This window comes from Pseudomonas frederiksbergensis, from assembly GCF_000802155.2.
Taxonomy (GTDB): Bacteria; Pseudomonadota; Gammaproteobacteria; order Pseudomonadales; family Pseudomonadaceae; genus Aquipseudomonas; species Aquipseudomonas frederiksbergensis_A.
The window spans coordinates 55,965-112,783 of record NZ_JQGJ02000008.1 but is presented as its reverse complement, the minus strand read 5'-3'; the positions used below and the strand labels follow the sequence as shown (position 1 = coordinate 112,783).

Here is a 56,819-nt window from a genome sequence, read left to right as displayed (position 1 = left end):
GCGTTCCAACTCCGAACGACCTTGCGGGATCGCTACGCGCTGCTCCCAGACCGGCACGCCGTTGGAAATGTCCAGGGCCACGACTTTACCGGTCGACAGGCCAGCCACCGCGAGGCGGTTGGTGACGATCGGTGCGCTGGTGCCGCGCAGGGTCAGGACCGCCGGGGTGCTGTCGTACAACCAGCGCTGGTTGCCGGTGGCGGCGTCCAGGCCGATCAAGCGGTCATCCTGGGTCTGGACCACCACCACGTCGCCGTTGGTGGCGGGCGGTGCGAGGACTTCGCTGGTTACGCGGGCGCGCCATTTCTCTTCACCGCTGCTCGCGTCCAGGGCGACGATCTCACCCTTGAGCGTGCCGATCATGACCAGCCCATAACCCACGCCAACGGCGCCGGACACAGGAAGCTCAAGATCTTTCTCCCACTTCACGTCGCCGTTCATGCGATCCATGGCCATGACGACGCCAGTCACGTCGCCGGCATAGATGGTGTCGCCGTCGATGGCAGGCACCAGCATGTTGTAGGTTTCCCCCTGGCCGTCACCGATGGAGCGGCTCCATTGCTTCTGCAACACGACTTCTTCTTTGAAGTCGGTCAATTCGGCCGGAGGCAGTTCTTTCTTGCTGTTGCTGCTGCAACCCGCGGCCAGAATGGCCAGGGCCAGCAATGCTGCATGTTTCCAACGGATCACGTCACGCATCCCCTTTGGCCAGGTCGTCCAGCTTGATTTGCAGGCCACCGACCGCGGCTTCATCCGACAGCGCAGCCTTGGCTTTTTGGTAGGCCGCATGGGCCTCGTCGGCACGGCCCAGCTGTACCAGCAGGTCGCCCTTGAGTTCTTCGCGAGTTGCCAGGAACGCCTTGTCGGCATCGCCGTCGAGCAGTTTCAAGGCGTCTTCGGCCTTGTTCTGTGCGGCCAAGACCTGTGCCAGGCGCTGACGCGCCACTTCGCCCAGGGTCGGGTTGGCCGGCTTGTCGACGATCGCCTTCAGCTCGGTGGCCGCGTCATCCAGCTTGCCGCTGTCCACCGCGACCTTGGCCACGAACAGGCTGCCGTATTGGGCATAGGCGGTGCCGCCAAACTCCTTGTTGAGCTTGCCGGCCAGGTCCGCCACGCGGGCCGCGTCAGGCTTGCCGTCCGGGGTCAGGGTGGTTTCCAGCAATTGCTGATAGAGCATCGAGGCGCCTTGCGACTGGTTGCTCTGGTATTTCTGGTAGGCCTGCCAGCCGAACACGATGACCAGCGCCAACAGGCCGCCAGTGACCAGCGGCTTGCCATTGCGCGTCCACCAGTCCTTCAAATCCGCCAGCTGTTCATCTTCGGTACTCGACACCCCAATACTCCTTAATCGCTAAATCGGCTGTTTGACAGCTTCAACCCTGCACGACGCAGGTGGCCAGGTGTGCAGCAAGCGCATCCCAGGCAATGCTTTGTTGTTCGCCCTGGCCACGCAGGGGTTTGAAACCTACCACTTGTTGGGCCAGTTCGTCGTCACCGAGGATCAATGCGTACAGCGCACCGCTCTTGTCGGCCTTCTTGAATTGGCTCTTGAAGCTGCCGGCACCAGCGTTGATCTGCAGGCGCAGGTTGGGCAACTGGTCACGGATCCGCTCGCTCAAGGCCAGGGCGGCCAGTTCGGCGGCCTCGCCAAAGGCGCACAGGTAGACGTCGACCTGACGGGACAGCTCTTCAGGCACTTTATCCAGCGCTTCGAGCATCAGCACCAGGCGCTCGATGCCCATGGCAAAGCCCACGCCCGGGGTCGGCTTGCCACCCATCTGCTCCACCAGTCCGTCGTAGCGGCCGCCGGCACACACGGTGCCCTGGGCGCCGAGCTTGTCGGTGACCCATTCGAAAACGGTCTTGCTGTAGTAATCCAGGCCACGAACCAACTTGGGGTTGATCACGTAAGGGATGCCCACGGCGTCGAGGCGTGCCTTCAGCCCTTCGAAGTGCGCACGGGACTCGTCGTCGAGGTAGTCGGCCATTTTCGGCGCGTCCACCAGGATCGCCTGGGTCTCGGCGTTCTTGGTGTCAAGCACACGCAACGGGTTGGTCTTCAGGCGGCGCTGGCTGTCTTCGTCCAGCTTGTCGATGTGAGCGGAAAGAAACTCCACCAACGCTTCACGGTAGCGACCACGGGATTCGCTGGTGCCCAGGCTGTTGAGCTCAAGCTTGACCGCATCACGCAGCCCCAGCTCGCCCCACAGGCGCCAGGTCATCACGATCAGCTCGGCGTCGATGTCCGGCCCTTCCAGGTTAAACACCTCGAGACCAATCTGGTGGAACTGGCGATAACGGCCTTTCTGTGGGCGTTCGTGGCGGAACATCGGGCCGACGTACCAGAGTTTCTGCACCTGGCCGCCGCCGGTGATACCGTGTTCGAGCACTGCACGCACGCAGGCTGCGGTGCCTTCCGGGCGCAAGGTCAGCGAATCGCCGTTGCGGTCGTCGAAGGTGTACATCTCTTTTTCGACGATGTCGGTCACTTCACCGATGGAGCGCTTGAACAGCTCGGTGAATTCGACAATTGGCATACGAATCTGCCGATAACCATAGTTATCCAGCAAACGCGCCACGGTGCCCTCGAAATAACGCCACAGGGGCGTCTGCTCGGGCAGGATGTCGTTCATGCCACGAATGGCTTGCAGAGACTTGCTCACATGTATTCCTTAATCTTGCGACTTAACCGCGCGCGATGACCGCTGCGTCGGCTTCGACCTTTTCGGCCGCTTTCTGGCGGATCAGCCGTTCCAGCTCATCCACCAGATTGTCATTCGTCAGTTTCTGCGACGGCTTGCCGTCGATGTAAATCAGGTTCGGCGTACCGCCCGTCAGGCCGATATGGGCCTCCTTGGCTTCGCCCGGCCCGTTGACCACGCAACCGATCACCGCGACATCCAGCGGCACCAGCAGGTCTTCAAGGCGCCCCTCCAGCTCGTTCATGGTCTTGACCACATCGAAGTTCTGCCGCGAGCAGCTCGGGCAGGCGATGAAGTTGATGCCACGGGAACGCAGGTGCAGCGACTTGAGAATGTCGTAGCCGACTTTCACTTCCTCGACCGGGTCAGCCGCCAACGAGATGCGGATGGTATCGCCAATCCCTTCGGCGAGCAGCATACCGAGGCCGACGGCGGATTTCACCGTACCCGAACGCAACCCACCGGCTTCGGTGATGCCCAGGTGCAGCGGCTGGACGATTTCCTTGGCCAACAAGCGGTAGGCTTCGACGGCCATGAACACGTCGGAGGCCTTCACGCTGACCTTGAAGTCCTGGAAATTCAGGCGTTCGAGGTGCTCCACATGGCGCAAGGCCGATTCCACCAGCGCCGCCGGGGTCGGTTCGCCGTATTTTTTCTGCAGGTCTTTTTCCAGGGAGCCGGCGTTGACGCCGATGCGGATCGGGATGCCCCGGTCGCGGGCGGCATCCACCACGGCACGTACACGGTCTTCACGACCGATGTTGCCCGGGTTGATGCGCAGGCAATCCACACCCAACTCCGCCACGCGCAAGGCAATGCGGTAGTCGAAATGAATATCGGCCACCAACGGGACCTTGACCAATTGCTTGATCTTGCCGAACGCCTCGGCGGCGTCCATGTCCGGCACCGATACCCGCACGATGTCGACACCGGCGGCTTCCAGGCGGTTGATCTGCGCGACCGTGGCGGCCACGTCATTGGTGTCGCTGTTGGTCATGCTCTGCACAGCGATTGGCGCATCGCCGCCCACGGGCACGTTACCGACCCAGATCTTCCGGGATTCGCGACGCTTGATTGGAGATTCGCCGTGCATGACTTATTGACCCAACTTCAGGCGAGCGGTCTCGCCACTGGTGAACGGAGCGATGTCGACCGGCTGGCCGTTGTAGCTGACCTGCGCGCCACGGGCATAACCCAGGCGTACGGCAAACGGCGGCTTACCGTTGACTGAGGTGGTGTCGCCCTTGCGCTTGAGGCCGCTGAACAACACTTTGCCGTTGCCGTCGGTGATCTGCGTCCAGCAATCGGCGGTGAACTGGATTTGTACCTGGCCGTCGCCTGGCGCAGGGGCCGGAGCGGTTGGAACGGCCGGGGCTGCCGGCACCGTTGGAGCCGCTACGGTCGGCGCCGGCGTGGCAGGAGCCGGACTGGCCGGAGCGGCTGGGGCAACTGGCGTGCTACCGGCATGTGCCGGTGCAGTCGGCGCGGCAGGCGCTGGCGCAGGAACGGCTGGGACGACAGGTTCTGAGCCCGCGGCGGCATCGGCCTCGCCGTTATCCGGGCCTTGCGGCAAGGCAAGGGCGGTTTCGCCTTCGGCCTGGCCCTGGACCACGGCCTGGTCTTCCGGCTCGTCCAGCGGATGGATCTGGGTGGTGCCGTCGGCGCCTTCGACTTCGACGTGCTCAGGGTTCATGACAACCGGTTCCTTGCCGCGCAAGGAAGCCTGGTCCTGCCACCAGACGAAACCGCCACCGATCACCGCAATCAGCAGCAGCAGGCTGACGATGCGCAAAATGGTGTGGGAGACACGCACAGGCTCTTCGATACGGCCCAAGCTGTGCACATTGCTGCCCTGGGCGTCGGAACCGGTGTATTGATCGAATTGCTGGACCAGCACGGTCTGGTCCATGCCGAGCAATTTGGCATAGGCGCGGATATAGCCCCGGGCGAAGGTGTGCCCTGGCAATTTGTCGAACGCGCCGGCCTCCAGGTTACTCAGCGAAGTGACGGTAAGATTGAGCTTGAGGGCCACTTCGGCCAGCGACCAACCATTGCTTTCGCGGGCTTGACGCAAGGTCTCACCGGGGTTTACGCGAGTCGCTGCTACAACTTCGGGATGCGCCGCTTTCATCATTGCTCCGACAGGTATTGCTGATATTCCGGCGTACCGGGATAAAGTCTTTTGAGTTGCAGGCCATAGCTTGCGGCCTTGTCGCGATCTTCAAACACATGTGCCAGCCGAACGCCGAGCAATAGACTACGTGCATTTTGCTCGCTGAGCAGGCTAAAACGCTCGTAATAGTCACGGGCGGGCACATAATGCCTGTCTTCGTAGGACAACTCAGCCATTTCCAGCAACGCACGCGGTTGTTGGCGATTGAGCCGCAGCGCCTTTTCAAGCTGCTGGCGGGCCAGGTCGCGCTGGCCGAGTTTCACGGCGGTCATGCCGAGATTTTCAAATACCCGTGAACGTTCGGGGTAAAGGGTATCGGCGGCCGCTTGCTCGAAACGTTCGTAGGCGTCCTTGTAGCGGGCCTGTTCGTAGAGAAAACTGCCGTAGTTGTTGAGGATCCGCGCATCTTGCGGGCGGGCGGACAACGCCTTGCGAAAATGCTCGTCAGCCAGTTCCGGCTCCAGCTCCGCCTGGAACACCAGGGCCAATGCCGCGTTGGCATCGGCGTCGGAACTGTCCAGTTCCAGGGCTTTCTTGAGGGGCACCTTGGCCCTTTCGGTCATGCCCTGCTGCAGATAGCCAATGCCCAACTGCACATAGGCTTCACGCGCCTCGTCGCGCCCCTTGCTGGTCTTCATCGGGTTGTAGTCGCCCGACAGGACACAACCGGAGCAGAGTCCGGCCAACAGCAATAGCAGCGCAAAGCGCAGGGACATAGAGTTCCTCTCTTAGTGACTGTTCGCAGCGGTCTGCGCGACGTCGTCGGCGGCGTTCAATTCGCGCACGGCAATGTAGCGTTCGCTGCGACGGGTGCGATCCAGCACCTGTCCTACCAATTGGCCACAAGCGGCGTCGATGTCTTCGCCGCGGGTGGTGCGCACGGTGACGTTGAAGCCAGCGTGGTGAAGCTGATCCTGGAAGCGACGAATCGCGTTGTTGCTCGGACGCTCGTAACCGGAATGCGGGAACGGGTTGAATGGGATCAGGTTGATCTTGCACGGGATATTCTTGAGCAACTCGATCATCTCGACTGCATGTTCAACCTTGTCGTTCACATCCTTGAGCAGGGTGTACTCGATGGTCAGCACGCGCTTTTCGCCCAGGGACGACATGTAGCGCTGGCACGACTCAAGCAGCATCTTAAGCGGGTATTTCTTGTTGATCGGCACCAATTGGTTACGCAATGCGTCATTGGGTGCGTGCAGCGACAACGCCAGGGAGACGTCGATGTGCTTGGCCAGCTCATCGATCATCGGCACCACGCCCGAGGTGGACAGGGTCACGCGGCGCTTGGAGATGCCGTAGCCCAGGTCGTCCATCATCAAGTGCATGGCGGAAACGACGTTGTCGAAGTTCAGCAGCGGCTCACCCATGCCCATCATCACCACGTTGGTGATGGCACGGTCGACGGTCGCCGGGACGCTGCCAAAGGATTTGTTGGCAATCCACACCTGGCCGATCACTTCGGCGGCGGTGAGGTTGCTGTTGAAGCCTTGCTTGCCGGTGGAGCAGAAACTGCAATCCAGGGCACAGCCTGCCTGGGACGAAACGCACAACGTGCCGCGCTTGCCCTGGGGAATGTAGACGGTCTCGACGCAGCTGCCGGACGCCACGCGCACCACCCATTTGCGGGTGCCGTCGCTGGAAATGTCCTGGCTGACCACTTCGGGGCCGCGAATCTCGGCAACAGCCTTGAGCTTTTCGCGCAGGGCCTTGCCGACATTCGTCATGGCGTCGAAGTCGTCGACGCCAAAGTGGTGAATCCATTTCATCACCTGGCCGGCACGGAAACGCTTCTCCCCGATCGAGTCGAAGAATTTCTCCATTTCCGGCTGGGTCAGACCCAACAGGTTGGTTTTGCCGTTCGATGTAGTCATGGATTCACCTTCACTCAAAAGCCTGGGCTTAGCGAGTGGTTACTTCAGTAGCGGAGAAAAAGTAAGCGATTTCGCGAGCAGCGGCGGCTTCGGAGTCCGAACCGTGGACGGCGTTGGCGTCGATGGATTCAGCGAAGTCAGCACGGATGGTGCCAGGAGCAGCTTCTTTAGGGTTGGTAGCGCCCATCAGCTCACGGTTGCGAGCGATGGCGTTTTCGCCTTCCAGCACCTGAACGACAACCGGACCGGAGGTCATGAAGGCAACCAGCTCACCGAAGAAACCGCGCTCGCTGTGCTCAGCGTAGAAGCCTTCGGCTTCGGCTTTGGACAGTTGCTTCATTTTCGAAGCTACAACGCGCAGGCCAGCGTCTTCGAAGCGGGTAACGATCTTGCCGATCACGTTTTTAGCAACGGCGTCAGGCTTGATGATGGAGAAAGTACGTTGAACAGCCATGGTGTAACTCCAGAAACGGTAATTTGCGAAAAATTAAACCCGCGAATTATACGCGGGTTCAGGGGTATTGCCTAACCTGCCGGGTCGATCAGTCGATTTCTTCGATCCAGAGCTGCTGGACAGCCTCCAGGACCTTCTCGCCACAACGGCCAGAGGTGTTGTCGAAATCGGGTAGTTCCATGATCCAGCGCTGCAAATCGACAAAATTCACAGCCTTCGGATCCACGTCCGGCTTGGCTTCGGCCAGTTCTTCTGCGATGCGTTGTACATCAGTCCAACCATAGCTCATGACAGTATCACCATCAGTGCGGCGCTTCGGCCGCATGGTTAAGCGAATATTTCGGGATTTCGACGGTCAGGTCTTCGGTGCCGACGATGGCTTGGCAGCTCAGACGCGATTGTGCCTCAAGGCCCCAGGCCCGATCGAGGAAGTCTTCTTCCAACTCGTCAGCCTCTTCCAGCGAATCGAAGCCCTCACGAATGATGCAATGGCACGTGGTGCAGGCACAGACGCCGCCACAGGCACTCTCTATCTCGATATGGTGCTCATGGGCCAGCTCGAGAATGGAAATTCCCGGCTCAGCCTCCACGACCATGCCCTCGGGACAGAACTTCTCGTGGGGCAGAAAAATCACCTGCGGCATCAGTTATTCCTCGATTTCATTCAGGTTGCGCCCCGCCAGGGCGGCTTTCACCGTCGAGTCCAGGCGGCGGGCAGCAAAGGCATCGGTGACCTGCGACAGACGCTTGGTCTGTTGCTCGATGGCATAACCATCGGTGCCTTTGATCAATTCGGAGAGTTCTTGCATCTGCATTTCGATGACCATGCGCTCTTCCGCGTCGAGCAAGCGCTCGCCGTCGGCTTCGAGGGCGGCTTGCACGGCTTCGACCAGGCGCTGGCCGTCGACCTGTTGCTCGCGCAGTACACGGGCGACTTTGTCATCGCTGGCGTGCTGGAAGGAATCCTTGAGCATCTTGGCGATTTCGCCGTCAGTCAGGCCGTAGGACGGCTTGACCTGGATGCTCGCTTCCACGCCCGAACCCAGTTCACGAGCGGAAACGTTGAGCAGACCGTCGGCATCAACCTGGAAGGTCACGCGGATCTTCGCCGCACCGGCGACCATCGCAGGGATGCCGCGCAGTTCGAAGCGAGCCAGGGAACGGCAGTCGCTGATCAATTCACGCTCGCCTTGCAGCACGTGGATCATCATGGCCGACTGGCCGTCTTTATAAGTGGTGAAGTCTTGGGCGCGGGCAACGGGGATGGTGGTGTTGCGCGGAATCACCTTCTCCATCAGGCCGCCCATGGTTTCCAGCCCCAGGGACAACGGAATCACGTCGAGCAACAGCAGCTCGCCGCCGTCGCGCTTGTTGCCGGCCAGGGTATCGGCCTGGATCGCGGCGCCGATGGCGACCACTTGGTCCGGGTCGATTTCGGTCAGCGGCTGGCGACCAAAGGCCTCGGCAACAGCTTCGCGAACCCGAGGCACGCGGGTCGAACCGCCGACCATGACCACCGCTTTCACGTCTTCCAACTCAACACCCGAATCGCGCACGGCACGGCGGCAAGCCTTGAGGCTGCGGGCGACCATGGGTTCGATCAGTGCATTGAAAGCGTCGCGGGTCAGGGTGGCGCTCCAGTCGCCATAAGCGACTTCGACGGACGCGGCGTCGGTCAGGGCTTCCTTGGCGGCGCAGGCGGTTTGCAGCAAATGGCGTTGCGCACCCGGGTCGAGGTCGGCGCAGAGGCCCGCCTGCTCGATGATCCAGCCAGCGATGGCGTGGTCGAAGTCATCGCCGCCCAGGGCGCTGTCGCCGCCGGTAGCAAGCACTTCGAAGACACCGCCGGTCAGGCGCAGGATTGAAATGTCGAAGGTACCGCCGCCCAGGTCATAGATGGCGACCAGGCCTTCGGCATGTTGGTCCAGGCCATACGCCACCGCAGCGGCGGTCGGCTCGTTGAGCAAGCGCAGCACGTTCAGGCCGGCCAGCTTGGCGGCGTCCTTGGTGGCTTGGCGCTGGGCATCGTCGAAATAGGCCGGCACGGTGATGACCGCTCCCACCAGTTCACCACCCAACGCGGCTTCGGCGCGCTGGCGCAGCACCTTGAGGATATCGGCAGACACTTCTACCGGGCTTTTCGGGCCCTGCACCGTCTCGATGAACGGCATGTGGGATTCGCCACCGACGAAGCGGTACGGCAGTTGCTCGCCCAATTGCTTGACGTCGGACAGACCACGACCCATCAGGCGCTTGACCGAGACAATGGTATTCAACGGATCAGTGGCGGCGGCCAGCTTGGCCGACTCGCCGACTTCGACGCGCTCGGCGTGATAACGCACGGCGGATGGCAGGATCACCCGCCCCTGCTCGTCGGCCAGCGGTTCGGAAAGACCGCTGCGCAAGGCAGCGACCAGGGAATTGGTGGTACCCAAGTCGATCCCGACAGCCAGGCGACGCTGGTGCGGTTGTGGACTTTGGCCGGGTTCGGCGATCTGCAGTAGGGCCATCGTAATCAGGTCTTATCTGTAATCAGGCGTGCGACCGGAGCGGCACTGGGTTAATCGTCGAGGCGCTCTTCTAGCTGGCGCACTTCGTGGGTGAGCTTGTCGAGGAACTGCATGCGCCGCATCAGCCGTTCGGCCTGTTCGCGTTGCGCGGCATCGTTCCAACAGGCTGCGAAGCTTTCGTTGAGTGCTTGCTGGGCATCCTTCAGGCGACGCTTGAATACCGCGACACCGGCCAGGTCGGCGCTGTCCTGCAGATCTTCAAGCTCTTCGCGCCATTGCATCTGCTGCAACAGGAACTCAGGGTCGTGCACCGTAACTTCCAGGGGCAGCTCATGACCGCTGATGGCGAGCAGGTAGCGCGCGCGCTTGGCCGGGTTCTTGAGCGTCTGGTAGGCCTCGTTGAGGTTCGCCGACTGCTCGAGCGCCCGCCGCTGCTCCGCCTCGGAGGCATCGGCAAAGCGGTCGGGATGGACACCACGGGCCAGTTCCAGATAACGCGCGGACAATTGGTCCAGGTCCAGCTGGAAAGCAGGCTGCAACTGGAACAATGCAAAATGACAAGGAGTACCCACGAGCCGCCTCAGATGTTGAAGCTTTCGCCGCAGCCACATTCACCGCGCACGTTGGGATTGTTGAACTTGAAGCCTTCGTTCAACCCTTCCTTGACGAAATCCAGCTCGGTGCCGTCCAGGTACGTCAGGCTCTTCGGGTCGATGATCACTTTCTGACCATGACTCTCGAATACCTGGTCGTCTTCGCCCACTTCGTCGACGAATTCCAGCACGTAGGCGAGGCCAGAGCAGCCCGTGGTGCGAACACCCAGGCGGATACCCTCGCCCTTGCCGCGTCCCGCGAGGGAACGCTGCACATGTTTAGCTGCCGCTTCTGTCATCTGGATAGCCATGGAAACTCCTTACCGTAACGCGGATCAGATCAAGCCTTTCTTCTGCTTGTAGTCGCGAACGGCGGCCTTGATGGCGTCTTCAGCGAGTACCGAGCAGTGGATTTTCACTGGCGGCAAGGCCAGTTCTTCGGCCAGCTGGGTGTTCTTGATGGTTTCGGCTTCGTCGAGGGTCTTGCCCTTCATCCACTCGGTGGCCAGGGAGCTGGACGCGATGGCGGAACCGCAGCCGTAGGTCTTGAACTTGGCGTCTTCGATGATGCCTTGTTCGTTGACCTTGATCTGCAGGCGCATCACGTCGCCGCATGCCGGGGCGCCGACCATGCCGGTGCCGACGTCAGGATCCTGCGCGTCCATCTTGCCGACGTTGCGCGGGTTCTCGTAGTGGTCGATGACCTTTTCGCTATATGCCATTTGCTTCAATCCTCATCAGTGGAGCCGCTCTGGTGGCGACTTCTCAGTGCGCCGCCCATTCGATTTTCGAGATGTCGACGCCGTCTTTGTACATGTCCCACAGCGGCGAAAGAGCGCGCAGCTTGGTAACGGCCTCGCAGACTTTCTGCGCGGCGTAATCGATTTCTTCTTCGGTGGTGAAACGGCCGAAGGTGAAGCGGATGGAGCTGTGGGCCAGTTCGTCGTTGCGGCCCAGGGCGCGCAGTACGTACGAAGGTTCCAGCGATGCCGAGGTGCACGCCGAACCGGACGACACGGCCAGATCCTTGAGCGCCATGATCAGCGACTCGCCTTCAACGTAGTTGAAGCTTAGGTTCAGGTTGTGCGGTACGCGGGCGGTCATGCTGCCGTTGACGTAGAGTTCTTCGAGGTGCTCGACCTGCTTGAAGAAACGGTCGCTCAGGGCCTTGATGCGTACGTTCTCGGCGGCCATGTCTTCCTTGGCTACGCGGAACGCTTCGCCCATGCCGACGATCTGGTGGGTCGCCAGGGTGCCGGAACGCATGCCACGCTCGTGACCGCCGCCGTGCATGGTCGCTTCGAGGCGAACACGCGGCTTGCGGCTGACGTACAGCGCGCCGATGCCTTTAGGACCATAGGTCTTGTGGGCGGAGAACGACATCAGGTCGACTTTCAGCTTGGACAGGTCGATGTCGACCTTGCCGGTGGACTGGGCTGCGTCGACGTGGAACAGGATGCCCTTGGAGCGGGTCAGTTCGCCGATGGCCGCGATGTCGTTGACGGTACCGATTTCGTTGTTCACGTGCATGATCGACACCAGGATGGTGTCGTCGCGCAGGGCGGCTTCGACCATGGCCGGGGAGATGATGCCGTCTTCACCTGGCTCGATGTAGGTGACTTCGAAGCCTTCACGCTCCAGTTGGCGCATGGTGTCCAGGACAGCCTTGTGCTCGATCTTGGAGGTGATCAGGTGCTTGCCCTTGGTGTGGTAGAAATGCGCGACACCCTTGATGGCCAGGTTGTCGGACTCGGTGGCACCGGAGGTCCAGACGATCTCGCGCGGGTCGGCGTTGACCAGGTCGGCGACTTGGCGACGGGCGTTTTCGACCGACTCTTCGGCCTTCCAGCCGAACACGTGGGAACGGGATGCCGGGTTACCGAAGTTTCCGTCGACCAGCAGGCATTCACTCATCTTTTGCGCAACACGCGGATCAACCGGGGTGGTCGCTGAGTAATCAAGGTAAATCGGCAATTTCATGGACTCTCTCCTAAATCAGGCTGGCTGGCGTTCCGCGTGCTCTGCGGCGGTCATTCGACGGCGGACGCTTCAATCTTGTCCAGGTGCAGCGACTTGCTATTGCAACGGCGCTGGTCCTGACGCTGGGCGACTTCTTGTACCTCACGGCGAGTGACAAGGTCGGCCAAGCTGATACCGCTCAGAAATTCGTGGATCTGCAGGCTCAAGTCGCACCACAGATGGTGGGTCAGGCAAGTATCGCCGCCATGGCAATCGCCCAGCCCCTGGCATTTGGTCGCATCGACCGATTCGTTCACGGCATCGATCACCTGGGCCACCTGGATGCCTTGCATCTCGCGCGACAGCTGGTAGCCGCCACCGGGGCCACGAACGCTGGAAACCAGGTTGCTGCGGCGCAGCTTGGCAAACAGCTGTTCGAGATAAGACAGGGAAATGCCCTGGCGCTCGGAGATATCGGCCAGGGACACCGGCCCGTGCTGCGCATGCAATGCCAGATCCAGCATCGCGGTCACGGCGTATCGGCCTTTTGTAGTCAGTCGCATGGACAATTACCACGGAGTTCGGAATGGGGGCGAGTATGCAATTCCCGAGTATTTAAGTCAAGTATAAGACCTAGTGCTTTACTCGGGTTTACCCGCAAAAGAGCGCGCGCATGATAGCAAAGGTAGGCGGCTAACAACCAGCGATACCGCGTGATCGTTATTCGCGAGCAAGCCCGCTCCCACAGGAATCTCTGGCGAGCACATAACTCATGTACGACTCAGATCCAATGTGGGAGCAGGCTTGCTCGCGAAGGGGCCGGCAGGGTTTCAGCTGGCCTGAGTCTCATCCTTGTCCTTCACACACGCGAAATCCTCTTCGCGCAGCTCAGGCAAGTCCTTGGCACAATAATTACTTCCCAACTCCTTCAGGGCGCCGCACATCCCCTCCAGACGCCCGTCCACCGCTTGCAGGTGATCAAGCAATTGATTGATGGCACGGGCCACCGGGTCGGGCATGTCTTCACCAACACCGTAGGCGTCGAAGCCGATCTTCTCGGCCATGGCCTTGCGCCGGGCGTCCTGCTCTTCATCCGACTTGACGATGATCCGTCCCGGAATGCCCACCACGGTCGCGCCGGGAGGCACGGCCTTGGTCACCACGGCATTCGAGCCGACTTTCGCCCCCGCCCCGACCGTGAACGGCCCGAGCACCTTGGCGCCAGCACCCACCACCACACCGTCTCCAAGGGTTGGGTGGCGCTTGCCTTTGTTCCAGCTCGTGCCACCGAGGGTCACGCCTTGGTACAGCGTCACGTCATCGCCGATCTCGGCGGTCTCGCCGATGACAATGCCCATGCCGTGGTCGATGAAAAACCGGCGACCGACCTTGGCGCCTGGATGGATCTCGATCCCGGTCAGCCAGCGCCCGAAGTTCGAGACCAGCCGCGCCAGCCACTTCCAGCCCATATTCCACAAGGCGCCGGACAGGCGATGGATCCAGATGGCATGCATGCCCGGGTAGCAGGTCAGCACTTCAAAGGCATTGCGCGCCGCCGGGTCACGATGGAAGACGCTCTGGATATCTTCACGCAAACGTTCGAACATTTTATTCCTTCCGCTTAATCAGCTCGCCACGGGCCGCTTTCTGGGTTTCCGTGAGGATGCCGCGCAATATATTCATTTCCGCCCGGCTCACCGAGCTTCGTCCGTACAACCGACGCAGGCGCGCCATCAAGTGCCGAGGCTTTTCCGGGTCGAGGAATTCGATGTCCACCAGGGTCTGTTCCAGGTGTTCATAGAATCGCTCCAGTTCATCCATGGTCGCCAGTGTCTCACTGCGCGGCGACGTTGCCTCGAACTTTTCAACCTTGCTGGGCTGGCCTTCGGCTTGCAGCCAGGCCATGCGCACTTCGTAGCTCAACACCTGCACCGCCGCCCCGAGGTTCAGCGAGCTGAATCCGGGGTCGGAAGGGATATGCACGTGATAATGACATCGCTGCAGCTCTTCATTGGTAAGGCCGGAATCTTCACGGCCGAACACCAGGGCGATCTGCACGCCCTGCCCGGCTTCCTCGATGACTTTGGTGCCGCATTCGCGGGGATCGAGCAGCGGCCAGGGGATACGACGATCGCGAGCACTGGTGCCGAGCACCAGGTTGCATCCCACCAGGGCGTCTTCCAACGTGGCGACTACTTCGGCATTGGCCAGGATGTCATTGGCGCCGGATGCCCGGGCATCGGCTTCGTGATGAGGAAACGAACGGGGCTCGACCAGCACCAGCCGCGACAGGCCCATGTTCTTCATGGCCCGCGCAGCTCCGCCGATGTTTCCCGGATGGCTGGTATTGACCAGGACGACACGAATGTTCTGCAACAAGGGAGGCGCTCTCGAACACTTAAAAGGGAGCAAATCTTACCTAAGCACCTACCGTTAAGCTATGAAAGCGAACACCAACCTTCTCCTGAGAAAACTTTCTGATAGAATGCGCGGCTTTCTTTAACAACCTTAGGTGACACATCCATGCAGCCCATGCTGAATATCGCGCTGCGCGCCGCCCGCAGCGCCAGTGAACTGATCTTCCGCTCCATCGAGCGCCTGGATACCATCAAGGTCGATGAAAAAGACGCCAAGGACTACGTGTCCGAGGTGGATCGCGCCGCCGAACAGAAAATCGTCGACGCCCTGCGCAAGGCTTACCCTAACCACTCGATCCGCGGCGAAGAGACTGGCATGCACGCCGGTACCGGCATCGAAGGAGAAGAGTACCTGTGGATCATCGATCCGCTGGACGGCACCACCAACTTCCTGCGTGGCATTCCTCACTTCGCGGTCAGCATCGCCTGCAAATACCGCGGCCGACTGGAGCACGCCGTCGTGCTGGACCCGGTTCGCCAGGAAGAATTCACCGCCAGCCGTGGCCGTGGCGCCCAGTTGAATGGTCGTCGCCTGCGCGTCAGCGGCCGCACCAGCCTGGACGGCGCCTTGCTGGGTACCGGTTTCCCGTTCCGTGACGACCAGATGGACAACCTGGACAACTACCTGGGCATGTTCCGCGCCCTGGTCGGCCAGACCGCCGGCATCCGCCGCGCCGGTGCTGCCAGCCTGGACCTGGCCTACGTGGCCGCTGGCCGTTTCGATGCATTCTGGGAGTCGGGCCTGTCCGAGTGGGACATGGCTGCGGGCGCACTTCTGATCCAGGAAGCCGGCGGTTTGGTGAGCGACTTCACCGGTGGCCACGACTTCCTTGAAAAAGGCCACATCGTTGCCGGCAACACCAAATGCTTCAAGGCTGTGCTCACCGCCATCCAGCCGCACCTGCCGGCTTCGCTGAAGCGCTAAGCAGCTCGGCTACAGAAAAAGCACCTTTCGGGGTGCTTTTTTTATGCTGTTGAAATCACTCAGTTCAGATATGAACACTCCGTGGCAAGGGAGCTTGCTCCCGCACGGCCGGGCTGGCGCTCCAGTGCGCAGCGACCGCTTTCGCGAGCAGGCTCGCTCACACAGCGGATTTGGGTGGGGTATAAAACGCGGGCGTAAAAAAGCACCCCGAAGGGTGCTTCTTGTACATTTTCCAATTACTGGGCCGGTTCGTTCTGGCCAAGGATCAGTTGGCCTTCCTTGCTCACCGGAATCTGGTTGCCCGGGTCGCGGTCCATGCGGACTTTGCCTTCCTTGCCATCGAGCATGTAGCGGACGTCGTAGCCTACAACCTTGTCGCTGATGTCATTGACCGTGTTGCAGCGAGTTTGGGTGGTGGTGTAGGTGTCACGTTCCTGCATGCCTTCCTGGATCTTGTTACCGGCATAACCACCACCGGCCGCACCCGCCACAGTGGCGATTTTCTTGCCGGTGCCGCCACCGATCTGGTTGCCCAACAGGCCACCGGCCACGGCGCCGAGCACGGTGCCGGCGATCTGGTGTTGGTCCTGGACTGGCTTCTGCCGAGTTACGGTGACGTCCTTGCACACTTCACGCGGAGTCTTGATCTGGGTCTTGACCGGTTCCACGGCCAATACTTGCGCATACTCAGGGCCACTTTTTACCAAGCTGTAGGTGGCGACCGCACCACCGGCTGTTACACCGACAGCACCCAATACCGCACCAACCAGCATCGATTTGTTCACTTGAACCTCCTGACCATCACAAGCGGATTAATCCGCGCTTCTCCCAGCCTTGGAGCACAAAAAAAGGCGCGAGTTCAACTCGCGCCTTTTCAGCGGTGACGGACGGAAAACCGAGCCTTACGGGCGGTCGTCCACCTCGGTGTCAGTGGCCGCTGGAGGAATCAGATCCTCGGTGCTCAGGTTCAGCCAGATCAACACCACGTTGGCGATATAGATCGACGAGTAAGTACCCGCCATCACACCAATGAACAACGCGATGGAGAAACCGAACAGGTTGTCGCCGCCGAAGAACAGCAGCGCAGCAATTGCCAGCAAGGTGGAAATCGACGTCGCCATGGTCCGCAGCAGGGTCTGGGTGGTCGAGATATTGATGTTCTCGATCAAGGACGCCTTGCGCAGCACACGGAAGTTCTCACGCACCCGGTCGAACACCACGATGGTGTCGTTGAGCGAGTAACCGATGATCGCCAACACCGCCGCCAGCACCGTCAGGTCGAAGGTGATCTGGAAGAACGACAGGATGCCCACGGTGACGATCACGTCATGAATCAGCGAGACGATGGCGCCCACCGCGAACTTCCACTGGAAGCGGAAAGCCAGGTAGAGCATCACGCCGCCCAGCGCCAACAGCATGCCGAGGCCGCCCTGGTCGCGCAACTCTTCACCCACCTGCGGGCCGACGAACTCGACGCGCTTGACCTGGGCCGGGTTGTCGCCGCCGGCCTTCTGCAAGGCCTCGGCGACCTGATGGCCCAACTGCGGGTCTTCACCCGGCATGCGCACCAGCAAATCGGTGGTGGCGCCAAAGCTCTGCACGACGGCATCGCTGTAGCCCGAGCTCGCCAGTTGCTCACGCACCTTGGTGACGTCGGCCGGACGCTCGTAGGTCAGCTCGATGAGCGTACCGCCGGTGAAGTCCAGGCCGTAGTTCAGGCCCTTGGTGGCCCAGCTGAACAACGCCAGGGCCGTGAGGAACAATGTGACGCCGAACGCAATGTTGCGAACGCCCATGAAGTTGATTGTACGTAACATGGCAGCCCCTTAAATCCACAACTTCTTGACGTCACGACCACCATAAATCAGGTTGACCATTGCACGGGTCACCATGATGGCTGTGAACATCGAGGTAAAGATCCCGAGGGACATGGTCACTGCAAAGCCCTTGACCGGGCCGGTGCCCATGGCAAAGAGAATCCCGCCGACCAGCAACGTGGTCAGGTTGGAGTCGATAATCGCAGTGAATGCGCGGCCGAAGCCTTCGTTGATTGCCCGCTGGACCGACATGCCCGCGGCGATCTCTTCACGTATCCGCGAGAAGATCAGCACGTTGGCGTCCACCGCCATACCCATGGTCAAGACAATACCGGCGATACCCGGCAGGGTCAGCGTCGCGCCCAGCAAGGACATCAAGGCCAGCAGCAGCACCATGTTCACCGCCAGCGCAACCGTGGCGATCAAGCCGAAGAAGCGGTAGATGGCGATGATGAACAGCGACACGAACAACATGCCCCACAGGGATGCGTCGATGCCCTTGGTGATGTTGTCGGCACCCAGGCTCGGACCGATGGTGCGTTCTTCAGCGAAGTACATCGGCGCGGCCAGGCCACCGGCACGCAGCAAAAGCGCCAGCTCCGAGGACTCGCCCTGGCCGTTCAGGCCGGTGATGCGGAACTGGCTGCCCAGTGGCGACTGGATAGTCGCCAGGCTGATGATCTTCTTCTCTTCCTTGAAGGTCTGGACCGGTACGTCTTTCTCGACGCCGTTGACCACTTGCTTGGTGTAGGTGGTGGTCGGCTTCTGCTCGATGAAAATCACCGCCATGCTGCGACCGACGTTGCTGCGCGTAGCGCGGCTCATCAGTTCGCCGCCGTGGCCGTCGAGACGAATGTTCACCTGCGGACGACCCTGCTCGTCGAAGCCCGCCTGGGCGTCGGTCACCTGGTCACCGGTGATGATCAGGCCGCGCTCGATCTGCGCCGCCGGACGACCGCCCTCACGGAACTCGAAGCTCTCGGACGTGGCCTTGGACGCACCCGGCTCAGCGGCCAGGCGGAATTCCAGATTGGCAGTCTTGCCGAGGATACGCTTGGCTTCGGCAGTGTCCTGCACGCCTGGCAGTTCAACCACGATGCGGTTGGCGCCCTGGCGCTGCACGATCGGCTCGGCCACACCCAGCTCGTTGACGCGGTTACGCACCGTGGTCAAGTTCTGCTTGATGGAGTATTCGCGGATTTCCGCCAGCTTGGCCGGGGTCATCGCCAGACGCAGCACCGGTTGGCCATTGAGGTCGGCCGGTACAATGTCGAAATCGTTGAAGTTCTTGCGGACCAGCGCACGGGCCTGTTCGCGGGCATCTTCATCACTGAAGCCCAGCTGAATGGCACCTTCGAACTGCGGCAGGCTGCGATAGCGCACGCGCTCTTTGCGCAGCAGGCTCTTGACGTCGCCTTCGTAGACTTTCAGGCGTGCGTCGAGGGCTTTTTCCATGTCCACTTCCAGCAGGAAGTGCACACCACCGGACAAGTCCAGGCCCAGCTTCATTGGGTGGGCGCCGAGGTTGCGCAGCCACTGCGGGGTGGTCTGGGCCAGGTTCAGGGCTACTACGTAGTCGTCGCCCAACGCCTTGCGCACCACGTCCTTGGCCGGCAGTTGGTCTTCAGACTTGACCAGGCGCAACAGGCCGCCCTTGCCGTTTTCGGCGATGGACGCAGCCTTGACCTCGATATTGGACGCCTTGAGCGCAGCGCTCGCGCGATCCAGATCGGCCTGGGTGACCTGCAGCGCAGTGCTTGCGCCACTGACCTGAATGGCCGCGTCATCCGGGTAAAGATTGGGAGCGGAATAAATCACACCGACCGCCAGCACCGCCAGGATCAGTAGGTATTTCCACAGAGGGTATTTGTTCAGCATCACGCCGCCCGCTTATGACGCGGGGCGCCTTGCGCGCCCCGTCGATTGAAGAGAAGTTGTTACTTTAGATCGCTTTCAGCGTGCCTTTTGGCAGCGTGGCCGCGATGGCGCCCTTCTGGAACTTCATTTCAACAGTGTCGGAGACTTCCAGTACCACGAAGTCGTCGGACACTTTGGTGATCTTGCCAGCGATGCCGCCGGTGGTGACCACTTCGTCGCCCTTCTGCAGGCTGCTGAGCAGGTTCTTCTGCTCTTTGGCGCGCTTGGCCTGTGGACGCCAGATCATCAGGTAGAAGATGACCAGGAAGCCGACCAGGAAAATCCACTCGAAACCGCCACCCATTGGCGCAGCTGCAGGTGCAGCGGCATCGGCCATGGCGTTAGAGATAAAAAAGCTCATTTAGCACTCCAGTTGCAAGTATTGAATCTAGGGATCGGAAAATTCAGTCCAAAGGCGGAACAGGCAACCCGCGCTTGGCATAGAAGGCCTCGACAAAGGCGGCCAATGTACCCTGTTGGATAGCCTCGCGCAAACCAGCCATAAGCACCTGATAATGGCGCAAATTGTGGATGGTATTGAGCATGCTGCCGAGCATTTCGCCGCACTTGTCCAAATGATGCAGATAAGCGCGGGAGAAGTTCTGGCAGGTATAGCAATCGCACGTCGGATCGAGCGGCGAATCATCATGGCGATGAAACGCGTTACGGATCTTCAGCACACCGGTGTCGATGAACAGATGCCCATTGCGGGCATTACGGGTTGGCATCACGCAATCGAACATGTCCACCCCGCGGCGCACACCCTCAACCAGATCTTCCGGTTTGCCAACGCCCATAAGGTAACGAGGTTTGTCAGCGGGCATTTCGCCCGGCAGGTAATCGAGCACCTTGATCATTTCGTGCTTCGGCTCGCCCACCGACAGGCCACCAATCGCCAGGCCGTCGAAGCCGATCTTGTCCAGGCCTTCCAGCGAACGCATGCGCAGGTCGCGGTGCATACCGCCCTGGACGATGCCGAACAGCGCCGCCGTGTTCTCGCCATGGGCATTCTTCGAACGCTGGGCCCAGCGCAACGACAGCTCCATGGACACCCGCGCCACGTCTTCATCGGCCGGGTACGGCGTGCATTCGTCGAAGATCATCACGATGTCCGAGCCCAGGTCGCGCTGCACCTGCATCGACTCTTCCGGGCCCATGAACACCTTGGAACCGTCCACCGGCGAGGCGAAGGTCACGCCCTCTTCCTTGATCTTGCGCATGGCACCGAGGCTGAACACCTGGAAGCCGCCGGAGTCGGTCAGGATCGGGCCTTTCCATTGCATGAAATCGTGCAGGTCGCCGTGGGCCTTGATCACTTCCATGCCCGGGCGCAGCCACAGGTGGAAGGTGTTGCCGAGGATGATTTCCGCGCCAATCGCCTCGATGTCACGCGGCAACATGCCCTTGACCGTGCCGTAGGTGCCCACCGGCATGAACGCAGGGGTTTCCACGGTTCCGCGGGGGAAGGTCAGGCGTCCGCGACGAGCCTTGCCATCGGTGGCAAGCAACTCGAAGGACATGCGACAGGTGCGACTCATACGGTTTCCTCGGGCCCGCGTGGCGCGGGGTTACGGGTGATGAACATCGCATCACCGTAGCTGAAAAAGCGGTACCCATGCTCGACGGCGGCCTTGTAGGCGGCCATGGCTTCGGGATAACCGGCGAACGCCGAAACCAGCATCAACAGCGTGGATTCGGGCAAATGAAAGTTAGTGACCAGGGCATCGACCACATGGAACGGCCGGCCCGGGTAGATAAAGATGTCGGTGTCGCCACTGAACGGCTTGAGCACGCCATCGCGCGCGGCGCTTTCCAGCGAACGCACGCTGGTGGTCCCCACCGCCACTACTCGACCGCCGCGCGCACGACAGGCCGCCACGGCATCGACGACTTCCTGACTGACTTCCAGCCATTCGCTGTGCATGTGGTGGTCTTCGATGCGATCCACGCGCACCGGCTGGAACGTCCCCGCGCCGACGTGCAGCGTCACGAACGCCGTCTCCACGCCCTTGGCCGCAATCGCCTCCAGCAATGGCTGATCAAAATGCAGCCCCGCCGTCGGCGCCGCCACCGCCCCCAGGCGCTCGGCGTACACGGTCTGATAACGCTCGCGGTCCGAACCTTCGTCCGGGCGGTCTATATAAGGAGGCAACGGCATGTGCCCGACACGGTCGAGCAGCGGCAAAACCTCTTCGGCAAACGCCAGCTCGAACAACGCATCATGGCGCGCCACCATCCGCGCCTCACCGCCGCCGTCGATCAAGATCGACGAACCGGGCTTGGGCGACTTGCTCGACCGCACATGGGCCAGCACCCGATGACTGTCCAGCACCCGCTCCACCAGAATCTCCAGCTTGCCGCCGGAAGCCTTCTGGCCAAACAACCGCGCCGGAATCACCCGGGTATTGTTGAACACCATCAAATCGCCCGGGCGCAAATGCTCGAGCAAATCAGAGAATTGACGGTGAGCCATGGCGCCGCTGACCCCGTCCAGGGTCAACAGTCGACTGGCGCGCCGCTCGGCCAGAGGGTGGCGAGCGATCAGCGAATCCGGGAGTTCGAAGGTAAAGTCAGCAACACGCATGATGGGGTTCGTCTAGCAGGGCCGGAAAGTCTAGCGGAAATATTAAAAATTCACCATGAAACGTGATTGACCAACGGTAGGCACCTCTCTATACTTCGCCGCCATTGAGCCCTGATGGCGGAATTGGTAGACGCGGCGGATTCAAAATCCGTTTTCGAAAGGAGTGGGAGTTCGAGTCTCCCTCGGGGCACCATTTGCAGTACATAGACGACTACCAGCGTCTACGTAACACCCCTAGAGCCCGCTAACTGCGGGCTTTTTGGTCTCTGGGGTTCCACCCCCATCTCTTGCAAGCCAGCCTCTTTTTGGTACATTTTCTGTACATATTCCAGTTCGAGAACCGGAGGTGTACAGCGATGCCATTGACCGCCTTGCAAATCAAAGCGTCCAAGCCTGCCGACAGACCGTTCACGTTGAGTGATAGTTCGGGTCTTGCCTTGCTGGTGAAACCCAACGGCAGCAAGTATTGGCACTTCCGGTACACCTATCAGGGGCGGGCGGCGCGCATGTCACTGGGTGTGTATCCGCATATCTCCTTGCAGGAAGCCCGTGAACGAGCTGCAGAATGCCGCAACCTACTCAAGCAAGGCACCAACCCCGGCGCCAAACGCCGCGATGACAAACTGCGACAGCAGGAGGCCGGGCTCAACACCTTCAGGCGAGCCGCGGAGTACTGGTACCAATTCAAATCGGACTCCGGCCGCAGCAGCGCGACGCTGAAGAAGATCCGCGACTATCTCGATAAGGATCTACTGCCCGCTCTCGGCGAGAAGCAACTGGAGCTCATCACGCGAAGCGACTGCGCAAAACTGCAGGCCTGCATCGAAAAACGAGGCGCCTTCAATGTTGCGGACAAGACCCGGACCTGGCTGAAACAGATTTTCAGTCAAGCCATTGCACGCGGCCTGTGCGAACACAATCCAGCCTCCGAACTCCATGCCATTGCGATAGCCCCACCGCCCACTCAACACTACCCACATCTGCACGAACACGAACTACCTGAATTTCTCCGGGCCTTAAGCAAGACCACCAGCCGGCTACCAGCGAGGATTGCATCATGGATGACAATTCTGACAGCGAGCCGCCCCGGCATGGTTCGCTACGCAAAATGGGAGGAAATCGATTTTGAGGAAGGGATATGGACCATCCCGGCCGCCCGCATGAAGATGCGCAGAGACTACGTCAGCCCTCTACCTCATCAGTTGATCGCCATGCTTACCAAACTGAACCAAAGCACTGGCCGCAGTCGGTATCTATTCCCAGGCAATGGTGAAAAGCAGCCAGTCATCAGTGAAAACACGATCAACCTGGTGTTCGCCAAGATCGGCTATAAAGGACGACTCGTCAGCCATGGCACTCGTCATACCGCAAGCACGCTGCTGCGCGAACATGGCTGGCTGAAGGACCATGTCGAAAGCCAGCTGGCTCACGTCGAGGGCGGCATCTCTGGCGAGTACAATCAAGCCCTATACCTGCCGCAACGTCGGATCATGATGCAGTGGTATGCAGACTATCTCGACGCCCTCAAAGAAGGCATTACAGCCAACCTTCGCGATCAATTTGATACTCGCGTTAATCAGTTCCTCGCACGCCCTTCTGCACCGCCTCTAACAGCATCCCATGCACACAAAGATGATCACCTCCAAAAGTTGCCTATCGAGACAGACTCAACGGCGACTCAGTGATCACGTGACGCCTCACCAATTCGACCCGGTCGACGACAACATCATCGCCTTGCAAAACTACCGTGGCGCATTCCAACACTGGTAAGTCGGTGAGATCTCCACAGCCCAGCCTTCCACGCGGGTCCATCCAAACAGGGCTGCAAAGCCGCCCTGCTTGGATGGACCTCACTTAAAAAATCTAAAGCCCATACAGCTGTCTGTGGAAAACCACTGATTTCCACCGGTGGATAATTTCACCCACCGCCGCAGAACTCCGGATAATTCGAGCCTTGACCCGAATTATCCACAGGCGTAAAAAAGATCGGGCAAAGCGCTGTCGTTGACAGCAACTCAGGTAGCCAGAACCTTTAAGGCTACGCCACACCGTGGTGGTTCTCCCAAAGTGCGATGAGCGTCCGGCGGCTCGCACAGTCACAGCGATGTGATGGATGCCTACTTCTACCAGAGTGCCCACTGCGGCAACTCACACCCCTTCGTAGCTGCCCTGCAGCAACCTATCCGCTTGGCCATTTCATTGCGCCAACCTGCGCCCGTCTCTTTCTTCCGGAAAGAGACGGGCGCTCCTACCGCTGCTGCAGCCCATCTCGTACAAGGCTTTGCGGCATTTCCCCTCGTGACAATCGGCGTGACAAACACCGAAGTCACCAGCAACGGCGATGCAGATGATGGTGCCGCAGCCTACGGAATGGACTGCACCTGACTGACAGTCAGGCATGCCCCGGTCATCGCTTCACTGCCTTCACCTGACTCAGGATCTCGCGGCACTGGTCTCGTCAGCCAGTGCAGCCTCCACCCGCCCACCGGTAACGGTGTTCAGGAGGCCAGATCATGAGATGCCCAAGCTCCCGGTCGTAAAGAGCCGACAGTCCCGCGTTAGTGGACAACCCTCACAGGTCGCAGGGGCCTTGATCCCTGATAACACTCAACATTCTTGGCGGGATGACGTGGGGAAAAGCTTCAACGTTTTGACTTCGAGAGGAGTTTGATCATGGCGCTGGTCGGTAAACGGGATGGGCGCAATTTTGGCTATGGCCGGCAATTGAGCTACGCCGGGCCGCAGGCGTTGAAAGACATGTTCGGCGGTGGGCATTACGGCACGGTCAAGGCGCACAGTGATCGCTGGCAGGCGTTTGTACGCTGGTGTCGGTCGGAGGATGGACCAGGGTTTAACGATGCGCGACAAATTGATCGGCAGACCTTGCTGGACTACGCCGGGTATCTGCGCCAGCAAGTTGAACAAGGTGAGCTCGCTATCGCGACTGCGCAAAACCGATTATCCAGTGTGAATCGGACCATGGCCGCGCTGAGAGGTGATCAGTATGTGAAGGTGTCGAGTCCGAGCAAGGCTTTAGGACTGCAGCGCACAACCGTCCGCACAGCAACCCCGCAAGGCCAGGATCGTGAACAGGTGAAGCGGATCGTCGAGGCGCTCTGCGAATACCAACTGCCGCGCGCGGCTGCCATCGTGCAGCTGGCCCGAGCCACAGGCATGCGCTTACGCGAGGCGATTTTGGCCGACCTTCCGCGCTTGAAACATGAGGCCGAACAATACGGCAAGATCAACATCCAGGACGGTACCAAAGGTGGCCGTTCAGGCGCGTCAGCACCTCGCTGGATCAGGGAGGATGATCATATTCGTGACGCACTGAGGTTTGCCGAAAAGGTCTCGCCCGACGATAGCCGCAACCTGCTTGCACCGAACGAACGCTACCTCGATTTCTTGCAGGGAATCGTCGGCCCCGCACGGGACATCCTCTATAAGAACAACCTCAAAGGCTTCCATGAATTGCGGGCAGCCTATGCATGCGAACGTTATGAGCAAATCACCCATCATCCCGCGCCTATCAACGGTGGCCATTGCTATCAGTTCAACCGACACCTCGATCAGGAGGCCCGAGTACAAATCAGCTATGAGCTGGGGCACGGCCGTATCGGCGTGGTATCGGCTTACATTGGTGGTCGAGCATGAACACGGCATTCGATATGGAGCTGTTCCTGGCGGGCGTCTTGACCGGGTCACACACCACACGCCAACGCCACCTGCGTCAGGCGAAGACTATCCAAACAGCGATCGCTGAGCGCTGGCAATGCGACAATCCATGGACTTGGCAGAGAAAACACCTTGCATGGTTTTTGAATCACCATCTAAACCAGCGCACTGAGTCGACGCGCTATTACTATTTGCTGACCATGCAATTACTCACTCATCGTCTAGGAAAATCCTGGCAGTTCACCCCCTAAGCGAAGGTCAGAAAACGGCCGATTCTGTTGAAAAAGTCGGCCATGGTTTCCACGGTAGAAAAGTACGCGCTTGAGATTGAAATCTTTACTTTGATCAGAGGATTCCGGGCTCAGATTTCGCGTAGCTGCGCGCAAAGAAGGCATTTTCAACAGTCAGTACGCGGGCAGTCTGGAAGGACCGACTTTTTCAACACAATCGGCCAAAAGCGGACACTCCCGCGAGTCACCGTAGCGTGGCACGCTAAGCTGAAGTAGCATTGAGCTATCAACGCACCGCGATGATTTTAAAAAATGCTACTACGAAATGGCACCAAGCGTTAAATATTACAATCAACTTATGTGGCGAAAAAGTGGGGCGTGGAATGTATATAAATATCGATTGGCTACTAAATGGAATTGAAGTTTTTGCCCTATTAATTATAGGATTAGGAGTTCTACACCTATCGACACTAAAAAAGAAAGAGCAGCTGCGCGAGAAAAAAATTTATGCCTCGTCATTTATAAAGTCTTGGAATGGCCCCGAATTGCTAAAGAGCAATAGGGTAGTTCTGCTTTCTGATAGAAATTGGAAAGAGCTAAACTATGCGGGGCTAGAAAAGCTCATAAAAGAGGATCAAGAAGAATACTTCAAAGCAATAACGCTTCTTAATTTTTTTGAGGAGATTGCTCAAGCCATAGAATTCAGCTTGGCAGATGAGTATTATTTAAGGCGTTACTTTTTAGCGACAGTAATTTCTACGCACTCTACTTTTGATCGTTTCATTGAGAACCTTCGAGAGCGAACAGGATCACCTTCCCTTTTTACATCATTTGAAAAAATGGCTTATCGCTGGCGGAACACTCCGTCATCCCTACGTTAAGGAAGACACAATATGAGCGGCGCTCCTATAGTCCCCGACAATGTAGAAGGCAATCGGGTTTCCGTTTCTCAACAAGTTATTAGAACTATCGACTGCCCAAACTCTGACTGCAATCAAACCCTAAATATTACCGAGCTTAGTGCTGGAGCGAAAATAAAGTGCCCGAGCTGCAAGAATTACACTTGGGCTCCTGAATATAAATCTCGCTGGTGGCAGAAACTTAGAAATTTTAGTGTAGCCATTGTAGTTAGCTTTGTTGTCGGGATACTTTCCTCGCTAGCTGCACCAACTGTGTCTGACTTCTTCGGGCGCATTAAAATAGTAGACTCAAAGGAAAATAAAGAAAGCACCAAAAATCATGGCGAGTCAGTAAAATGAACGCAGTTGTATTTATAATAAAATTTTGAATAATGGTGAAAAACAAATTCATTTTACTTATCTGCTTTGGGCGTCTCTTGGGTGCGAAACTTTCATAAGGGGGCGCCAAGTCAGTCACATGGGTACGGACATTATGATAACGGGTTCAGGCTCAAGTGCAATTATGTACTATGGCGCGGAAGTTTTCGGAGATAGGTGATCGTGATTTTACAATTGATGACGTGCGTCAGCGGTGTTGCCTACTTGATAACTACCATAGCATGCAGGCTGCTTTTCTGCCGACCGATATAATTACAATACTGAAGGCTAGGCAGGGAAACACCTAAGCTGTTTCGAGAGGCGTGACACTCAGAAACACCTTACAGGCATCACCTCATTTAGAATTATACCCTCATGATCGGCAGCTATTGGCCGGATTCAGGCCCAACGTCACCCTTCCTCCGAAATGCTGTCGACCGAATTACGCAGGCCTGATAGGCTCGCAATGCAATCAATCCTTGGTCGCCGTCTCCGGTGACTCCGATAATTCGTTGAGTATGCGGAGGTCATCGTCCAGGCCGCCGCTGAGATCGCGTCCCAGCCATGAAATCGCTCTTACCAAGATTGTATTGGGGGAAACTCCAATTAGATAGGCTTGGCTTCAACTCCCCTTCGATCCACTATCGTTGTTGTGGATGACGTCATTACGCGAGGTGTAAGCTTCGCCGTCGCGAAAAGACTTCTATCTCGGTCGCCAAGAGCCGATGAAGTCGATGGGATTTTTTCTCGCAAAAACTGCACACCCTCCGATAGAATGGCCAGACGAAAGTTAGCTGGCGCGCTGTAACTACCAAGAAATCAAAAATTAACTATTGGAAAAAATACATGCAAGATGCACGCGGTCGAAAATTGAAAAAACTTCTTAAGGGTAATGAAGCAAAAAAAGTTATAGACTTTTACTCCTCCGGCTTTTCAGATTATCTCGCCGCTCGCGTATTGATAAACGCCGCCTTACTTCCTCAGGGCGCAGTGTTAGCATCTACAGCACTTGAAAAATACTTAAAAGGAGTCATGGCTGTAAATGGAAATGAGAGCCATGGACATCTAAAAAAAGCTCACTGGGAGTCTCTCAAAAATTACTCCAAGGATCTCTATAACGCATGCAACGTAGATTTTCTAAAGTTGTGTCAAAAATCTTATCAACTGCGATATCTTGATGATCTCCCCAACGGATACAATCTAGTAATAGCCCAGTTAGAATTTTTATCCGAGTTAGATAGGTCCGTCGAAAATTTCGAGTCAATCGTAGCAGAGGGCGAGTGCCCTAGAATGTATGAAGCTTTCAAGCACTTTAAAAAACCCGAGTTATTTCTTAACAACTCAATACTTGGCGGACCAAAATCCCCCTCATCACAAAGCAACTATCAACACATATACGAAGTTCGATCTAATGGGCCGGCACTTGTAGAAGTCCGTTACGAATCAAACGGTGCGGAAATACGATCAGGCTTTTTGCGAGAAGGTTTGGTGAAAAATGATCAATTGAGTTTTGCAACAGCGTTTCCCATGCCTACTGATGCTAACAAGCCTTCGAATGGGTTGTCATATTAAGCAATCACTCGGACAACTCTCTCACATAGGCCTGACAAGCCTGCAGCGCGATCAATCCTTGGTCTCTGGTATCGCTGATCGCGACAATTCGTTGAGCATGCGCTGGGGCAAGTCGGGCGCACGCTCCTCCATAAACCACCCCGACGGCGCCAGTACCGGCGGGCACTGAACAGCCGCCGGTTGAATCCCTGAGGTAGAACGGGACTGACAACCTTCCTAGTCAGCTTTGGGTCGATTTCAGCCGGTAGCGGAAGGCAAAAATCGGCCAAAAGCAGCCATCAACCGTCACCTTCCTAAAGGCGCGATTGTCTAAATGGCCTCACGCCCAGCCGGCGTGGAGGGCAGAAACTTCACGCTAGGCATGTAAATCGAACATTTGATGTCATTCATTGGTTCGGGCCGCTTCCATTAATGGATGTCGAACAAGTATTTACAGTAGTCCCACACAGCACCGGAGAAAATCGCACCTATGGCCACCGTGAAAAGGGTGGCCGTCCTGCGGCCCAAACTACTGATAAGAGAAGCCGGTCTCCATGTAACTAAATTTTGATTGGCGTGAGTCAGATGCGGCGACCACAGCATGGCAGCGATTACAGGAATCACGCCGAGCCCTATTGCAGTGATCGAAGGTAGAGAGATGGAGTTGCTCCAGTACTTTACAATGAGGGCATAGGCGGTGATAGAAACAATCAAAAACAACACGCTAGGGCAGACAATCACCTTCAAAATATAGACGAGGCGATCATAGCTTTTTCTGATTTGGCCCTCGGCGGTCGCCGTTTCATTCAGCTGGGTCTCGGTGGCCAACCGAATCCTTCTCTCGGACTCAAGCTCTGAGCTGACGCCATTTAGGTTACCGGATACGGCTTCCAGATCACGCGCCACAGCCAAGCGGTTTTGTTTTTCCTCCTCTAGCTTGTTTCCGGCAGCTTTCAAATCTTCTGATACCACACCGAGATCATGCACCGCCGTGTTATGCAGAGCGATTAGCTCCTCCTTGACGAGTTCAAATACTTCCTCATTCGAAGCACTTGCGCTTCGGAGGCGAGTGCGTAACGCCTGGTTCGTCAGCAGGACGTTTATTGTCGTTTCGGTAAAGTCTCCCACATCCTCAAATCGGGATATGGATTCCAGAATCTTGACGGTGACCTTTTCGTCCTCAGCGTCGAATGATTGAAAGTAGAGAGACAGTCTCAAGCTGTCGACCAAGACGACATCCAGCTCAGCGCTTCTGGGGATCCAAAATTGTATAAGTTGGATCAGGCTACTGGGATGAAGTACCAAAGGCAGGCCACTACCTTTAGCCGAGCGTTTTTGTCGATCAAAATTAATCAAACGCCAATCTATAGTAACCGCCCAGTATTCGACGTCGAAAGGCGAATGATCGTTCTCCGAACGCCGATCCTTGACCGCGTGCCACAGAACAGAGTCATGAAGTAGAGTCTCGTAACCCTTGCGCTTGGCCTCAGGCAGCTCCACCTCCTCACGACCCATCTCAGTGAGAACGTCATCAATAACATCCTGCCTGACATTGTACCTGGCAGGGCTTGCGTCCAATATTTTGATGCCCTTCCCTTCAAGAACAGACCGCATGTCCTCTACGTAGGGTCGAAAGAATACTTCCGCACTCAGGCCCGGCGTCTTCGAAGCGGCATCAAAGAATTTCTTTGCAATGCTGGGAAGAGGTTGGGTCAAGGCGGACCGTGACATAGCTCTGGATGTACGTATTCGTTCAACCATTCGAATTTGACTGGTCAAAACCCGTTGTGCCTCGTCCAGCGTACTGGGTAGGACGTAAAGCACTATTTCAAAATTCTTACCCGTACGTTCCGTGATCTCAACCAGAGAAAGCGCCGAATCGTCCCCAGGGTTATCGTGTAGCTTCAGGATGGAGAAAAGAAAATTGGTATCAAGCACCACTTTAACTGTGCGCTTCTTTCGTTGACCTTCAATAGCTTTCAATGTGGTGGCATTGAGCTGAGAAGCCTCAGCAAAGAAGTGAGCCCTCATAAGGCGCAGTACATGGCTTCGACACGCTTCATTTGCTGGAGCAAAAAAAATGGACAGCGTATGCCGTAGTCCTTCCTGACAGGTTTGGGAGTACTTTGCGAGAAACGGATCAAGCCAGTCGACGTCTCGTTCGAGCTGGCCATCTACAAGGAGATGGAACAAGTTGGCACCAGAGACCTGGACCGTGCGCTGAAGGCACTTTGTGAACTCACCGTAAACGTGTTCCGCGTCGAGCCTAGGGCAGAACTTCGTACAGTTGACCACAAATACTTCTTGGCAGGTTTTTGCCTCCTTTATTGCAATCTCTCTGGCCGCTGCAAGCTCTGCTCGCTTGGCTTCAGTGAGTTTGTATTTCTTGGCTATAACCGAGACCGCACCCTGTGAAGACAGAGTATCCAGCTGCGCCAGAAGCAATTCCTCAACAACATTGGTGCAAAGATCATCTCTCAGCTTCAGCTGGAGTTCGCCTAAGCTCACCGGTTTGCTAAGTTGCCACAAAGCACTTTGTACGACCTGGCCCAAGGCTTTTTTCCACCACCCTGACTCGTTCAGTTCAACGTGGTGTATTAGGGAAACAGTCTCAGCAGACAGCGGTTTCGTAATCATTGACCTTCCTTTCTTCGCCTGCAAAACACTTCCTTAAATTGACGTCAAAAAATCATACGAGTGCTAGAGAAGCACAGTCTAGAGCGATGTAATCTTGATACGCTACTATTTTGCCATACGCACCACAAGCTCAATGTACGGGCGTAGAACCGAGCTTAAAAATTGAACAAATTAATCAGGAACAAACCAAGATATTGGTACTGCTGACCGGCCGCTTCGGGTCGACTGCGGCCCTTAGTGACTGGCAGCAATCAACTGTGGATGCACCATCCTCCCGGCGTCCTTCCGACCATGCGCAACTCCCTACCGAGGTCAGTAATCCCCCTGCTACGCTGAAAATTTCACGGAGGATTGCACAATGCCAAACTCAGACTTACTCCCTTCCCTGCTATTTAAGATCAACGAAAACCAGCTCGCCCTGGAGGCCGCCATCATGGAGCTTTCGAACTGGGTAGAGATGCGCGGATCGGCGGACGTCGCCGACAATGTTCGGGGCGCCCTGGACACGATCGATCGAAACGAGGAGTTCATCAAGATAACGCTTGCTGTACTCATGACGCCCGACTAATCGCGAAAGTTCGCCATGTGTCGGTTCGGCATTTTTTGGTAGACCAGGGAGTCTATCCGTAACCAGTTTTTTGTAGATATCATTCACAGCTCGTCGGAAATTGGATGGAGAAATCCAATCAAGCTTCCATCCACACCAGTCCTTACTGGAGGCAGGTAGGATGTACACTTCACGGTACAACGTGGAAGTGTACACATGCAAAAAACTATGTTAATTATACAGTTATGCTATTATTCGAGTCTCCCTCGGACACAAAAAAGGTCTTGCCAAGCAAGACCTTTTTTCAATTCAGTGTCAGAGCTTAGCCCTGCCGCGCTACCTCACCTCAACAATATCCAAAGCCCGATTCGCCAACAGCTCACTCACCTCAATCACCTGCAAAATCCCCAACGCCACATGCCGCCTTGCCCCCTCCAGGTCAAACGCCAAATCACTGATCATGGCATTCGCCGAAGCCAGATTCTCACTGAGATTCGCCAACAAACACTCAGAGTCCACCCCCGGATCAATCCGGAGAATGGAATCGGTCTTGTCAGAAGTTTCGCCCTTAGGCTTGGGTTTCAGATAAAAATCCAACGCTCGCGTTGCAGCGTCATCGATTTTCTTGTTGCGGGCAGACTGAGCACGGGAGACGTGTTCGTTCGCGTCGGGAGGATTCGGAGTAACTTTCGCCATCGTCTTGCTTCCTGTAGTTGGAGCCATCACCCGCTCGCGACTAAACGATGGGAGGCAGCTGTACGCAGGTTAGTCGACCGGGGAAACAAGAAACCGGCGCGTCCGAGGACGCCCTGCGCACAGCCACCATCGAGTGCAGGATGGAGATCCCGACTGGATGACGCCTTGCACAACCTGTTTCACCCTGGGCGACTAAACCCGATCACTGATAAGCAGTGACAGGTCCCAAACTACCGACGCGGCCCAAGGCGCACAAGCCGGCGGATTCTGGCGTAGTTGTAGGCAAAGGCGCAAGGCGACGTGGGCTGGTGAGGCCTCGATGGCGGTGTCTGTCGGGCGTTACTGACAGGGCTTCATTTGGCTGGGGTGAGCGGTTGGCCGATGGATGAAGAGGGGCTGCTGCGCAGCCCCAATTACTCAGTGGCCGGGTGTGGGCCACGGTCGTCAGCGGGGACTTGTTGCTCGACATCCAGGCTCAAATGACGGGGGTTGGCAACCTCACCGGCTTGCTCCAGCGCCAACCGATGCAAGGTGACAGCGGCCAGTTCCAAACCATCACCCCAGCGTACATCAAAGCCCCGATCCCCCACTTGGGCGGTGCCGAACAAGGACGGATCGTCCAAGGGCTTCAGCACCGAGAACTGTCGGATGTGTGCCTGCAGGGCAACGTCATAGCGCTTGCCGTTGGCAAACTCCACTTGCAACGCACGTTGGCCCGGGACAGGCTTCACGCTGTTGATTCTGGCTTCGCAGGTCATGGGCCAACGTCTCCGATTCTGTTCATTTCACACGCTTTGCTGGTCGGCCTTGTGATTCGTTGCCAAGGCTACACCCAAAATCTTTCCACTCCATCCCCTCCCGCAAAGCCCCCATCCCCTCCAGCAAACACCCCACCGCACCCCCACCCCGATAATCCCCCGCTCCACCCACCCCAAGCGCTACAACCGAGCACCACGTACCTCCCATGAACCTACGCACCTTCATTCGCAGCTACTGCCTCAACTCCAGGCTCGCCACGAATGCCCTGACCCGCCTGCACAAATCCCTCTCCTCCCTCGCCGCGTACCTGGCCCAGCAAGGCTTCGACTCCAACACATGGCCCGCCACCCGTGACGAAGCCACACTGGACAATCGCATCAACACCCTCTGCCCAGAGCTGGCGACCACCGTATTCAGCCACGCCCGCGAAGGCATCATTCTGGTCGACCCATTCGGCCGGGTCATCGCCGTGAACGAGGCCTTCACGCGGCTCACCGGCTACGGCCAGGACGAGCTGCAAGGCCGCGAATTGAACTCCCACCGCATGGTCCGTCGCCTCACCTCTTTTTACGCACCGATGAAAAACGCCTTGGACTTCCACGGCCATTGGTCCGGGGAGATCCAAAGCAACCACAAGGACGGCCGTGAAATGACGTCGCGGATCAGCGTCAGTGCCGTGCATGATCGTCACGGCAATGTGCAGCACTACGTGGCGCTGCTCGGCGATATGACGCAGATGAAGCAGCGTTTGCAGCTGCTGGAGCGGGATGCCCGGTATGACGCGCTCACGCAGTTGCCGAATCGGTTGTTGTTGGCCGAGCGGATGCGCCAGGCCTTGGGCAAGGCGCGGATTCATCAGCAGAAGGTGGCGATTGCGTTTGTCGATCTGGATGGGTTCAAGGCGCTGAACGACAGTTATGGGCATGACTGGGGGGATCGGGTGTTGCAGATTGTCGCGGCGCGGATCAATGCGACGTTGCGGGAGGGCGATACATTGGCGCGGCTCGGAGGTGACGAGTTTGTCGCGGGGTTGGTGGGCTTGCACGCCGAAGCGGACAGCGAGCCGTTGCTCAAGCGGATGCTGGCGGCGGCGAATGCGCCGATTGTGATTGGCGCGCAAACGGTGGAGATTGCGGCGAGTATCGGGGTGGCGTTTTTTCCTGAGCATGGGCAGGAGATTGATGGGCTGATCAGTAAGGCGGATCAGGCGATGTATCTGTCGAAGAAGGCCGGTGGCAATCGCTTGGCGTTTTGTCCGACGAGGTTTATTTCGCTCAATAGCGAAGCCTGACGGTGGTGCCGATGGTGCGTTCGCTGCCGGTCATGACGCCGTAGTCGCCGGCGCCGAGCAGTGAGTAGACGGCAGTGATGTAGTTTCTATCGAAGACGTTGCGCACCCAGCCCTCCACTTCCCAGGCGCGGTCCTGGCTGCGCAGGCCCAGGCGCAGGTTGGTGAGGCCGTAGCTGGGTTGATAGCTGCCTTCGCCGCCTTCGAGGGTGCCGTAGTAGCCAGTGCGAAAGCTGTAGTCGATGCCGCTGAAGGCTTCCAGGCCGTAGGGCAGCGGGTGGGTGTGGTCGAGGCCGCTGCTGAGGTTCCATTCCGGCGCGTTGTAGAGGCGCTCGCCGCTGAGGTCGCAGGTCCATTGGCCCGAGGCCGGCGGGCACGGTGCGTTGGGGAAGCTGCGGTAGCGTGCATCGCTCCAGGCCACGCCCAGGCGGCCGGTGAGTCGGGAGGTGAGTTGCCAGGCGGAATCGAGTTCGATGCCGCGCAGGCGGACTTTGCCGACGTTGATCAGATTGTCGCGCAGCGGTGGTGCAAACAGCGAGGTGGGCGGGCTGTAGGTGAGCGCTTGGTAGTCATCGACGTCGGTCTGGTAGACGGCGAGGTTGAGCAAGGCGCGCTGATCCCAGAACCGCGTTTTCATACCGACTTCCAAAGACGTGGCCCGCTCGGGCTCGAAGGTGGGCGCGGTGAACGGGCCGATCACGTCGAAATTGATGCCACCGGCCTTGTAGCCCCGCGACCAACTGAGGTAGCCCATCACCGCGTCGGTGAAGCGGTAGCTGGCGCTGAGCAGGCCGGAGACGTTGTCTTCTTTGATCGAGTCTTCGCGGTAATAAGCACCGCCGAGGGCGATGTCGCGCAGCAGTTGCCCACCGGCCTGGAACACCGGGGGCAAACCCGTCAGCGGGGCGAGGTTGCTGACGTCGCGGGAGATCCAGCCGTCCTTGCGCTCCTGGCTGTAGCGCAGGCCGCCGGTGAGTTCCAGTGGGTCGATTGGGCGCCAGGAAAGTTGGCCGAAAATGGCGCGGCTATCGCCCTTCTGTTCGCCGTCGTAGCGCTGCCGGGCGCCATCGAGGAGCACTGAAGGCACCTGCCTCGGATCGGTGAAGGTGATGCCGTAGAGTTTTCGCAGTGCCTCCACTTGGTCGCCGACGAACCAGGGCGCGGCATCCGGGCCGAATTCGGCGTCGATCTGCCGGTCGAGCTGCTGGCGCAGGTAATAGAGCCCGGTGACGTAATCGACGGACGAGCCGGCCGTGCCGGACAGGCGCCATTCCTGGCTGAACTGCCGATGGCCGAGCTCGGCTTCGGATTGGGCCACCGAGAGCGCGGTGCTGTCGCCGTCGCGGCTGGCGCGGTAGTCCCAGTCGCGGTAGGCGGTGATGCTGGTGAAGCGCATGGCCTCGTCCAAGTCCCAATTCAATTCCAATGACACACCGTTTTGCAGGGTTCGTGGACGCCCCGGCGCGTCGATGCGGTTCTCCCGTTGGTAAGGGTCGGGCTGCGCCAGCGGATAGCCGACAAATCGGGCGCGCTTGCGGGTTTGCTCGCTGTAGTGATTGACCAGCAGCACGTTGCCAGCTTCGTTTTGCTCGGCGTAGTCGGCGATCAGGCGGGCGCTGAAATCAGTGTTCGGCGTCCACAGGAGTTGGCCGCGCAGGCCTTGGCTGTCGGCGTCGCCGAGGCGGCTGCCGTCTTGCAGGTTTTCCACGGAGCCTTCGCTGGAACTGTCGAACACGTTGAGTCGGCCAGCGAGCACATCGTCTTGTAGCGGCCCGGATATCGTTCCGCGATATTCTCGCAGGCCACGCTCGCCATAGCTGGCTTCGAGGTTGGCTTCGGGCTGGAACGTCGGTTGCTTGGTGATGATATTCAGCGCGCCCGCTGTGGTGTTCTTGCCGAACAGGGTGCCTTGCGGCCCGCGCAGGACTTCGATGCGTTCGATGTCCATCAACTCGGTGAAGGCCATGCCCTGGCGGGCCTGGTAAACGCCGTCGACGTAAGTGCCGACGCTGCCTTCCAGGCCATCGTTATAGGCCGTCGCGCCGAAGCCGCGCAGGCCGAAGCCGGCGTAACGGGCGTCATGGCCGGAAACCACCAGGCCCGGCACGCGTTGTTGGATGTCTTGCAGTCGATGCAGGCCGGCTTCGTCCAGTTGGTCGCCGTAGAGGACGTTGATCGGGATCGGCACGTCTTGCGGGTCTTCCTCGCGGCGGCGAGCGGTGACGGTGGTTTCGTCGAGCGTGAGGGCGCTGGGTGAGTCATGTTCGGCATGGGCCGGCGCCCAAGGCACCATCGACAGGCTGCCGAGCAACAGCAGGCGATAACCCAGACCCGGCATGCTAGAACTCCCGAGCCATTTCGCGATGCACCGTGTCCGGGCAAACCAGTGTCTTGATCCGCGCCAGCAATTCGCGGCTGTCGGCGGGCTTGAGCAGTGCCGCGTCGAAGGCCAGGTTTTCTGGGAAACCTTCCGGCCTGCGTGGCGGGATCGCTGAATAAAGCATCACGGGCAGATCGTGCCCACGGCCGCGCACCTGTCGCAGCAGTTCCCAACCGTCCATGCCGGGCATCATCTGGTCGCTGATCAGCAGGTCGATCGATTGATCCGCCAGGCAGGCCAACGCGTCTTCGCCGTTCGCCGCGATGCTGACGTCGAAACCGTAGCCGGCCAGCAGGTCGTAGAGCCATTCGCTGTTTTGCTCGACGTCGTCTACCAGCAGGATGTGCTGACCCTGGCCGTCGAACGGTGTGATGTTGTTGTCGACGATGCCGTTTTCAAAGTCGTGTTCTTGGGCGCATTTGAGTTGCAGGCGGAAACTGAAGTGGCTGCCCTGCCCCGTGGCCTGGGGTTCGAGGCGGCTTTCCATGCGTTCCAGCAACTGCGTGACGATGGACAGGCCCAGCCCGCTGCCTTCGTAGCGCTGCGCGTTGCGGCCACGGCGGAACGGTTGCAGCAGTTGTTCGAATTCGTGTGGTTCGATGCCAATGCCGGTGTCGATCACGCTGAAACGCAGCTCCACGGTGTCTGCGGTGGTTCCCGGAGAACAGCTCACTTCAAAACGGATCTGACCGTCGCGGGTGAATTTCGCCGCGTTCGCCAACAAGTTCATGAGCACCTGCCGAAGCCGTTTGAAGTCAGCCTCCACCAAGGGCGGCAGATCTTGCGCCAGTGCCGCGTTGAAGCTGTTGCCCTGGCGCGCGGCAAGGAAGCCGGCCTCGTCGGCGACCTCCTGTAGAAAGCCGTACAGATAACCCGGCGCGATGGTCAGTTGCATCTGCTCCAGCTCGCCACGGGAAAATTCAAGCATCTCGTCGATCAGTTCCAGTTGCTGGCGGGCGTTGCGCTCGATGGTGACCTGATAGTCGCGGTTGGGCCCGGCATGCAGCAGGCGCGCATAGTCGATGATGCGCACCAGCGGCGAGCGCAGGTCGTGGCTGATCCGCGCCATCAACGCACTGCGCGCCTCCAGGGATTCACGCAACTGCGAGGTGCGCAGCGCCACGGTGCTTTCCAGGCGTTCGTGCTCGGCCTGGCGTTGTTGGTCGAGGGTGGACAGGGCGTGTTTTTCACGGTTGCGGCTGCGGGCGACTTCCATGATCAAGGTGCACACCAGCAATACCACGCCCGCCAGGGTGGACGAGAGGCTGTATTTGTTTTCCGGCGATTGCCAGGGCAGTTGTTCTTGCGGGAAGAAAATCCGCATCAGCAATTGCCCGAGCAGTAGCGCCGGCACCAGCCAGGCCATCCAGCTGTAGCTCAGGCGTGCGCGCCAGGCCATGAACAGCGTGGTAAGCAGGACGCCGTAAAAACTGAACAGGGACATCTGGACGATTTGCGCGCCCTGGACCGCATCGATCTTCAGCCACCAGAGTCGGCCGAGGATGCAGCCCAACAGCGGCATCCAGTAGCTCCAGCCAATGATTTTGGGCAAACGGGCAACCTGCAACAGCACCCGGAAGTAGGCCAGGAACAGCACGAACGAGAAAGCGCTGGCGCAAGTCAGCAGCTCGCGCGTCCAGCCCAGCGCGCTGGGCCAGTACATCAAGTAGCCGTTGAGGATGCAGGTCAGCAGGATGTAGCTCAGGACCGCGCCGGCGTTCACGGTGAGCAGTCGAGAGCGGAGGATCCAGCCGACGATAAAACCGAACGGCACCACCAGCAGGACAATGCCGAGGCTGAGCCCGTCGCTCAGGTACGTCTGTTGCTGGCTGCGCAGCAGCGCCGGTTCGGACCACAGTTCCGGTTCCAGCAGCATCTGGAAATTGCTCGCCACTCGGACTAACACCGTGGCGCTCTCCCCCGCCGCCAACGACACCGGGAACGCCGGCTGACGCGCCGCTGGCTGGGGCCATTCGGCCAGGGGATAGGCGCCGCCGCCGTGGGCCTCATGCCCCGGTTGGTAGACGCGAATGTCTTCCAGGCGCGGTGCCCCGACCACCAACAGGCGCGAACACACCGCAGCGCTTGAGTTAGTCAGTTGTAATTTCAACCAGAATGCCGAGCGGCTGTAACCCTGCGTCGGCCAGCTTGGGGTTGCGGCGTGAAATTGCGTATCAGGCAGTTGAGCGACGTGTTCCAGGCTCAGGCGTGCCTGGGTGTCCTCGAAAATCTGCGCCACGGGCATCAGGTTCAGATGGTCGGCGCGGCAGATATCCACAGGCGCCGCATGCGTCAGGCCTGTGGATAACAACGTTATCGTCAGCAGTAGAAACTGTAGGAGCCGCATCAGGCGCGCCCGGCCGACTCGGTTTCAACGAGGCCCAGGGTCTGCTGGCGAAACTGGCTGGGCGTCATGCCGATTCGCTGGCGGAAGGCAGTGGTGAAATTGCAGGCGTTGCGAAAACCCACCAGTTCGGCGACGTCCTGCACGCTCATGGCGCTTTCGCAGAGCAGATCCTGGCCGCGTCGCAATCGCGCATCGCGAATGTAGGCGAACACGGTCATTCCCAGGTGTTCGCGAAAAATCGCGGTGAGGCGTTTTTCATGGGTGCCGACCTTTTGCGCGAGGCTGGCCAGGGGCGGCATGTCGTCCAGCTGGTTTTCAATCAGGCGCATCGCCGCGCGCAGGACGATTTCATCGCCTTGCGGCTCCGGGTCGGCCTGGCTTTCATGGACGGCCGGTGGCGCGCGCCAGGTCAATTGCAGGTGAATCTTGATGCGTGCGAGCACTTCTTCCGGGGCGCAGGATTTGGGGATGTAGTCCACCGCGCCAACGGTCAGCCCTTCCAAGCGCTCCAACGATGTATTGGCAGAAGAGAGAAACAGGATCGGGACATGCCGGGTGGCCGGAGCTTCGCGTAACAGCCGGCACAGGCTGAAGCCGTCCATTTGCGGCATGTGCACATCCAGGACGATCAGGTCCGGGCGCAGGGCGAGTGCCCGTTGATAGCCCTGGTAGGCGTCGCTGGCCAGGGAAATGCGCCAGGGCTGGGTCTTCAACAGGATGAGCGTGGCGCGGATGTCCTCGGGGACATCGTCGATCAGCAGAATATGCGGCAGCGACTCGGACGCCGCCGCTGCCTGCCTTTCATGTCGTCCGTTGTCCATTCGCCAGGTCTCTTGTTGTGTTTAGCCAGGTCACTGTCGCGAAATTGCCAGGCGAGGAAACACGTATCGGGCCGGCAACAAGTCGATATAACGGCAGGTAAGGCGAGAACTGAAGCTATCAAATTTTTAATGGGCGATAAACGGTCGTCCCCGTTCGGGGCGGGACATTGTTGGCGGGGGATGAGGAGTATTAAACAAGAGGTGACGGCGTCTGGACGTCAGCCAAGGCGAGAGGGACCGAGCGGATCACTCGACCGTGGCGAGGGAGCTTGCCCCCTCGCCACAAAGGAGATGTACTCGACTAACTGTGCCGAACCGCCACGGGTTTGTTGAGTTCTTTAAATGAGCAGCAGCCAGTTAGAACTGGTAGCCAATCTGAGCCAGTAACTGCGGATTCTCCTGACGCGTGTCGCTCTGCGCTTCACCGCCGGAGTGACGCCACGCGACCGTTGCGTCGAACGAAACCTGGCCGTATTGAGCGCGCAAACCCACACCGCCGCCGGAGAGGCTGCGGGTGTTTTCCTCGTCGGCCCATTCGTTGTGGTTGATGCGCACTTTGCCGGCGTCCCAGAACAGGTAAGGCGTCAGCTTGTCGATCGGGTAGCGAAGTTCGATCTGCGTCAGCATGCCTTCGTCGCCTGACGCTTCGCTCTGTGGATAAGCCCGCACGCCATCGACGCCGCCGAGGCTGAAATCTTCGGACGAGTCGAGGTTGTCCTGGCTCCATTGGCCGAGGAAACGGGCGAACAACGTGAAGTTGGCAGGCAGCGCTTGCAGGCGGGCGAGGTCGACGTTGACTTTGCTGAATTGGCCTTCGGTCTGGGCCGTCTGACGGTCGCCTTCGCGCAGGGCCGAATCGAGTTTCAGGTCACCGTAGGTCAGCGTCGCGCCGCCGTAGGTGATGCCGCCGCCGAGCAAGGTGTCCCTGACGTCGAACTGCAAACTGATGGGCAGCGAGTTGCTGCTTTTCTCAAAGCTCAGGCCCAGCACTTCGTATTTGTCCTCGAGCTCTTTGTGCTGGTACTGGCCGGCCAGCATGAGGTTCGCCTGGTTGCTGCGAATGAGCGGATAACTCAAGCCGATGCTGCTGACCTCGGCGGTACCGGTGGCCCCCAGGTCGGCGAATTCCTCGCCCAGGTCATAAGCGCTCTGGGCATAACCGACGTTGCCACGCAGGCCGGACGTGCCCAACGGCATCGAGTAGCCGAGGCTGCCGAAATACAGTTCTTCATCGGTGGCCATCACGGCGGCGCTGAGCTTGTCGCCCAGCATCATCGGGCTGTTCCAGTCACCTTGCACCGTCAGGCGGTTGCGCCCCGAGTAACGGTTGCCGTGGTTGTCCAGCGTGGCCTTGCCTTCGAAGGCCTTGGTTTTGCTCACCTGGGCGTTGAGGTCGCCCGTACCGAGTTCGTCACCCGGGCGGATGACCGGACGAACCGCCACGCCGGGCAGGTCGGAGAGCACCAGGATGCTGCGCTCCAGGCGATCCCGCTCGATCACCTCGCCCGGCTTCAAGTCGTCCAGGAACGGCTGCGCCTGTGCGGCCAGTTTCGCATCGTCGTTGACGGCGGTGACTTTGCCATAACGCCCTTCGATCACCGCGATGGTCAGCTCGCCTTTGGCCATGCGCTGGGCCGGCAGGTAGGCACGCGCAAACGGGTAGCCGTGCTCACGGTAGTAAAGCGTGACCTGCCGGGCGACTTCCCGCAGCTCGTCGAGGTCGTGGGCCTTACCGATGGCCGGCGCGACGACACGTTGCAGGCTGGCCTCGTCGATACGGGTGTTGTTGGTGAAATGGACGGCGTTGAGTTGGACCTTGGCGCCGCCGACTTTTTCCTGCGCCGGTTGCGGTGCTTCTACATCCAGGCGAATGCTTTGCGGCAGTTCCTGCTGGGGAACCGGCAGCTCCTGCAGGATACGGCCGGCATCGGGGATCGGGCGCGCCGGCAGGGTCGCCGCCCAGGCCGGGGAAGTGGACAACAACGCCAGACCAGCGGCGCAGGACATTAATTTGTTATGCATTGAATATGTCTCGAAGAATGCGGGTTGCCTGAGCCCGTGACCGCGTCCGGGGACGCGGCCAAGGGGCTCGTTCAAAGGGAAAAGTGGGGATCAGGGACGCATGGCCAGACCTGGACCTGGCAAGCGCACGCCGCCGCGCACGACGAACACGGTCTGCGGCGGGTAGGCCGCACAGGCGCCTCCACCCGATACGCCGCCATCGGCGCAGACGTTACCGGCCAGTTCCCGATCGCTGTCGGCGTCCTGGGCCTGGGCAGCCGCATCGCCGTCGCCATTGCCTGGGCCGTTGGCACGCGTGCCGCCCTGGTCCACCAGCAACAAGCCGCCGTCCTCGACCCCGACGCCGGACCAGTCAGTCGGTTTCGGCTGGGCTGGATTGAGCTCCGGAGCGTGGGGCGAAGTCACTTGCGCTCCGACCCGTGTGGCATCGGCGACGCTTTGCTGGATGGCTTCAATGTCGAACGACTGCGTCACGGTGACGTTGGCGTTGGCTGGGTCGCTGACGATCAGGTAACCGAGGTCGGCCAGCCCACCGATGTTGATCTGGTGCGTGCCCACCTCCGGACTCCCGATCGAATACACCGGCCGGCCGAGCATCTGCTTGGTGTCGCCGTTCCACAGGCCGTTGGCGTCGAAACCGGCTACACCGCCGCCATTGAACGTGGTCTGGCCGTCGAACGGCTTGGTCTGGGTGGTCGCACCGTTGGTGGATACCACCAGCGTAGGTTGCTCGCGATACACGGCATGAACGCCGTTGCCCAGCGCCCGACCAAAATTGCTCTGCTGCTCGTCGCTGTTGTAGCGGAAGTTGCCGCTGCCGCTACCCACCACATTCACCACGCCGGTGCTGCCGGCAAGGCTGCCGGTGTAGATCACCGCACGACCACCCGCGCCGGTGGACACCGTCACGCCCGCATTGGCTTTCACGTCACCGCCCGTGGCCACGCCCGCCGAAGCGGATTGACCGGCGTTGAGCACGACTGCATCGGAAGCGCCGCTGGTGGTGCTGACGTTTTCGGCCAGGGTGATGTTTCCGGTGGTCGTCACCACCTGGACTTTGCCGGTGTTGCCGATGCCGACGATCTGATCCAGCTGGGTGCCGTCCAGTGCCGTCTCGGTCAGCCTGCCGACGGTGACGTCGCTGCGATTGACGAAGCTGACGTCATTCGCCCGGCTGGCGATGTCGCCGACCCAGTTGCTGGCGTTGCGCAGGTCAAAATTGCCGCCCTTGAGCGCCAGGCCATCGGCGGTGATGTTGCCCTTTGCGTTCTGGGTGGTCTTGCCATCGACATTCAGGAACACGTTGCCACTGGTGGCCAGCGCTTCGTTGATTGCCAGGTTGCCTTGGGTGCCGATGCTCACGTCGCCGGTGTTTTTCACGCCGGTGATGGTGGTCTGCGTGCCGTCAACATGGGTCGCGGTCAGCGAACCAACCTTGAGGTCCCCGCTGTTGTTGAACTGGACCTTGCCCGCGTCGCTGGCGATATCACCAATGACGTTGCCGGTGTTGCCCAGCGCATAGTTGCCGCCCAGCAGCACCAGGCCGCTCGCATCGAGCTTGGCCCCGGCGTCGCCAGCCTGGGTGGTTTTACCCGCCACCTCCAGGGTGATGATGTCGTCGGCGCGGGTTTGCCCCTGGCCGACGTCATCCCGTGGGCCATTTTCGATGGTGATGCCTTTTACCAGCGTCAGGTCGTGGTCGGTTTTCAGGGTGACCGCTTCGTCGGAGGTAATGCCCACGGTACCGTCCACGACGCCGACCGTCAGGTTGTTGCCGGCGAATTTCAGGCTGCCTACATCAGCGGCGATGACGCTCACGTCATGCCCCTTGCCCAGGTCGAAATCGCCTTCGCCGCGCAGGGCCAACTCGTCTGCGGTAATGGTCGCGCCCGTTGCCTGGGTCGCACCTTTGCCCGCGTCGACGCTGAGGGTCAGGCCCTTGCCGGTCGTGCCGTCTTCGTCGGTGCCTTCGGGATCCTTGAGGGTCAGGTCGCCCAGCAAGTTGAGCACGCCGTTGGCGACCAAGGCCAGATCGTCCTTGAGCGTCGCGCCTTCATCGTCGACGGTGATGTTGCGGGTCTTGTCGTTGCCGATGATGACCTTGTCGAAGCCATCCTGGATATTCGCCAGGTCAGCGTCAGACAGTACCAACGGATCGTTAGGCCCGGTCACCTCCGGGTCGTCGCTGCCCCCCACATGGATATCCAGGCCTGGGGTCTTCTGCTGCAGGGTGAGACTGCCGCCACCGGCAACATTCGCGGCGAGGTCGATTTCATCGGCGCTCAGGCTGGTATTGCCTTGGGTGAGCAACGCCTGGCCGACCGTGAGCGTATCGGCGACAAGGTTCAGGTCACCGGTCTGGGTCATGCCGGCTACAGGCACGCCTTGCGGGTTGGCCGGGGTCTGGCTGTCGGGAATGGTCACCACGCCGACAGTCAGGTCATCGACGTCGGCAAAGCTGACCGTGCCGGTGTCGCTGGCGATGGTGTTGACGTCGTTGGCGGCGTTGTCCAGGTCATGAGTCGCGCCGTCGCCCAGCAGCACCAGGCCATCGGCGACAATGGCGCCGCCAGCGGTCTGGTCGATCTTGCCGCCCTTGCTTTGCAACGCCAGGACCGGGGCCGGCTTGCCGTCATCGTCGCCGGTGCCGGGTGCGTCCGCCACGGTCAACTGGTCATTGATGTGGATATTGCCGGTACCGGCATCGAGGATAAGGTTGTCGTTGATGCGGGTCGCTTCGATGATGCTGATGTCGCCGGTCATGTCCGCGCCACCGATCTTCACGGAGGTGAACCCGTCGCCCAGGGCGCTGATGTCGGTGCCAGTCAGTTCCAACGAACCGGGGGCATCGCCGGTGCTGCCGCCCACGGCAATGTTTTTGCTCGGGGTGTTGGTTTCAAGGGCAATCGAGCCGTTGCCGGTCACGCTGCCGACGCCGCCGTTGAAATTGATGTCATCGGCCTTGATGGCCAGGTTGTTGTCGGTGCTGTTGAGGCTGCCGTTGAAGGTGATGGAACTGCCTTGCAGGCCCTTGCTGCCCGAGGTGTTGGTCTTGATGTTATCGACGTACAACGAACCGCCGACCCGCTTGCCCGCGGTCTCGTCGAAACTCCCCGAGACGAACACGAATTTGTACGTGCCGGCCTTGTCAGCCGTGGCCGTATGGCTTTTCCAATCCACCGTGCCGATACCGGTCCCCGTTTCGTTCAGGATGATCTGGTACTCGCCGGTGTTGACGTTCAGCAGATAGCCGAACACATCGTAGGTATCGCCGCCGGCAACCGGTTTGTAATCGAAACTGACCGCCTCCCCTGCCGCCAGGGAAACCGTGCCTTCGCTGACTACCGAAGGACCACGCATGATGCAGCCGGCGGGGGCGTTATTGCAGTTGGAATCGTTCTCGGTACCCAGCAGCAGCGCAGCGCCGCCGTCCTTGCCCTGGCCAGCCGCGGCGACCGGAGTGAGGGGCTTGTAGTCCATGTCGCCCTGGTCACCAGGCGAAACGCTCGGTGTACCGCCGCCTGTGGGCGAGGTTGTCGGCAACGTCGGATCATCAGGCGACACCACGCCATCGACCACGGTGACGCCGGTGAAGAACTGGTCGATGGAGGTCTTCCACCCGACCAGGCCGTTTTCGAAGTCGGCGTTCAGGAACTGCGAGGTGCCCATCTCAACGGCACCGTTGTAGACCTGCACGCCGCTGGTGAAGACTTTTGCACCGTTGATAAAGGTTTTGCCAGCGCCAGTGGTGCTCGCGTACAGGGCGCCCAGCGCGCTGTTGCCGCCAACCATGTCACTGAAGATGATCGAGCCCGAACCGGCGTCGACACGCAGTTGGCGGTTGTTGGCTACTGCATCGGAATCCACCACGCCGGCAAACACGATGTTGCCGCCGTTGCTCTTCAGGCTGACGTCGGTGTTGAGCGCCATCTTGCCGTTGAAGATCAACGCCAGGCTGTTGCCGTTGCCCGCGCCACTGGCGTCGATGTCACCGTTGAGGAAAATATTGCCAAAGACGTAGCGACCGGTTCCGACGTCGTTGTGCCCGGACTGCAAGGTCAGCGTCCGCTCGCCACTGATGCTCGTCGGGGTGTAGTCGCCGTTCCAGTGGATGGTGTTGTCGGCCTTGATCGCGACATCGGTGCCGCCGGCCAGGGCCGTGTTGATCGCGTTGAAGCCGACCGTGGCGTCTGTCCCGTTGGTGCCACCGGTCAACCCGCCGTCACCCGCCGCCACCGTGACGCTGTCCGGATCGAGCAACCACAAGCCGCCCTTGCCGTTTTTTGCCGAGGCATCGGCGGCTTTGCTCACCGCGAGCTTCGCGCCGCTGGTCTCGACCTTGCCGCCGTCGCCGCCCTTGGCGCCGCCGGTGGCTTTCAGGGTGCCGTCCACGCGCGTCACGCTGCCCGGTTTCTTGACATCGGACCAGGCCACCACGGTGCCGCCCTTGCCGTTATCGGTCGCCGATGCATCGAGCACGGCACCGGCGGCGATGGTGGTCTGGCTGGCCTGCTTGATCGAGGCATCCTTGCCTTGCCAGCTACCGCCCACATAAATCTCGCCGCCACCCTTGGCGCCGGTGGCGTTGAGCTCAGCGCCGCCCTTGATGGCCACGCGCTCGCCGGTCACGACGATCTTGCCGCCCTTGGCGGTGTCGGAAGACACGTCGATGCGTCCGGCGACGTGCACATCGCCCTGGTCGCCCATCAACGTGACCAGACCGTTCTCACCGATATCCAGCGAACGGGCTTCGATCAAGCCGGTGTTGTTGATGACCGTACTGGCCAGGGTTTCCGCCGCACGAGCGGTCAGCAGGATCTTGCCGGCATCGGCACGAATGGCACCGCCGTTTTCGATCAGCGCTTGCAACGCGCCTTCCTTGACTTCCAACTGCACCGGCCCGCCCAGGTCGAGCGTCACGACACGGCCGGCGCCCAGCAGCACATTGCCCTTGTGCGCGGTGATGGTGCCTTCGTTGACGATTTTTGCCGCGATCAGGGCAATGGTGCCGCCTTGCGCGGCATTGATGTTGCCCTGGTTGACCACCGATGCGGCGCTGTCGCCGCTGAAACGGTAGTTGCCGGCAAGAAAGTCTTCCGTGGACAAGTTGAGCGTAGAGGCCACCAGCCCCCCGACATCAACCTGCGCGCCGGGCGTGAACAGCACGCCGTTGGGGTTGACCAGGAAGACCTGGCCGTTGGCTTTCAGCGCGCCCTGGATCACCGACACGTCCGAGCCTAATACGCGATTCAAGGCGACGGATTTCGCGCCAGGCTGGACGAACTCGACGGTGTTGCCCTTGCCGATGGAAAAGCTCTGCCAGTCAATCGCGAGCTTGTCGCTGCCCTGATGAATGGCCATGCCCGCGCCACTCTGCTGGATGCTGCCGCTACCCGCCACGATGTTGCCGCCGGACGGCAACGGCCCCGCCGCAGCAACCGAGGCGAAGACACCGCCGCCCACGCCAATGACGAGGCTGAGCGTGGTACGGCTTTTATCCTTGCCATGGCTCTTGACCAACTCGGATGCCACCTGCCACGCGCCCATCACGGCATTCCAGACGACTCGGTAAGCTCTATTCATTTCTGTTCACTCATCCTTAATACGGCGGGTCGCGCCATGACGACCAGGCGGTTCGCTGTCGACAAATCAAATGGAAAAACGCATCCGGGCGGATTGCGGCTCGCAACATCCCACAGTGCTCCGCGCCATCATGTCTGCCGCGCGGGCGCCGCTCCTTTGCTGGAGCGCCCAGGGCTTTTGATTGAGGGGATGGGATGAAGATTTTTTTACGAAGGATGGGGTGTTGGTCGCCTCGTCTTGGGCGATCTATGCTGAGTCGGTCGAATTTCCACAGGCCGGCCGTGATGATCCAATGCAAACGCGCCTATGAAAAAGCCAACGCCGAGGATGGCGTGCGGGTGCTGGTCGACCGGCTGTGGCCGCGTAATCGTCCCAAGGATGCCTTGGCGATAGCCGAGTGGCTGCCGCAGGTGGCGCCTTCCCATGAACTGCGCAAGACGTTCAAGGCGGGGGCGGTTTCGTTCGCCGAGTTCAGCGCAGCCTATCGGCGTGAGCTGGCGGCGCGACCGGAGCATTGGTGGAAGTTGGTGGACGTGGCGCGGGGCGGGACGCTTACCCTGGTGTATGCGGCCAGGTCGACGGTCGAGAACAATGCGGTGGTTCTGGCGCAGTGGTTGGAGGATGAGGTGGAGAAGCGCGCGGAGGGGAGCTCGCCGGTGTGTTATCTGGATGAGTTTCCGGAGCGCTGAGATGGGCTTTGCTTTGCCCCGTGGCGAGGGAGCAGGCTCCCTCGCCACGGGTTATTGATTTGCCTAAGATCGGTGCGGAGAAAACACGAGGAAGACCACCGTAATGCAATCGCAATTCGATCCGTTGGTCCACATCGACTGGAAAACCCCGGGCAGCGACTTGCTCGGGCTGTTGCGGCATTACTATCCCGGCGTCGGTGTGTTTGCCGGCCCAGGGTTCGAGGCGCTGCTGGATGAGCTGTCCAACGAAATGCCTGAGGTCTGCTTCGACGCGCTGGCGCCGGTGTTGGCGCGCCAGGGTTATGACTTGTGGAACCTGGACGCCGGCGGCGATGATTATCGGCCGGTGGTCTTTCCCTCCGATCAGCGCGAGGCGTTCGCCCGGCATTGGCAAAGCCCACGTGGCGAGCCGAGGTTCACGCCGATGTTGATCGAGCCGCCGAAGCCCGCGGTGATCGAGCAAAAACCGGCCAAACCCAAGCGCAGCAAGCTGAACTGGTTGCAGGAAGTCCACGATTATCCCGGCCCCACTTACGTCCATGAATACAACTACCGCAACGGTTGGGCTGCAATCACCGAGCAGGACGAAGATCGCTGGCTGTGCTTTTTGATCGACTACAACCAGTGGCCGCCCGCCGAACAGGACATGCTCGAACAACGCACCGATGAGGCGGATGGCGCGGACCTGCGGCTAATCGACGCCAACGCCCAGCGCAGCCTGTGGAGACGCCAAGTCAAACACGGCGATTACAGCGCGGATGATCGATTCAAATACGAGATTCGCCGGGGCGACGCCATCGAGGACTTCGGCCCTGCCGGGCTGGAGTGGCAGGCATTCGAAGAGCCCTGCGTCGTCGTGGACGAGGCAATGTTCGAGCGCCAGCGCATTTACGAACCCAAGCATCTGACGCGGATCTGGCGGATCACGGCGGACAGCAGCGAGGTGGTTTTCGAGGACTCGGATGAGCTGACCCTCCTGTCGGTCGGCGGTCGCCGATTGTTGTTCATGCAGCACAACGGCAAGCGCTGCTGGATCTGGAACCAGGACACGCAACAGGCCATCGCCGCCAAGCCGATACCCGCCGAGGCTTATAAGCTACGGGCATCCACCGCTTACTTGGGCGGTGACGAGATTTTGCTGTTCAGCGAAAGCGCGCGGCCGAACATCGAGCACTCGGGTTATCAGGAGACGGTACTGTTGGCGTGGCGCTTCGATTTCATCACCGGCGCCAAATCGAAGGCGATGCTGGACGGCTTCGGCAGCGAACTGCGCCAGGACACGCGCCTGCTGGTCACCCAACCCAAGCAGGTGATTACGCTGCGCACGTTCCATGGGCAGCTTCATGTGTCCCGTGGGCAGGGTGATTGGTGGGTGTGGAGCTACCGCGCCAACACCTTTGGCACGCACACGCTGGCGTGGTTCTGGAATCAACGCAGCAATGAAGTGGTGAAGCTGTCCACCAAGGATATCCCGCGCATCAAGCCGGAGATTCGTTATGTGCCGGCGCTGGATCGGTACCTCGCGTTCGAGGCGGATTTTGTGGCGCGGTTGCCGGAATTCGCGCAGATACTTGAGGCCAAGGGTTGTGAGGTTCTGGCTTTCGAGTAAAGAAACTTGCAGCGCCTGCGACTTCCGTGGCGAGGGAGCTTGCTCCCGCTCGACTACGCAGCAGTCTCAAAACCTGCCACCCGTATTTTCCAGCCTCACCGCCGGGGGGCTGCTACGCAACCCAGCGGGAGCAAGCTCCCTCGCCACGGGTTGTCTTAAACCTGCAGCACCCCACGAAAGCCACGCGCCGCGTAATACGACTGCACGCCATTGTGGTAGATAAACACCCGGCCATAACGGTAGTCGCCAAAAATCGCCCCATCGAGCGCGCGAAGTTCTGGAGGCGTCGCCAACCAACTGGACGTCTTGGCATCGAACTCACCGAGTGTCTGCAGGGCTCGGTATTGCTCTTCGCTCAACAGGCTGATGCCCATTTCCTCGGCCATCTCCATGGCACTGCCTTTGGGCTTGTTCTCCTTGCGCGCATCCAGCGCGGCGCGGTCGTAGCAGAGGCTTCGGCGGCCGGTCGGGCTCTCCTTGGCGCAATCGCAGAAAGTGACGGCGCCGCTTTTCGGATCCTGGCCGATCACGTCGGGTTCGCCGTCGGTGGCTTCCATGGCCTGGAGCGACTTAAGGGCATTGGGGCTGTTTTCGAGCCGGGTCTGGACGTCGATCCAGGACATGTTCGGATGGCGGTTGGGGTTCTGTTCGAAACGGGTTCTCAAGGTCTTGAGCAGGTTTTCTTGTTCTTGTTTTTTCATGTCATTGAATCCGTGGCAATCCACCAATTATTACCAAGGACCGGCGGCTGAAATTTTCCAGACTAGACATATGCCGCAAAGGTCCTTGCGTTGCTGGTCATGGCGCGCCTCACCAGAATAGCCCGCCTATTTGAAACGCAAGGATCGCAATGCGCTTGATAAGGAGTGCGGAAAAAGGGGCCGACCAGACCGAGGCACTCGATCAGGCTGCCCGAATGGTCGATGACGCACTGATGCGCGGTCAGACCATCGACGGGATGGATCAGTTTGGAACGTTGTCGGAGATTACCCACCACGACGACATTGTCGAGGCGGTCAGGAACGGCGACTTCTTACTGGTGAAGCCGGGGCTCGTCAGTTCAGGCGGCGGTTTCCTGCCTCGACCGACGGCTGAGCCTAAACCGATCTTCAGGGCTCCGGAACAATGGCCGTTGCCCAAGTCCCGCGATGACCTGGTATTCGCAAAATCCTGCACTGCTGAAAACTGGCGCAGTACAGACGCCGGCACAACCCGTGAGCCCGCCTCGAATTTCGGCCGGATCATGTTGGCGGGCGCCATGCTCATGCCTTCGGCAAGTACCGCAATCGCCTCGGCGCTTGGCGCCGACCTCGCGCTGGGCCGCATCGCCGGCGGCGGGATCATGCAACAGCGCCTCACCTGGGCGGTACGCGGCGCGGGCGGCCCAGCCAGCGTCTTCGTCCTTGGCATGCTGCCCAGTAAAATGGCCGACGGCACCCTTTACACCGACGACCAGCTACGCCGCCTGAGCCACGCAACCACCCGTGTCCGCTTCCAATTCCGCCGCGACGCCGACGGCGTGCTCCAGGTGTACGGGATTCACAGCGGTCCCTCGGGCGACGACTCGGTACGCACCGTGCAGGTGACCTGGAACGCCGACCAGACTGCGATGGAGGCGACGCTCAACGGCATCACCCTCATTTGGACGCCGCAGCAAACCCCACTTGGTTCGCTTCCACCGCTGACCTACCCCGACGACAACGGCAAACAGCTGGGTACGATCCTCGTCCATCCGATCGCGGAGGACGTCGACAGTCAGATTGATGGGCTGTCGGGAGAAGATGTTACGGCGGATGACGGTATCTTGGTGTTTCCGGCGGATACGGGGCTGGATGCGCTTTATGTGGTGTTTGCTCGGCCTGCTAAAGGAGACCATAAATACTATCCGCCTCCTAAAGGGCTTATTGCATTTCCTGATGCAAAAATTGCCACTCGCAAAACGCCGGTAAAAGGCGGAGGAGGTCTACGTAAGCGATGGAAAACAAGGGACGGGACTATCTACGAATGGGAATGCCAGCATGGGAAAGTCGAAAAATACAATAAACGTGGAAAACACCTAGGGGAATTTGACTCCGAAACCGGTGAACAAACCAAAGATGCAGACAATACACGTGAGGTAGAACCTTGAAATACATTGTTGAAGCTTTTGACAGATCTAGCGACTTCTTAGTTTTTGAGATTGATCTTCCCGAAAACTGCGATGCGCAACTGAAACAAATCATGGGATGGTCCACCCCCCAACGCGGCGACGAAGGTTATAACCTGAGCCCCAGCCAAGCCGCAGCTATTGAAGCATTGGCCGGCAAGCGTTTTTACGATGACGATCATATATTTCAGCTCACCTGCAACATAGATTAAGGAGCGGCACGCAGAATGTATTTGGAGATCACCGGTTATTTTTTTGAGGGCCACAAAGACCACTTTATTCAATTTGAGCTCAACGTAGCCCCTGAGTTTGAATCAGCAATCATGAAAATTCTGGGCTGGAGAAGCTTGGCTGACGAGGTCGTTGGTGAGTTGCCATTAAGCGTTACGCAGGTTCGACAGATAGAAGTAGTAATGCAGCAACCGCTACCTGAAAATCTCGATTTATTCATCGGCGTACGGGGATGACAGAAAACAGCGGAGACGACTAATTGTACCTGTGCATCAGCGGATTTTTACGTGGTGTGAATGTAGATGATTCGCTCAAATTCGATCTTGATTTAAAGGAGTCCTACAACAGCCGAATCTTGCAGCTACTAGGCCACCGCAGCCTTAACGCAATGGCTGAAGGGGAATGGCTGCTGACGAAAGAGCAGGTAATCGAGATATCGAAAATCATCGGGGAATCTCTTCCGACAGATTTGGATCTGTTTATTGGCGTCCTGGCGTAGCTGCCGACAGAATCGGGACGGAGAAAGAAATGGAACACGAGATGCTGGCACAACATGGCATGTCATATATCGTCGAGGAAATTCGTCGACGAGCTTCATGCACGAAAATGCAATGACAGCAGCGCAGTTCGATCACATTCGAACACGCGCACAGCCTGAAAGGAGCGAGACCTACGGGGACACTTTCGGCGCTTGGGGTTCAACGCCAAAAACGATCCAGTCGAAACTCGAGGCCACGGCCCCCTATGTCGAGGTGCCACAAAACCATGCGGTGTGTTGCATTCAGTTTTGGAGCTATGAACCACCCTGCAACAACATCGCCAATGGGACGGTTGACCCCTTTTCTCTTTATCTAAGCCTCAAGGATGACCACGATGAACGCATACAAATGTGTCTGGATGAAATGATGGAGAAAGTGAATTGGTAGTGGGCGTTGACCGGTTTCGAGAGTATTTCAAAGACTTCCAAGACAGCTACGTTTTGATCGGCGGGGTAGCCGCCTCGATTACCATGGAGGAGCTGGGTGAGGCATTTCGGTTGACCAAGGATCTGGACATCGTACTGGTCGTCGAAGCCCTTGATCGTCAATTCGTCGGGCAGTTCTGGAAGTTCATCAAGGACGGCGGCTATACCATTCGCCAGAATGGGGACAGCGATGGGGACTCCCCTGTTTTAAACAACAGACTTTTTTCCAGCAGATGGTATTTTCAGGCATGACGACTTATAAAAGTCGTCATACCACACAACCCATCACCGCCTGGAACCAACTCACGCCCACCGCGGAAATTGTTGGCTACAGTGACTGGACCCATTGGCGCCAGAACTCATGCGGAGGCCGACATGAAGAACTTCACCATTGAACGCATCGACCACATTGTCCTGCGCGTAACAGACCTCGAGCGCAGCCTCGCCTTCTACACGTCGGTGTTCGGTTGCGAGCTCAGGAAACGTCGGGACGATCTGGGACTGCTCCACCTCGGAGCCGGTGAATCGATGATCGATCTGGTGGCGGTCGACGGCCCGCTTGGCCGCGAGGGAGGCGCGGCAGCCGGCGAACAGGGCCATAACGTCGACCACTTCTGCCTGCGCATCGAGCCATTCGACGAGCAGGCCCTGCTCGCTCATCTGGCCGCAGCCGGCCTGGACGTCGAGAAAGCGCAGATGCGTTATGGCGCGGAAGGGAAAGGCTTTTCGATCTACTGCACCGATCCGGATGGCAACCAGATCGAATTGAAGGGGCCGGCGCTGGAGCCTTGAGCTCCAGCCAGCCTGATGCGGTCAGGCCAAGAGGTGCCTGGAGATGACTTTGGAGATTTCGACGATGCCGGTCTTGCCGGTGAACTCGAACTTCACCTTGCCCAGGGAGGAGAAGTAGATCTCCAGTTCAGAATCCAGGTCGAAGGTGCCGGAGGTTTCCACCGAGTACGCGACGATATTTTTGTAGGGCAGCGAGGTGAAATCCTTTTTGCTGCCGGTGATGCCCTGCACGTTCACGGCGATGATGCGTTTGTTGGTGAACACCACGCCATCGCGCATGGACTTGTAGGCATCGATGACCTGTTCGCCGTCCAGCAGCAGGGCCGTGACGCGTTCGGCGTATTCGTCGTTTTGCTTGAGCTTGAAGAAGCCTTTGTTGTTGAAATCGATCATTGCTGAATCCTGTGGGATGAAAAATCGCCTATCGCGCGTGGAGCTCGGTTAAATCCTTTTCGCACGCCGTCGGCCCCAGATAATGCCCGCCGCAGCCGCGGTGATCATCACTGCGATGTTTCCAAACAGCCAGATTGCGAAATTGCGGCTCTGGTCCGCTTCGCTTTCGTACAGCGGACCAAAATAGGTTCCGATCAGTATGAAAATCAAATTAAAAGCACCCACGGCCGAGGCGACGAACAGCAAAACGAACAAGACTCACTTGATGGCCTTCATATGATCTTCCAGAACCAGATGTCTTCGGGCCTAGCCTAGCAGATGGCGAAAAGTCTTCATTTTGCCCGTCACCCAATCACGCGCGTTTTTTCTCCTAGACTTGCCATTGTTTGCAGTTCGCCGGGGCTGGGATGAGCCCGCACGATAAACATAATTCCAAGAGAATCGCCATGCTCAAACCTTTACGGAACGCGCTCGCCTTCACGCTGGCTTTCACCACGTTGGGCACCGCTGCGGCGGACCCCATCGTCATCAAATTCTCCCATGTGGTAGCCGAGCAGACGCCGAAGGGTCAAGGCGCGCTGATGTTCAAGAAACTGGCGGAAGAACGCTTGCCGGGCAAGGTCAAGGTGGAGGTGTATCCCAATTCCACGCTGTTTGGGGATGACAAGGAGATGGAGGGATTGCTGCTGGGGGACGTGCAGATCATTGCCCGGTCCCTGGCGAAATTCGAGCAATACACCCGCAAAGTGCAATTGTTCGACTTGCCGTTCCTGTTCGATGACATCGCCGCGGTAGAGCGTTTCCAGCAAAGTCCCCAAGGCCAGCAACTGCTCAAGTCCATGGAAAGCAAGAACATCACCGGCCTGGCCTATTGGCACAACGGCATGAAACAGCTCTCGGCGAACAAACCGCTGCGCATGCCCAACGATGCGCGGCGCCTGGTGTTTCGCGTGCAGACTTCCGCCGTGCTGGAGGAACAGTTCAAGGCCGTGGGCGCCACAGGACAACCGATGATTTTCTCAGTGGTGTACCAGGCCTTGCGCGCGGGTGTAGTCAACGGTGCGGAAAACACTTACTCCAATTTCTATAACCAGAAACTGCATGAAGTGCAGAAGTACGTCACCGAGACGGACCACGGCATCCTCGACTACATGCTTATCACCACGTCCGACTTCTGGAACGGCCTGCCACCGGATATCCGCGCGGAACTCGAGAAAATCGTGGTCGAGGCAACTGCCCACGCCAACAAAGAGGCGCAACGGCTGAACCAGCACGATAAGGAAATGGTCCTGGCCGCCAAGACCACCGAAATCATTGCGCTCACAGCAGACGAGCGCAACGCATGGCGTGACCAGATGAAACCGGTGTGGGCGAAGTTTGAAAAGGACATCGGCCCGGACCTGATCAAAGCCGCCGAAGCGTCCAACAAGACGCAGTAAAGCCCTGCACTTGATGTCACAATGCCCCGGCAAGCTATTTTCTGCCTAGACTTGCAACTGTCTCACCGTGCGTTGTGTTTTGAATGAGCCCGCACGGGTAAAACTAAAAATAAAAGGAAACCCCAATGTTCAAACCTATGTGGAAAGCACTCGTCTGCACGCTGGCCCTCAGCGCGCTGAGCACGGCCATGGCAGCCGATCCGGTGGTCATCAAATTCTCGCATGTCGTGGCTGAACAAACGCCGAAGGGCCAGGGCGCGCTACTCTTCAAGAAGTTGGTGGAAGAACGTCTGCCAGGCAAGGTCAAAGTCGAGGTGTACCCCAACTCCTCGCTGTTCGGCGATGGCAAGGAAATGGAAGCCCTGCTGTTGGGCGACGTGCAGATGATCGCGCCGTCCCTGGCCAAGTTCGAGCAATACACCAAGACGGTGCAACTGTTTGACCTGCCGTTCCTGTTCGACGACATCTCCGCCGTGGACCGCTTCCAACTGAGCCCCGAGGGCCAGAAGCTGCTCAAGTCCATGGAAAGCAAGAACATCACCGGCCTGGCTTATTGGCACAACGGCATGAAGCAATTGTCCGCCAACAAACCGCTGCGCGAACCCAAAGACGCCCGTGGCCTGAAGTTCCGCGTACAGGCATCGGCCGTGCTGGAAGAACAGTTCAAGGCCGTGAACGCCAACCCGCGCAAGATGAGCTTCGCCGAGGTGTACCAAGGCTTGCAGACCGGCGTGGTCAACGGTGCGGAAAACCCGTACTCGAACATCTACAGCCAGAAGATGCACGAAGTGCAGAAGTACATCACCGAGTCCAAC

General features: G+C 59.1%; 56 protein-coding genes, 1 tRNA gene and 1 pseudogene (2 of these 58 cut by a window edge). 22 read left to right on the top strand and 36 right to left on the bottom strand.

The features are described 5' to 3' along the window. The 18 genes from bamB to trmJ all read right to left on the bottom strand — a co-directional run. Positions 1-699, bottom strand: the 5' portion of a protein-coding gene (gene bamB / locus JZ00_RS16665; RefSeq protein WP_039592111.1) for an outer membrane protein assembly factor BamB. The gene continues 453 nt to the left of window position 1, outside the view; 699 of the gene's 1,152 nt are visible here — the first part of the coding sequence; its start codon is at positions 697-699; its stop codon lies off the left edge, out of view. After that, the gene (locus JZ00_RS16660; protein WP_039592112.1) at positions 692-1,333 is read right to left on the bottom strand and encodes a tetratricopeptide repeat protein; all 642 of its coding nucleotides are present in this window, start codon (positions 1,331-1,333) and stop codon (positions 692-694) included. The genes bamB and JZ00_RS16660 overlap by 8 nt, the downstream gene beginning before the upstream one ends. Before the next feature lie 40 nt (positions 1,334-1,373). After that, positions 1,374-2,663, bottom strand: a complete 1,290-nt coding sequence (gene hisS / locus JZ00_RS16655) for a histidine--tRNA ligase (RefSeq protein WP_039592113.1) — start codon at positions 2,661-2,663, stop codon at positions 1,374-1,376. Positions 2,664-2,685: 22 nt separating this feature from the next. Next, positions 2,686-3,795 carry a flavodoxin-dependent (E)-4-hydroxy-3-methylbut-2-enyl-diphosphate synthase gene (gene ispG / locus JZ00_RS16650; protein ID WP_003185136.1) on the bottom strand — a complete coding sequence of 370 codons (1,110 nt, stop codon included), beginning with the start codon at positions 3,793-3,795 and terminating at the stop codon, positions 2,686-2,688. A 3-nt stretch (positions 3,796-3,798) separates the two neighbouring features. Further along, positions 3,799-4,833: a RodZ domain-containing protein gene (locus JZ00_RS16645; protein ID WP_039592114.1), complete on the bottom strand. Its 1,035-nt coding sequence runs from the start codon at positions 4,831-4,833 to the stop codon at positions 3,799-3,801. Beyond that, the gene (pilW, locus tag JZ00_RS16640; RefSeq protein ID WP_039592115.1) at positions 4,833-5,591 is read right to left on the bottom strand and encodes a type IV pilus biogenesis/stability protein PilW; all 759 of its coding nucleotides are present in this window, start codon (positions 5,589-5,591) and stop codon (positions 4,833-4,835) included. The genes JZ00_RS16645 and pilW overlap by 1 nt, the downstream gene beginning before the upstream one ends. Before the next feature lie 12 nt (positions 5,592-5,603). Continuing rightward, the gene (gene rlmN, locus JZ00_RS16635; RefSeq protein WP_039592116.1) at positions 5,604-6,752 is read right to left on the bottom strand and encodes a dual-specificity RNA methyltransferase RlmN; all 1,149 of its coding nucleotides are present in this window, start codon (positions 6,750-6,752) and stop codon (positions 5,604-5,606) included. A gap of 28 nt (positions 6,753-6,780) precedes the next feature. Beyond that, positions 6,781-7,206: a nucleoside-diphosphate kinase gene (gene ndk, locus JZ00_RS16630; RefSeq protein ID WP_030139592.1), complete on the bottom strand. Its 426-nt coding sequence runs from the start codon at positions 7,204-7,206 to the stop codon at positions 6,781-6,783. Between the two features lie 88 nt (positions 7,207-7,294). After that, positions 7,295-7,495, bottom strand: coding sequence for a Fe-S cluster assembly protein IscX (iscX, locus tag JZ00_RS16625; protein ID WP_039592119.1), 201 nt, complete (start codon positions 7,493-7,495; stop codon positions 7,295-7,297). A 13-nt stretch (positions 7,496-7,508) separates the two neighbouring features. Beyond that, on the bottom strand, positions 7,509-7,850 hold the full coding sequence (gene fdx / locus JZ00_RS16620) for an ISC system 2Fe-2S type ferredoxin (protein WP_039592120.1): 342 nt from the start codon (positions 7,848-7,850) through the stop codon (positions 7,509-7,511). A 3-nt stretch (positions 7,851-7,853) separates the two neighbouring features. Further along, the gene (gene hscA, locus JZ00_RS16615; RefSeq protein ID WP_039592121.1) at positions 7,854-9,716 is read right to left on the bottom strand and encodes a Fe-S protein assembly chaperone HscA; all 1,863 of its coding nucleotides are present in this window, start codon (positions 9,714-9,716) and stop codon (positions 7,854-7,856) included. A 50-nt stretch (positions 9,717-9,766) separates the two neighbouring features. Continuing rightward, positions 9,767-10,288 (bottom strand): co-chaperone HscB, encoded by a 522-nt coding sequence (gene hscB / locus JZ00_RS16610; RefSeq protein WP_039592122.1) that lies wholly within the window; start codon positions 10,286-10,288, stop codon positions 9,767-9,769. Between the two features lie 8 nt (positions 10,289-10,296). Beyond that, a complete protein-coding gene (gene iscA / locus JZ00_RS16605; protein WP_030139597.1) occupies positions 10,297-10,620 on the bottom strand; it encodes an iron-sulfur cluster assembly protein IscA in 324 nt (107 codons plus the stop codon). A 24-nt stretch (positions 10,621-10,644) separates the two neighbouring features. After that, positions 10,645-11,031: a Fe-S cluster assembly scaffold IscU gene (gene iscU, locus JZ00_RS16600; RefSeq protein ID WP_003185157.1), complete on the bottom strand. Its 387-nt coding sequence runs from the start codon at positions 11,029-11,031 to the stop codon at positions 10,645-10,647. 43 nt (positions 11,032-11,074) lie between these two features. Further along, positions 11,075-12,289, bottom strand: a complete 1,215-nt coding sequence (locus JZ00_RS16595; RefSeq protein WP_039592123.1) for an IscS subfamily cysteine desulfurase — start codon at positions 12,287-12,289, stop codon at positions 11,075-11,077. 50 nt (positions 12,290-12,339) lie between these two features. After that, positions 12,340-12,831: a Fe-S cluster assembly transcriptional regulator IscR gene (iscR, locus tag JZ00_RS16590; RefSeq protein WP_039592124.1), complete on the bottom strand. Its 492-nt coding sequence runs from the start codon at positions 12,829-12,831 to the stop codon at positions 12,340-12,342. Positions 12,832-13,098: 267 nt separating this feature from the next. Next, a complete protein-coding gene (cysE, locus tag JZ00_RS16585) occupies positions 13,099-13,875 on the bottom strand; it encodes a serine O-acetyltransferase (protein WP_039592125.1) in 777 nt (258 codons plus the stop codon). A gap of 1 nt (position 13,876) precedes the next feature. Next, positions 13,877-14,647, bottom strand: a complete 771-nt coding sequence (gene trmJ, locus JZ00_RS16580) for a tRNA (cytosine(32)/uridine(32)-2'-O)-methyltransferase TrmJ (RefSeq protein ID WP_039592126.1) — start codon at positions 14,645-14,647, stop codon at positions 13,877-13,879. A gap of 144 nt (positions 14,648-14,791) precedes the next feature. Between trmJ and suhB the strand changes: the two genes are divergently transcribed. Next, on the top strand, positions 14,792-15,610 hold the full coding sequence (gene suhB / locus JZ00_RS16575; protein ID WP_039592127.1) for a type III secretion system regulator SuhB: 819 nt from the start codon (positions 14,792-14,794) through the stop codon (positions 15,608-15,610). 236 nt (positions 15,611-15,846) lie between these two features. On the opposite strand, the gene JZ00_RS16570 is transcribed toward suhB, so the two are convergent. From JZ00_RS16570 to queA, 6 genes are all read right to left on the bottom strand, one after another. Continuing rightward, positions 15,847-16,395 (bottom strand): glycine zipper 2TM domain-containing protein, encoded by a 549-nt coding sequence (locus tag JZ00_RS16570; protein WP_014336691.1) that lies wholly within the window; start codon positions 16,393-16,395, stop codon positions 15,847-15,849. A 117-nt stretch (positions 16,396-16,512) separates the two neighbouring features. Next, positions 16,513-17,427 (bottom strand): protein translocase subunit SecF, encoded by a 915-nt coding sequence (secF, locus tag JZ00_RS16565; RefSeq protein WP_039592129.1) that lies wholly within the window; start codon positions 17,425-17,427, stop codon positions 16,513-16,515. 9 nt (positions 17,428-17,436) lie between these two features. After that, the gene (gene secD / locus JZ00_RS16560; protein WP_039592130.1) at positions 17,437-19,305 is read right to left on the bottom strand and encodes a protein translocase subunit SecD; all 1,869 of its coding nucleotides are present in this window, start codon (positions 19,303-19,305) and stop codon (positions 17,437-17,439) included. A 64-nt stretch (positions 19,306-19,369) separates the two neighbouring features. Further along, complete coding sequence (gene yajC / locus JZ00_RS16555) at positions 19,370-19,705, bottom strand: preprotein translocase subunit YajC (protein ID WP_039592131.1); 336 nt, start codon at positions 19,703-19,705, stop codon at positions 19,370-19,372. A gap of 43 nt (positions 19,706-19,748) precedes the next feature. After that, positions 19,749-20,864 carry a tRNA guanosine(34) transglycosylase Tgt gene (gene tgt / locus JZ00_RS16550; RefSeq protein WP_161951757.1) on the bottom strand — a complete coding sequence of 372 codons (1,116 nt, stop codon included), beginning with the start codon at positions 20,862-20,864 and terminating at the stop codon, positions 19,749-19,751. A gap of 14 nt (positions 20,865-20,878) precedes the next feature. Then, entirely contained in the window at positions 20,879-21,928 is a 1,050-nt protein-coding gene (queA, locus tag JZ00_RS16545; protein ID WP_039592132.1) for a tRNA preQ1(34) S-adenosylmethionine ribosyltransferase-isomerase QueA, read from the bottom strand. Between the two features lie 108 nt (positions 21,929-22,036). Here queA and JZ00_RS16540 point away from each other — a divergent pair. The 8 genes from JZ00_RS16540 (at position 22,037) to JZ00_RS30900 (ending at position 28,682) form a co-directional block, all read left to right on the top strand. Beyond that, positions 22,037-22,121: transfer RNA gene (locus tag JZ00_RS16540), tRNA-Leu, on the top strand. Positions 22,122-22,284: 163 nt separating this feature from the next. Next, a complete protein-coding gene (locus JZ00_RS16535) occupies positions 22,285-23,613 on the top strand; it encodes a tyrosine-type recombinase/integrase (RefSeq protein ID WP_027605406.1) in 1,329 nt (442 codons plus the stop codon). A gap of 424 nt (positions 23,614-24,037) precedes the next feature. Further along, positions 24,038-24,313, top strand: coding sequence for a hypothetical protein (locus JZ00_RS16530; protein WP_039592136.1), 276 nt, complete (start codon positions 24,038-24,040; stop codon positions 24,311-24,313). A gap of 288 nt (positions 24,314-24,601) precedes the next feature. After that, positions 24,602-25,582 (top strand): integrase domain-containing protein, encoded by a 981-nt coding sequence (locus tag JZ00_RS16525; RefSeq protein WP_039592137.1) that lies wholly within the window; start codon positions 24,602-24,604, stop codon positions 25,580-25,582. Continuing rightward, positions 25,579-25,854 (top strand): hypothetical protein, encoded by a 276-nt coding sequence (locus tag JZ00_RS16520; RefSeq protein WP_039592138.1) that lies wholly within the window; start codon positions 25,579-25,581, stop codon positions 25,852-25,854. Before JZ00_RS16525 ends, JZ00_RS16520 begins: the two co-directional genes overlap by 4 nt. 257 nt (positions 25,855-26,111) lie before the next feature. Further along, positions 26,112-26,714, top strand: a complete 603-nt coding sequence (locus JZ00_RS30225; RefSeq protein ID WP_152668444.1) for a DUF4760 domain-containing protein — start codon at positions 26,112-26,114, stop codon at positions 26,712-26,714. Positions 26,715-26,726: 12 nt separating this feature from the next. Then, positions 26,727-27,092, top strand: a complete 366-nt coding sequence (locus JZ00_RS30905; RefSeq protein WP_152668443.1) for a hypothetical protein — start codon at positions 26,727-26,729, stop codon at positions 27,090-27,092. 864 nt (positions 27,093-27,956) lie between these two features. After that, positions 27,957-28,682 carry a hypothetical protein gene (locus JZ00_RS30900; protein WP_152668442.1) on the top strand — a complete coding sequence of 242 codons (726 nt, stop codon included), beginning with the start codon at positions 27,957-27,959 and terminating at the stop codon, positions 28,680-28,682. Between the two features lie 4 nt (positions 28,683-28,686). Here JZ00_RS30900 and JZ00_RS31515 read toward each other — a convergent pair. Both JZ00_RS31515 and JZ00_RS16515 read right to left on the bottom strand, forming a co-directional pair. Continuing rightward, positions 28,687-28,896 (bottom strand): annotated as a pseudogene (locus tag JZ00_RS31515) (lysis protein); the annotation flags it as partial. A gap of 194 nt (positions 28,897-29,090) precedes the next feature. Further along, complete coding sequence (locus JZ00_RS16515) at positions 29,091-31,298, bottom strand: hypothetical protein (protein WP_039592139.1); 2,208 nt, start codon at positions 31,296-31,298, stop codon at positions 29,091-29,093. 358 nt (positions 31,299-31,656) lie between these two features. Here JZ00_RS16515 and JZ00_RS16510 point away from each other — a divergent pair, with 358 nt between their 5' ends. Continuing rightward, a complete protein-coding gene (locus JZ00_RS16510; RefSeq protein ID WP_027605401.1) occupies positions 31,657-31,866 on the top strand; it encodes a hypothetical protein in 210 nt (69 codons plus the stop codon). 315 nt (positions 31,867-32,181) lie between these two features. Here the strand turns inward: JZ00_RS16510 and JZ00_RS16505 are convergent, their stop codons facing one another. Together JZ00_RS16505 and JZ00_RS16500 are read right to left on the bottom strand one after the other, a co-directional pair. After that, positions 32,182-32,541, bottom strand: a complete 360-nt coding sequence (locus JZ00_RS16505; protein WP_039592140.1) for a DUF6124 family protein — start codon at positions 32,539-32,541, stop codon at positions 32,182-32,184. Positions 32,542-32,954: 413 nt separating this feature from the next. Then, a complete protein-coding gene (locus tag JZ00_RS16500; RefSeq protein ID WP_052742336.1) occupies positions 32,955-33,299 on the bottom strand; it encodes a DUF2442 domain-containing protein in 345 nt (114 codons plus the stop codon). A 206-nt stretch (positions 33,300-33,505) separates the two neighbouring features. On the opposite strand from JZ00_RS16500, the gene JZ00_RS16495 reads away from it, so the two are divergent. Next, on the top strand, positions 33,506-34,591 hold the full coding sequence (locus tag JZ00_RS16495) for a sensor domain-containing diguanylate cyclase (protein WP_039592141.1): 1,086 nt from the start codon (positions 33,506-33,508) through the stop codon (positions 34,589-34,591). Here the strand turns inward: JZ00_RS16495 and JZ00_RS16490 are convergent. From JZ00_RS16490 to JZ00_RS29745, 5 genes are all read right to left on the bottom strand, one after another. Further along, positions 34,575-36,926 (bottom strand): TonB-dependent receptor, encoded by a 2,352-nt coding sequence (locus JZ00_RS16490; protein ID WP_039592142.1) that lies wholly within the window; start codon positions 36,924-36,926, stop codon positions 34,575-34,577. The genes JZ00_RS16495 and JZ00_RS16490 overlap by 17 nt on opposite strands. Position 36,927: 1 nt before the next feature. Continuing rightward, on the bottom strand, positions 36,928-39,315 hold the full coding sequence (locus JZ00_RS16485; protein WP_039592143.1) for a hybrid sensor histidine kinase/response regulator: 2,388 nt from the start codon (positions 39,313-39,315) through the stop codon (positions 36,928-36,930). Beyond that, on the bottom strand, positions 39,315-40,136 hold the full coding sequence (locus JZ00_RS16480) for a response regulator transcription factor (protein WP_045155113.1): 822 nt from the start codon (positions 40,134-40,136) through the stop codon (positions 39,315-39,317). Before JZ00_RS16480 ends, JZ00_RS16485 begins: the two co-directional genes overlap by 1 nt. A 357-nt stretch (positions 40,137-40,493) precedes the next feature. After that, positions 40,494-42,158, bottom strand: a complete 1,665-nt coding sequence (locus JZ00_RS16475; RefSeq protein ID WP_082112099.1) for a ShlB/FhaC/HecB family hemolysin secretion/activation protein — start codon at positions 42,156-42,158, stop codon at positions 40,494-40,496. A 90-nt stretch (positions 42,159-42,248) separates the two neighbouring features. Continuing rightward, on the bottom strand, positions 42,249-47,741 hold the full coding sequence (locus JZ00_RS29745; RefSeq protein WP_082112102.1) for a two-partner secretion domain-containing protein: 5,493 nt from the start codon (positions 47,739-47,741) through the stop codon (positions 42,249-42,251). A 284-nt stretch (positions 47,742-48,025) separates the two neighbouring features. On the opposite strand from JZ00_RS29745, the gene JZ00_RS16465 reads away from it, so the two are divergent. Next, on the top strand, positions 48,026-48,430 hold the full coding sequence (locus JZ00_RS16465; RefSeq protein WP_039592210.1) for a DUF488 domain-containing protein: 405 nt from the start codon (positions 48,026-48,028) through the stop codon (positions 48,428-48,430). A 103-nt stretch (positions 48,431-48,533) separates the two neighbouring features. Continuing rightward, positions 48,534-50,039: a hypothetical protein gene (locus JZ00_RS16460; RefSeq protein ID WP_039592145.1), complete on the top strand. Its 1,506-nt coding sequence runs from the start codon at positions 48,534-48,536 to the stop codon at positions 50,037-50,039. A gap of 155 nt (positions 50,040-50,194) precedes the next feature. Here JZ00_RS16460 and JZ00_RS16455 read toward each other — a convergent pair whose 3' ends face one another. After that, complete coding sequence (locus tag JZ00_RS16455; RefSeq protein ID WP_039592146.1) at positions 50,195-50,740, bottom strand: DUF4256 domain-containing protein; 546 nt, start codon at positions 50,738-50,740, stop codon at positions 50,195-50,197. 149 nt (positions 50,741-50,889) lie between these two features. Here JZ00_RS16455 and JZ00_RS16450 point away from each other — a divergent pair, with 149 nt between their 5' ends. From JZ00_RS16450 to JZ00_RS16420, 7 genes are all read left to right on the top strand, one after another. Further along, on the top strand, positions 50,890-52,167 hold the full coding sequence (locus JZ00_RS16450; RefSeq protein ID WP_082112098.1) for a colicin E3/pyocin S6 family cytotoxin: 1,278 nt from the start codon (positions 50,890-50,892) through the stop codon (positions 52,165-52,167). Then, positions 52,164-52,397, top strand: a complete 234-nt coding sequence (locus JZ00_RS16445) for a DUF7683 domain-containing protein (RefSeq protein WP_039592147.1) — start codon at positions 52,164-52,166, stop codon at positions 52,395-52,397. Before JZ00_RS16450 ends, JZ00_RS16445 begins: the two co-directional genes overlap by 4 nt. A gap of 15 nt (positions 52,398-52,412) precedes the next feature. After that, a complete protein-coding gene (locus tag JZ00_RS16440; protein WP_039592148.1) occupies positions 52,413-52,652 on the top strand; it encodes a pyocin S6 family toxin immunity protein in 240 nt (79 codons plus the stop codon). A gap of 23 nt (positions 52,653-52,675) precedes the next feature. Further along, complete coding sequence (locus JZ00_RS16435; RefSeq protein WP_039592149.1) at positions 52,676-52,915, top strand: pyocin S6 family toxin immunity protein; 240 nt, start codon at positions 52,676-52,678, stop codon at positions 52,913-52,915. Between the two features lie 97 nt (positions 52,916-53,012). Beyond that, a complete protein-coding gene (locus JZ00_RS16430) occupies positions 53,013-53,342 on the top strand; it encodes a hypothetical protein (protein ID WP_232916876.1) in 330 nt (109 codons plus the stop codon). Continuing rightward, entirely contained in the window at positions 53,342-53,632 is a 291-nt protein-coding gene (locus tag JZ00_RS16425) for a hypothetical protein (RefSeq protein WP_235433095.1), read from the top strand. Before JZ00_RS16430 ends, JZ00_RS16425 begins: the two co-directional genes overlap by 1 nt. A 123-nt stretch (positions 53,633-53,755) precedes the next feature. Beyond that, entirely contained in the window at positions 53,756-54,172 is a 417-nt protein-coding gene (locus JZ00_RS16420; protein ID WP_039592152.1) for a VOC family protein, read from the top strand. 21 nt (positions 54,173-54,193) lie between these two features. On the opposite strand, the gene JZ00_RS16415 is transcribed toward JZ00_RS16420, so the two are convergent. Together JZ00_RS16415 and JZ00_RS16410 are read right to left on the bottom strand one after the other, a co-directional pair. After that, on the bottom strand, positions 54,194-54,565 hold the full coding sequence (locus JZ00_RS16415; protein ID WP_039592153.1) for a PH domain-containing protein: 372 nt from the start codon (positions 54,563-54,565) through the stop codon (positions 54,194-54,196). Between the two features lie 48 nt (positions 54,566-54,613). Further along, a complete protein-coding gene (locus JZ00_RS16410) occupies positions 54,614-54,820 on the bottom strand; it encodes a hypothetical protein (RefSeq protein WP_235433094.1) in 207 nt (68 codons plus the stop codon). Positions 54,821-55,011: 191 nt separating this feature from the next. Here JZ00_RS16410 and JZ00_RS16405 point away from each other — a divergent pair, with 191 nt between their 5' ends. Together JZ00_RS16405 and dctP are read left to right on the top strand one after the other, a co-directional pair. Beyond that, complete coding sequence (locus tag JZ00_RS16405; RefSeq protein WP_039592154.1) at positions 55,012-56,004, top strand: TRAP transporter substrate-binding protein; 993 nt, start codon at positions 55,012-55,014, stop codon at positions 56,002-56,004. Between the two features lie 125 nt (positions 56,005-56,129). After that, on the top strand, positions 56,130-56,819 hold the 5' portion of the coding sequence (gene dctP / locus JZ00_RS16400; protein WP_039592155.1) for a C4-dicarboxylate TRAP substrate-binding protein DctP. Its footprint extends 306 nt past the window's final position; 690 of the gene's 996 nt are visible here — the first part of the coding sequence; its start codon is at positions 56,130-56,132; the stop codon falls past the right edge of the window.

Bases quoted from the DNA above. Each gene is read 5' to 3' on its own strand.
- ispG (WP_003185136.1), bottom strand. From the start codon at position 3,795: ATGCACGGCGAATCTCCAATCAAGCGTCGCGAATCCCGGAAGATCTGG.
- JZ00_RS16645 (WP_039592114.1), bottom strand. From the start codon at position 4,833: ATGAAAGCGGCGCATCCCGAAGTTGTAGCAGCGACTCGCGTAAACCCC.
- pilW (WP_039592115.1), bottom strand. From the start codon at position 5,591: ATGTCCCTGCGCTTTGCGCTGCTATTGCTGTTGGCCGGACTCTGCTCC.
- rlmN (WP_039592116.1), bottom strand. From the start codon at position 6,752: ATGACTACATCGAACGGCAAAACCAACCTGTTGGGTCTGACCCAGCCG.
- ndk (WP_030139592.1), bottom strand. From the start codon at position 7,206: ATGGCTGTTCAACGTACTTTCTCCATCATCAAGCCTGACGCCGTTGCT.
- iscX (WP_039592119.1), bottom strand. From the start codon at position 7,495: ATGAGCTATGGTTGGACTGATGTACAACGCATCGCAGAAGAACTGGCC.
- fdx (WP_039592120.1), bottom strand. From the start codon at position 7,850: ATGCCGCAGGTGATTTTTCTGCCCCACGAGAAGTTCTGTCCCGAGGGC.
- hscA (WP_039592121.1), bottom strand. From the start codon at position 9,716: ATGGCCCTACTGCAGATCGCCGAACCCGGCCAAAGTCCACAACCGCAC.
- iscA (WP_030139597.1), bottom strand. From the start codon at position 10,620: ATGGCTATCCAGATGACAGAAGCGGCAGCTAAACATGTGCAGCGTTCC.
- iscU (WP_003185157.1), bottom strand. From the start codon at position 11,031: ATGGCATATAGCGAAAAGGTCATCGACCACTACGAGAACCCGCGCAAC.
- JZ00_RS16595 (WP_039592123.1), bottom strand. From the start codon at position 12,289: ATGAAATTGCCGATTTACCTTGATTACTCAGCGACCACCCCGGTTGAT.
- iscR (WP_039592124.1), bottom strand. From the start codon at position 12,831: ATGCGACTGACTACAAAAGGCCGATACGCCGTGACCGCGATGCTGGAT.
- cysE (WP_039592125.1), bottom strand. From the start codon at position 13,875: ATGTTCGAACGTTTGCGTGAAGATATCCAGAGCGTCTTCCATCGTGAC.
- suhB (WP_039592127.1), top strand. From the start codon at position 14,792: ATGCAGCCCATGCTGAATATCGCGCTGCGCGCCGCCCGCAGCGCCAGT.
- secF (WP_039592129.1), bottom strand. From the start codon at position 17,427: ATGTTACGTACAATCAACTTCATGGGCGTTCGCAACATTGCGTTCGGC.
- secD (WP_039592130.1), bottom strand. From the start codon at position 19,305: ATGCTGAACAAATACCCTCTGTGGAAATACCTACTGATCCTGGCGGTG.
- yajC (WP_039592131.1), bottom strand. From the start codon at position 19,705: ATGAGCTTTTTTATCTCTAACGCCATGGCCGATGCCGCTGCACCTGCA.
- tgt (WP_161951757.1), bottom strand. From the start codon at position 20,864: ATGTCCTTCGAGTTGCTTGCCACCGATGGCAAGGCTCGTCGCGGACGC.
- queA (WP_039592132.1), bottom strand. From the start codon at position 21,928: ATGCGTGTTGCTGACTTTACCTTCGAACTCCCGGATTCGCTGATCGCT.
- JZ00_RS16535 (WP_027605406.1), top strand. From the start codon at position 22,285: ATGCCATTGACCGCCTTGCAAATCAAAGCGTCCAAGCCTGCCGACAGA.
- JZ00_RS16530 (WP_039592136.1), top strand. From the start codon at position 24,038: ATGGATGCCTACTTCTACCAGAGTGCCCACTGCGGCAACTCACACCCC.
- JZ00_RS16525 (WP_039592137.1), top strand. From the start codon at position 24,602: ATGGCGCTGGTCGGTAAACGGGATGGGCGCAATTTTGGCTATGGCCGG.
- JZ00_RS16520 (WP_039592138.1), top strand. From the start codon at position 25,579: ATGAACACGGCATTCGATATGGAGCTGTTCCTGGCGGGCGTCTTGACC.
- JZ00_RS30905 (WP_152668443.1), top strand. From the start codon at position 26,727: ATGAGCGGCGCTCCTATAGTCCCCGACAATGTAGAAGGCAATCGGGTT.
- JZ00_RS30900 (WP_152668442.1), top strand. From the start codon at position 27,957: ATGCAAGATGCACGCGGTCGAAAATTGAAAAAACTTCTTAAGGGTAAT.
- JZ00_RS16515 (WP_039592139.1), bottom strand. From the start codon at position 31,298: ATGATTACGAAACCGCTGTCTGCTGAGACTGTTTCCCTAATACACCAC.
- JZ00_RS16510 (WP_027605401.1), top strand. From the start codon at position 31,657: ATGCCAAACTCAGACTTACTCCCTTCCCTGCTATTTAAGATCAACGAA.
- JZ00_RS16505 (WP_039592140.1), bottom strand. From the start codon at position 32,541: ATGGCGAAAGTTACTCCGAATCCTCCCGACGCGAACGAACACGTCTCC.
- JZ00_RS16500 (WP_052742336.1), bottom strand. From the start codon at position 33,299: ATGACCTGCGAAGCCAGAATCAACAGCGTGAAGCCTGTCCCGGGCCAA.
- JZ00_RS16495 (WP_039592141.1), top strand. From the start codon at position 33,506: ATGAACCTACGCACCTTCATTCGCAGCTACTGCCTCAACTCCAGGCTC.
- JZ00_RS16490 (WP_039592142.1), bottom strand. From the start codon at position 36,926: ATGCCGGGTCTGGGTTATCGCCTGCTGTTGCTCGGCAGCCTGTCGATG.
- JZ00_RS16485 (WP_039592143.1), bottom strand. From the start codon at position 39,315: ATGCGGCTCCTACAGTTTCTACTGCTGACGATAACGTTGTTATCCACA.
- JZ00_RS16480 (WP_045155113.1), bottom strand. From the start codon at position 40,136: ATGGACAACGGACGACATGAAAGGCAGGCAGCGGCGGCGTCCGAGTCG.
- JZ00_RS16475 (WP_082112099.1), bottom strand. From the start codon at position 42,158: ATGCATAACAAATTAATGTCCTGCGCCGCTGGTCTGGCGTTGTTGTCC.
- JZ00_RS29745 (WP_082112102.1), bottom strand. From the start codon at position 47,741: ATGAATAGAGCTTACCGAGTCGTCTGGAATGCCGTGATGGGCGCGTGG.
- JZ00_RS16465 (WP_039592210.1), top strand. From the start codon at position 48,026: ATGATCCAATGCAAACGCGCCTATGAAAAAGCCAACGCCGAGGATGGC.
- JZ00_RS16460 (WP_039592145.1), top strand. From the start codon at position 48,534: ATGCAATCGCAATTCGATCCGTTGGTCCACATCGACTGGAAAACCCCG.
- JZ00_RS16455 (WP_039592146.1), bottom strand. From the start codon at position 50,740: ATGAAAAAACAAGAACAAGAAAACCTGCTCAAGACCTTGAGAACCCGT.
- JZ00_RS16450 (WP_082112098.1), top strand. From the start codon at position 50,890: ATGCGCTTGATAAGGAGTGCGGAAAAAGGGGCCGACCAGACCGAGGCA.
- JZ00_RS16440 (WP_039592148.1), top strand. From the start codon at position 52,413: ATGTATTTGGAGATCACCGGTTATTTTTTTGAGGGCCACAAAGACCAC.
- JZ00_RS16430 (WP_232916876.1), top strand. From the start codon at position 53,013: ATGCACGAAAATGCAATGACAGCAGCGCAGTTCGATCACATTCGAACA.
- JZ00_RS16420 (WP_039592152.1), top strand. From the start codon at position 53,756: ATGAAGAACTTCACCATTGAACGCATCGACCACATTGTCCTGCGCGTA.
- JZ00_RS16415 (WP_039592153.1), bottom strand. From the start codon at position 54,565: ATGATCGATTTCAACAACAAAGGCTTCTTCAAGCTCAAGCAAAACGAC.
- JZ00_RS16405 (WP_039592154.1), top strand. From the start codon at position 55,012: ATGCTCAAACCTTTACGGAACGCGCTCGCCTTCACGCTGGCTTTCACC.